The organism is Pedobacter sp. KBW01 (assembly GCF_003852395.1).
GTDB lineage: Bacteria > Bacteroidota > Bacteroidia > Sphingobacteriales > Sphingobacteriaceae > Pedobacter.
The window spans coordinates 1-57,671 of sequence record NZ_QAJQ01000001.1 but is presented as its reverse complement, the minus strand read 5'-3'; the positions used below and the strand labels follow the sequence as shown (position 1 = coordinate 57,671).

The 57,671-nt window shown below is 39.3% G+C and carries 50 protein-coding genes and 1 pseudogene (1 of these 51 running past the window's edge); 27 read left to right on the top strand and 24 right to left on the bottom strand.

Annotated features, from left to right (window positions below):
* On the bottom strand, window positions 1-1,703 hold the 5' portion of the coding sequence (locus DBR40_RS00250) for a MutS-related protein (protein WP_124557809.1). The gene continues 112 nt to the left of window position 1, outside the view; 1,703 of the gene's 1,815 nt are visible here — the first part of the coding sequence; it begins with the start codon at window positions 1,701-1,703; the stop codon falls past the left edge of the window.
* Between the two features lie 42 nt (window positions 1,704-1,745).
* On the opposite strand from DBR40_RS00250, the gene rlmH reads away from it, so the two are divergent.
* Complete coding sequence (rlmH, locus tag DBR40_RS00245) at window positions 1,746-2,219, top strand: 23S rRNA (pseudouridine(1915)-N(3))-methyltransferase RlmH (RefSeq protein ID WP_090501206.1); 474 nt, start codon at window positions 1,746-1,748, stop codon at window positions 2,217-2,219.
* 84 nt (window positions 2,220-2,303) lie between these two features.
* On the top strand, window positions 2,304-2,432 hold the full coding sequence (locus DBR40_RS27110) for a hypothetical protein (protein WP_255420091.1): 129 nt from the start codon (window positions 2,304-2,306) through the stop codon (window positions 2,430-2,432).
* A gap of 58 nt (window positions 2,433-2,490) precedes the next feature.
* Here DBR40_RS27110 and DBR40_RS00240 read toward each other — a convergent pair whose 3' ends face one another.
* Entirely contained in the window at window positions 2,491-3,033 is a 543-nt protein-coding gene (locus tag DBR40_RS00240; protein WP_124557808.1) for a DUF5606 domain-containing protein, read from the bottom strand.
* A gap of 136 nt (window positions 3,034-3,169) precedes the next feature.
* Window positions 3,170-3,631, bottom strand: a complete 462-nt coding sequence (locus DBR40_RS00235; protein ID WP_124557807.1) for a peptidylprolyl isomerase — start codon at window positions 3,629-3,631, stop codon at window positions 3,170-3,172.
* 235 nt (window positions 3,632-3,866) lie between these two features.
* Between DBR40_RS00235 and DBR40_RS00230 the strand changes: the two genes are divergently transcribed.
* Together DBR40_RS00230 and DBR40_RS00225 are read left to right on the top strand one after the other, a co-directional pair.
* Entirely contained in the window at window positions 3,867-5,048 is a 1,182-nt protein-coding gene (locus DBR40_RS00230) for an asparagine synthetase B (protein ID WP_233603749.1), read from the top strand.
* A gap of 282 nt (window positions 5,049-5,330) precedes the next feature.
* Window positions 5,331-6,062: a porin family protein gene (locus DBR40_RS00225; RefSeq protein WP_124557806.1), complete on the top strand. Its 732-nt coding sequence runs from the start codon at window positions 5,331-5,333 to the stop codon at window positions 6,060-6,062.
* Window positions 6,063-6,142: 80 nt separating this feature from the next.
* Here DBR40_RS00225 and DBR40_RS00220 read toward each other — a convergent pair whose 3' ends face one another.
* From DBR40_RS00220 to lpxK, 3 genes are read right to left on the bottom strand one after another with little or no spacing between them, the layout of a single operon-like run.
* A complete protein-coding gene (locus DBR40_RS00220; protein ID WP_233603738.1) occupies window positions 6,143-8,152 on the bottom strand; it encodes a putative porin in 2,010 nt (669 codons plus the stop codon).
* Window position 8,153: 1 nt separating this feature from the next.
* The gene (locus DBR40_RS00215) at window positions 8,154-8,969 is read right to left on the bottom strand and encodes a purine-nucleoside phosphorylase (protein ID WP_124557805.1); all 816 of its coding nucleotides are present in this window, start codon (window positions 8,967-8,969) and stop codon (window positions 8,154-8,156) included.
* Window positions 8,941-10,002 carry a tetraacyldisaccharide 4'-kinase gene (gene lpxK / locus DBR40_RS00210; RefSeq protein ID WP_124557804.1) on the bottom strand — a complete coding sequence of 354 codons (1,062 nt, stop codon included), beginning with the start codon at window positions 10,000-10,002 and terminating at the stop codon, window positions 8,941-8,943. The genes DBR40_RS00215 and lpxK overlap by 29 nt, the downstream gene beginning before the upstream one ends.
* 199 nt (window positions 10,003-10,201) lie before the next feature.
* Between lpxK and DBR40_RS00205 the strand changes: the two genes are divergently transcribed.
* The gene (locus DBR40_RS00205; RefSeq protein ID WP_124557803.1) at window positions 10,202-11,341 is read left to right on the top strand and encodes a sterol desaturase family protein; all 1,140 of its coding nucleotides are present in this window, start codon (window positions 10,202-10,204) and stop codon (window positions 11,339-11,341) included.
* A gap of 106 nt (window positions 11,342-11,447) precedes the next feature.
* Here DBR40_RS00205 and DBR40_RS00200 read toward each other — a convergent pair whose 3' ends face one another.
* From DBR40_RS00200 to DBR40_RS00185, 4 genes are all read right to left on the bottom strand, one after another.
* Window positions 11,448-14,507, bottom strand: a complete 3,060-nt coding sequence (locus DBR40_RS00200) for an efflux RND transporter permease subunit (protein WP_124557802.1) — start codon at window positions 14,505-14,507, stop codon at window positions 11,448-11,450.
* Between the two features lie 138 nt (window positions 14,508-14,645).
* Window positions 14,646-15,698 carry an efflux RND transporter periplasmic adaptor subunit gene (locus DBR40_RS00195; RefSeq protein ID WP_124557801.1) on the bottom strand — a complete coding sequence of 351 codons (1,053 nt, stop codon included), beginning with the start codon at window positions 15,696-15,698 and terminating at the stop codon, window positions 14,646-14,648.
* Between the two features lie 4 nt (window positions 15,699-15,702).
* Entirely contained in the window at window positions 15,703-17,064 is a 1,362-nt protein-coding gene (locus DBR40_RS00190; protein ID WP_124557800.1) for a TolC family protein, read from the bottom strand.
* Between the two features lie 22 nt (window positions 17,065-17,086).
* A complete protein-coding gene (locus tag DBR40_RS00185; protein WP_124557799.1) occupies window positions 17,087-17,725 on the bottom strand; it encodes a TetR/AcrR family transcriptional regulator in 639 nt (212 codons plus the stop codon).
* 317 nt (window positions 17,726-18,042) lie between these two features.
* Between DBR40_RS00185 and pruA the strand changes: the two genes are divergently transcribed.
* Entirely contained in the window at window positions 18,043-19,677 is a 1,635-nt protein-coding gene (pruA, locus tag DBR40_RS00180) for an L-glutamate gamma-semialdehyde dehydrogenase (RefSeq protein ID WP_124557798.1), read from the top strand.
* Window positions 19,678-19,851: 174 nt separating this feature from the next.
* On the opposite strand, the gene DBR40_RS00175 is transcribed toward pruA, so the two are convergent.
* Complete coding sequence (locus tag DBR40_RS00175; protein WP_124557797.1) at window positions 19,852-20,613, bottom strand: response regulator transcription factor; 762 nt, start codon at window positions 20,611-20,613, stop codon at window positions 19,852-19,854.
* 87 nt (window positions 20,614-20,700) lie between these two features.
* Between DBR40_RS00175 and DBR40_RS00170 the strand changes: the two genes are divergently transcribed.
* The 3 genes from DBR40_RS00170 to DBR40_RS00160 all read left to right on the top strand — a co-directional run bounded on the left by DBR40_RS00170 (window position 20,701) and on the right by DBR40_RS00160 (window position 22,102).
* Entirely contained in the window at window positions 20,701-20,955 is a 255-nt protein-coding gene (locus DBR40_RS00170) for a hypothetical protein (RefSeq protein ID WP_124557796.1), read from the top strand.
* Window positions 20,956-20,958: 3 nt separating this feature from the next.
* Entirely contained in the window at window positions 20,959-21,684 is a 726-nt protein-coding gene (locus DBR40_RS00165; protein WP_233603736.1) for a DUF3667 domain-containing protein, read from the top strand.
* Between the two features lie 157 nt (window positions 21,685-21,841).
* Complete coding sequence (locus DBR40_RS00160) at window positions 21,842-22,102, top strand: hypothetical protein (protein ID WP_124557794.1); 261 nt, start codon at window positions 21,842-21,844, stop codon at window positions 22,100-22,102.
* A gap of 56 nt (window positions 22,103-22,158) precedes the next feature.
* Here DBR40_RS00160 and can read toward each other — a convergent pair whose 3' ends face one another.
* The 3 genes from can to DBR40_RS00145 all read right to left on the bottom strand — a co-directional run bounded on the left by can (window position 22,159) and on the right by DBR40_RS00145 (window position 24,841).
* Window positions 22,159-22,815 (bottom strand): carbonate dehydratase, encoded by a 657-nt coding sequence (gene can, locus DBR40_RS00155; RefSeq protein WP_124557793.1) that lies wholly within the window; start codon window positions 22,813-22,815, stop codon window positions 22,159-22,161.
* Window positions 22,816-22,817: 2 nt separating this feature from the next.
* A complete protein-coding gene (locus DBR40_RS00150; protein WP_124557792.1) occupies window positions 22,818-24,425 on the bottom strand; it encodes a SulP family inorganic anion transporter in 1,608 nt (535 codons plus the stop codon).
* 125 nt (window positions 24,426-24,550) lie between these two features.
* On the bottom strand, window positions 24,551-24,841 hold the full coding sequence (locus DBR40_RS00145) for a hypothetical protein (RefSeq protein WP_233603735.1): 291 nt from the start codon (window positions 24,839-24,841) through the stop codon (window positions 24,551-24,553).
* Between the two features lie 313 nt (window positions 24,842-25,154).
* Here DBR40_RS00145 and DBR40_RS00140 point away from each other — a divergent pair, with 313 nt between their 5' ends.
* The 5 genes from DBR40_RS00140 to DBR40_RS00120 all read left to right on the top strand — a co-directional run bounded on the left by DBR40_RS00140 (window position 25,155) and on the right by DBR40_RS00120 (window position 30,182).
* Complete coding sequence (locus DBR40_RS00140; RefSeq protein WP_124557790.1) at window positions 25,155-26,696, top strand: acyl-CoA carboxylase subunit beta; 1,542 nt, start codon at window positions 25,155-25,157, stop codon at window positions 26,694-26,696.
* A 141-nt stretch (window positions 26,697-26,837) separates the two neighbouring features.
* Complete coding sequence (locus tag DBR40_RS00135; protein ID WP_233603734.1) at window positions 26,838-28,010, top strand: MFS transporter; 1,173 nt, start codon at window positions 26,838-26,840, stop codon at window positions 28,008-28,010.
* Window positions 27,997-28,410, top strand: a complete 414-nt coding sequence (locus DBR40_RS00130) for a GNAT family N-acetyltransferase (protein ID WP_124557789.1) — start codon at window positions 27,997-27,999, stop codon at window positions 28,408-28,410. Before DBR40_RS00135 ends, DBR40_RS00130 begins: the two co-directional genes overlap by 14 nt.
* Before the next feature lie 64 nt (window positions 28,411-28,474).
* Window positions 28,475-29,590 carry a M42 family metallopeptidase gene (locus DBR40_RS00125; protein ID WP_124557788.1) on the top strand — a complete coding sequence of 372 codons (1,116 nt, stop codon included), beginning with the start codon at window positions 28,475-28,477 and terminating at the stop codon, window positions 29,588-29,590.
* Window positions 29,591-29,780: 190 nt separating this feature from the next.
* On the top strand, window positions 29,781-30,182 hold the full coding sequence (locus DBR40_RS00120; RefSeq protein WP_124557787.1) for a PAS domain-containing protein: 402 nt from the start codon (window positions 29,781-29,783) through the stop codon (window positions 30,180-30,182).
* A 15-nt stretch (window positions 30,183-30,197) separates the two neighbouring features.
* Here DBR40_RS00120 and xth read toward each other — a convergent pair whose 3' ends face one another.
* Window positions 30,198-30,974 carry an exodeoxyribonuclease III gene (gene xth / locus DBR40_RS00115; protein WP_124557786.1) on the bottom strand — a complete coding sequence of 259 codons (777 nt, stop codon included), beginning with the start codon at window positions 30,972-30,974 and terminating at the stop codon, window positions 30,198-30,200.
* Window positions 30,975-31,140: 166 nt separating this feature from the next.
* On the opposite strand from xth, the gene DBR40_RS00110 reads away from it, so the two are divergent.
* Window positions 31,141-31,596, top strand: coding sequence for a hypothetical protein (locus DBR40_RS00110; protein ID WP_124557785.1), 456 nt, complete (start codon window positions 31,141-31,143; stop codon window positions 31,594-31,596).
* Window positions 31,586-32,071 carry a hypothetical protein gene (locus tag DBR40_RS00105; protein WP_124557784.1) on the top strand — a complete coding sequence of 162 codons (486 nt, stop codon included), beginning with the start codon at window positions 31,586-31,588 and terminating at the stop codon, window positions 32,069-32,071. The genes DBR40_RS00110 and DBR40_RS00105 overlap by 11 nt, the downstream gene beginning before the upstream one ends.
* Window positions 32,072-32,244: 173 nt before the next feature.
* Here DBR40_RS00105 and DBR40_RS00100 read toward each other — a convergent pair whose 3' ends face one another.
* From DBR40_RS00100 to DBR40_RS00080, 5 genes are all read right to left on the bottom strand, one after another.
* Complete coding sequence (locus DBR40_RS00100) at window positions 32,245-32,763, bottom strand: RNA polymerase sigma factor (RefSeq protein WP_124557783.1); 519 nt, start codon at window positions 32,761-32,763, stop codon at window positions 32,245-32,247.
* Between the two features lie 126 nt (window positions 32,764-32,889).
* Entirely contained in the window at window positions 32,890-33,540 is a 651-nt protein-coding gene (locus tag DBR40_RS00095) for a response regulator (protein WP_124557782.1), read from the bottom strand.
* Window positions 33,541-33,580: 40 nt separating this feature from the next.
* Window positions 33,581-34,657 (bottom strand): PAS domain-containing sensor histidine kinase, encoded by a 1,077-nt coding sequence (locus DBR40_RS00090; RefSeq protein ID WP_124557781.1) that lies wholly within the window; start codon window positions 34,655-34,657, stop codon window positions 33,581-33,583.
* 335 nt (window positions 34,658-34,992) lie between these two features.
* A complete protein-coding gene (locus tag DBR40_RS00085; protein WP_124557780.1) occupies window positions 34,993-36,114 on the bottom strand; it encodes a Gfo/Idh/MocA family protein in 1,122 nt (373 codons plus the stop codon).
* A 164-nt stretch (window positions 36,115-36,278) separates the two neighbouring features.
* Window positions 36,279-36,704 (bottom strand): hypothetical protein, encoded by a 426-nt coding sequence (locus DBR40_RS00080; protein ID WP_124557779.1) that lies wholly within the window; start codon window positions 36,702-36,704, stop codon window positions 36,279-36,281.
* A 255-nt stretch (window positions 36,705-36,959) separates the two neighbouring features.
* Here DBR40_RS00080 and DBR40_RS00075 point away from each other — a divergent pair, with 255 nt between their 5' ends.
* The 7 genes from DBR40_RS00075 (at window position 36,960) to DBR40_RS00045 (ending at window position 45,182) form a co-directional block, all read left to right on the top strand.
* On the top strand, window positions 36,960-37,391 hold the full coding sequence (locus tag DBR40_RS00075) for a DUF1801 domain-containing protein (RefSeq protein WP_233603733.1): 432 nt from the start codon (window positions 36,960-36,962) through the stop codon (window positions 37,389-37,391).
* A 132-nt stretch (window positions 37,392-37,523) separates the two neighbouring features.
* The gene (locus DBR40_RS00070; protein WP_124557778.1) at window positions 37,524-39,941 is read left to right on the top strand and encodes an alpha/beta hydrolase family protein; all 2,418 of its coding nucleotides are present in this window, start codon (window positions 37,524-37,526) and stop codon (window positions 39,939-39,941) included.
* A gap of 287 nt (window positions 39,942-40,228) precedes the next feature.
* Complete coding sequence (locus tag DBR40_RS00065; RefSeq protein WP_124557777.1) at window positions 40,229-41,116, top strand: DnaJ C-terminal domain-containing protein; 888 nt, start codon at window positions 40,229-40,231, stop codon at window positions 41,114-41,116.
* Window positions 41,117-41,121: 5 nt separating this feature from the next.
* Window positions 41,122-41,421 carry a chaperone modulator CbpM gene (locus tag DBR40_RS00060; RefSeq protein ID WP_124557776.1) on the top strand — a complete coding sequence of 100 codons (300 nt, stop codon included), beginning with the start codon at window positions 41,122-41,124 and terminating at the stop codon, window positions 41,419-41,421.
* 101 nt (window positions 41,422-41,522) lie between these two features.
* Entirely contained in the window at window positions 41,523-43,097 is a 1,575-nt protein-coding gene (locus DBR40_RS00055) for a helicase HerA-like domain-containing protein (RefSeq protein WP_124557775.1), read from the top strand.
* Between the two features lie 118 nt (window positions 43,098-43,215).
* Window positions 43,216-44,115 (top strand): NDP-sugar synthase, encoded by a 900-nt coding sequence (locus DBR40_RS00050; RefSeq protein ID WP_124557774.1) that lies wholly within the window; start codon window positions 43,216-43,218, stop codon window positions 44,113-44,115.
* A complete protein-coding gene (locus DBR40_RS00045; RefSeq protein WP_124557773.1) occupies window positions 44,106-45,182 on the top strand; it encodes a phosphotransferase enzyme family protein in 1,077 nt (358 codons plus the stop codon). Before DBR40_RS00050 ends, DBR40_RS00045 begins: the two co-directional genes overlap by 10 nt.
* Window positions 45,183-45,216: 34 nt before the next feature.
* On the opposite strand, the gene DBR40_RS00040 is transcribed toward DBR40_RS00045, so the two are convergent.
* On the bottom strand, window positions 45,217-46,185 hold the full coding sequence (locus DBR40_RS00040; RefSeq protein ID WP_124557772.1) for a hypothetical protein: 969 nt from the start codon (window positions 46,183-46,185) through the stop codon (window positions 45,217-45,219).
* 226 nt (window positions 46,186-46,411) lie between these two features.
* Window positions 46,412-48,313, bottom strand: coding sequence for a molecular chaperone DnaK (gene dnaK, locus DBR40_RS00035; RefSeq protein WP_124557771.1), 1,902 nt, complete (start codon window positions 48,311-48,313; stop codon window positions 46,412-46,414).
* Between the two features lie 553 nt (window positions 48,314-48,866).
* Here dnaK and DBR40_RS00030 point away from each other — a divergent pair.
* A complete protein-coding gene (locus DBR40_RS00030; RefSeq protein ID WP_124557770.1) occupies window positions 48,867-49,226 on the top strand; it encodes a DUF1304 domain-containing protein in 360 nt (119 codons plus the stop codon).
* A gap of 101 nt (window positions 49,227-49,327) precedes the next feature.
* Window positions 49,328-49,782, top strand: a pseudogene (locus DBR40_RS00025) (murein L,D-transpeptidase catalytic domain-containing protein).
* A 334-nt stretch (window positions 49,783-50,116) separates the two neighbouring features.
* Here DBR40_RS00025 and DBR40_RS00020 read toward each other — a convergent pair.
* Window positions 50,117-51,304 carry a class I SAM-dependent methyltransferase gene (locus tag DBR40_RS00020; RefSeq protein WP_124557769.1) on the bottom strand — a complete coding sequence of 396 codons (1,188 nt, stop codon included), beginning with the start codon at window positions 51,302-51,304 and terminating at the stop codon, window positions 50,117-50,119.
* A 289-nt stretch (window positions 51,305-51,593) separates the two neighbouring features.
* Between DBR40_RS00020 and DBR40_RS00015 the strand changes: the two genes are divergently transcribed.
* Both DBR40_RS00015 and DBR40_RS00010 read left to right on the top strand, forming a co-directional pair.
* Window positions 51,594-53,330, top strand: a complete 1,737-nt coding sequence (locus DBR40_RS00015; protein WP_124557768.1) for a GMC family oxidoreductase — start codon at window positions 51,594-51,596, stop codon at window positions 53,328-53,330.
* Window positions 53,331-53,342: 12 nt separating this feature from the next.
* On the top strand, window positions 53,343-53,975 hold the full coding sequence (locus DBR40_RS00010) for a gluconate 2-dehydrogenase subunit 3 family protein (RefSeq protein WP_124557767.1): 633 nt from the start codon (window positions 53,343-53,345) through the stop codon (window positions 53,973-53,975).
* Window positions 53,976-54,482: 507 nt separating this feature from the next.
* Here the strand turns inward: DBR40_RS00010 and DBR40_RS00005 are convergent.
* Window positions 54,483-57,452 carry a glycoside hydrolase domain-containing protein gene (locus DBR40_RS00005; protein ID WP_124557766.1) on the bottom strand — a complete coding sequence of 990 codons (2,970 nt, stop codon included), beginning with the start codon at window positions 57,450-57,452 and terminating at the stop codon, window positions 54,483-54,485.
* Between the last annotated feature and the right edge of the window lie 219 nt (window positions 57,453-57,671).

The following is a 57,671-nucleotide window of genomic DNA, read 5'->3' as shown; positions in this document are numbered from 1 at the left end:
TCGAAATGGAAGTTACGTACTGTAGCCGGGTAATCGTTAATCAAATCGGCCAGTTGTAAATCGTGTGTAGCAAATAGTGCAGGTGTTTTTTCGGCAATCAGTTTTTCAACAAAAACTTTCGATCCCAGGTATTTATCGCGGCTGTTGGTTCCCCGCAACATTTCATCAATCAGCACCAAAGTATCTTTATCGCGAACCACATTTTCTAAAATCATTTTGAGGCGGTTTAGCTCGGCCTTAAAGGTCGAAGTACTTTCGTTCAGCGAATCTTTAATCCGCATATAGGTGTTAATCGAAAAAACAGATAATTCCAGGCTGTTGGCACAAACCGATGCCCCGGAATAGGCTAAAACCATGTTAATGCCCAGGGTACGCAGAAAAGTACTCTTGCCAGCCATGTTCGATCCGGTTACAATATCAACAGTTGGGCTTGGCGTTAAGTGATAATCGTTATCAACCCTGAGCTCGCGACGGATAAGCGGATGACCGATTTGTTCTGTTTTTAAAGTAAACTGATCGGTTACTGTTGGAAAAACCCAATCGGGTTGATTATGGGCTGTAGTGGCAAGCGAAATCAGTTCTTCAAAATCGCCGAGGTGGTTTAGCGCAGCAATTACATCTTTAGAAGAAGATTTGTACCAGATATCGAGATTTATGCAGCATTTTAAATCCCACAGTAAAAGTGCATTGAGTATGCCCCCTATCAAAATATTTAACCGGGCATCAAAGTTCTGGATAATTTTAGACAGGCTTTTAATTTCCTGGCTTACCGGAATGCGCGAATCGAATAAACTTAAAATATATGGGCTCTTCCAGTTTTGATTTTCCGTCCACAAAATAGCACTGGCATAACCGTTTAACAAACCAGAACTACCACCAAAACTATAAAACACCTTATTAATTTTAGCGTTTAGCAAAACATTCCAGCCGGTGTGGATTACAAATACAAGTGCCAGCACTTTCCAAAAAGCACTGCTGATGATAATGGCAGCCAAAATAAGACTGAAGGTAACAAAGGGTACTAGTTTAACATAAAACCGCATCAACTTACCGCTAACAAATTCCAGTTGCGCCCCCAACTGCAGTTTTAACTGCATTTTAATCTGTTCTATTTTATTAGGATCGTAGCCGTGCAAATTAGCCCTGAAGCTGTAGGTCTCATCAATTTTAGCTACAATTTCCTTTACGGCTTCCTGCCGGCTTAAAATAATATCTGATGCCGATTTCTCTGCCAGTCTTTTCGCCAGCAAATCGTTACCATTTTTAGTACTGCAACGGTTTAAAAGGGCAAATAAAGATGCTTTTCCAAAAATATCGAGATCAGAGCTGTAAGGGTGAATTTCAGACTCGAATGCTGTTCCGTGATCGTAACCATTCTCTATGCCGTTTAAAGCATTCCATTCGTTCTGGTAAACCCATAGAAGCTGTTTTTTGTAATCGATTTCGAGGTCTAGTTTGCTTTGTTTGCGCACCACATAGGCAAAAGCGATTACAGGCAGAAGCAAGGCAATTTGTATCAATGTACGAAAGCCATCATCGGTAGAGCGCACCAGTAAAACAAAAAATAAAATCTCGGCCAGGAACAAAGCAACCCGCACTAAAGAAAGCTTATCGATTAATTTTTTAATCTGATTTATACCATCAGTAACCAGCTTAATTTTTTCACTGTAACCCGATATGATTTGTGCTTGTAATTTTAACATTATATTTGAATCTCGAAATTCTAAAGATAGGGAAAATATTAAATGAAGATTACACTGATCGCCATTGGCAAAACCGAAGATAAATATTTAATAGAGGGGATTGATAAATACATTAACCGCTTAAAACACTATATTAACTTCAGTTTTTTGGCCATACCAGATGTAAAGAATGTTAAAAACCTAAGTGAAGCGCAGCAAAAAGCAAAGGAGGCAGAACTACTGCACAAACAAATCAACAATGGTGATATGGTGATTTTGCTGGATGAAAAAGGAAAAAAATATTCGTCGGTTGAATTTTCCAATTATCTTAACAAACAGATGATTGGCAGTGTACAACATCTTATTTTTATCATTGGTGGTCCTTACGGGTTCGACGAAAGTATTTACAAACGTGCCAATGGCTTAATCTCCTTATCGGATATGACATTTTCGCACCAGATGATCAGGTTATTTTTTGTGGAACAGCTTTACCGGGGATTTAGTATTTTGAAGGGAGAGCCATACCACCACGCATAAATGGAAGATGGCTGAGGCTGTATGGATAATGTGGAATTAAATATGGAAAAAGGGATTAAAAATCATCATTAAATAAAAGAAACGATGCTACTAGATAAATATAAACGGGAATACAGATACAAAAGCAATCAGAACGGCAACAATAAATACTTATGGATCAGCATTATTGTTTCGCTGATTATTGTGGCCTTACTTTGGTATTTCTTCGATTAAGCGCATAAAAAAACACCAGACAAAATGCCTGGTGTTTCTTATACTGAAGTAAAAAAGCTTAAACGCCCTTTTTACTGGTCATACTTGCTTTTTTAGCCGGAGCCGAAGTTTTAGTAGTTGCTTTTGCACTCGCTGAAGCTTTAGCACCTGTAGCTTTTACTTTTTTATCTGAAGCTGCTTTTTCTTCTGATAATTTAACTTCTGCCGGAGTTCCAGGTGTTTCAGGAGTTTCTTCTGTAAACAATGGAAGATCTTTAAGTAAGTTATACCAGGTGATAATCTTCTTCATATCCGAAGCATAAACCTTCTCCTGATCGTGACCTGGCGCTACTTCAAGAAAGTAAGCACGTAAATCGCCTTTTAGATCAGGTGTTGATCCTTTAGCAGAAATTTTGGCAAAAATATCGGCCAGTTTAATTTCTTCATCTTCACCATAAACAGTAATATCTTCTAACGAAGCTAATTTTGTATTGGTGATGTTGGCTACAATTTTAGTTTTTTGTGCATCTAAGCTTTCTAAAATGTAACCTACTTTATTTTGTCCAACCAGTTTAAATAAACCTGGTCTGCCAGATACGGCAACAATTCCTCTTAAGTTCATATATGTATGTGTTAGGCGGCTAGCGGTTAGCGTGCAGCGTTACAAAACGCCTGTTCGCTGTACGCCTATCGCGTTATCATTTGCATGGCACAGAGTACAGAGAGCGCTATGCTCAAAGCCCCTACCCTCTTGCTATTTAATCTTCTAAAACTTCAATATTTAAAATTTTGTCTCCCTGACGAATATCATCAACAAGATCAACATTTTCGGTTACTTTACCAAAACAAGTGTGGTTACGGTCTAAATGTGCAGTATTTGTTCTGCTGTGGCAGATAAAAAATTGCGAACCACCTGTGTTGCGACCTGCATGTGCCATTGATAATACACCACGATCGTGATATTGGTTATCGCCATCTAATTCGCAATCGATTTTGTAACCAGGGCCACCAGTACCAGCTAAATGTGCAGTAGCGGGATCTTTTGAATTCGGACATCCACCCTGAACTACAAAGTTCGGAATTACACGGTGAAAAGTTACTCCATCATAAAAGCCTTCTTTAGCTAATTTTTTAAAGTTTGCAACGGCTTTTGGCGCATCATTATCGTAGAATTCTACGGTCATATCGCCTTTTTCTGTTTTTATTATTGCTTTACTCATCTTAATATCGGTACTATTTTTTAAACCTGTTTACTTAAAAAGACCAAAGTATTTTTTAAGTAGAGGGCAAAAATAACAAAATTGTATAACTTATAACACCATTAAATTTTTCTATCCAGTATAAATGAGGTATTTTAGTATTTTAAGTAAACTGGTTTTGACAAAGAAATATTATATCCTCCTCATCTGTCTGCTTTGCTCTATGGGGCTTAAGGCTTCATCGTTATTAATTTATATGGATGAAGACCAAAAAAACCACCTTAAAGCATACGGCATTGCCTATTGGACCATTAGCAAACAAGTTGAGGTAGACTGGCTGTTAAATTACCGCGGAGGTAGCTTTCTCATTAAATACAATAAGGCGGTAGAAGATGAACTTAAAATAAGAGGAGTATCGTACGAGGTTATGGCCGATGGTAAAGTGGTTAGCTTATTAAACGAAATCAGCGATCCTTCGGTAAACATGGAAATGGTAAAGCTGGAGAAAACGCCAAAAATTGCCGTTTACTCGCCTAAAAGCAAATTGCCCTGGGATGATGCCGTTACCTTGGTTTTAACTTATGCCGAAATTCCGTACGATGTAATATACGATGACGATATTTTGCAGGATAAACTAAGTAAATATGATTGGCTCCACCTACACCATGAAGATTTTACTGGTCAGTACGGCCGGTTCTGGGCCAATTTCAGGTATGCTACCTGGTACCAGGAAGATGTAAAAAACCAGGAGACATTGGCCAAACGCATGGGTTATAAAAAGGTATCGGAAATGAAACTGGCCGTGGCCAAACACATTAAAGAGTATTGCGCTGGTGGGGGCTTCTTATTTGCCATGTGCTCGGGCACCGATAGTTTTGATATTGCCCTTGCAGCCGAAGGTGTGGATATTTGTGCCCAGATGTTTGATGGTGATGCGGCCGATCCGAATGCCCAAGCTAAGCTTGATTTTAATAAAACACTGGCTTTCCAGAATTTCAGGCTTGATAATAACCCCATGAATTACGAGTTTTCGGATATCGACGCCACTCAAACCCGCACACTTAACCAAACCAACGATTATTTTACGCTTTTCGATTTTTCGGCCAAATGGGACCTGGTACCAACCATGCTTACGCAAGACCACGATAAGGTAATTAAAGGTTTTATGGGGCAAACCACAGCATTTAAAAAAAGTCTTGTTAAAACGAGTGTAACGGTTTTAGGCGAAAACAAAGGTGCGGCTGAAGTACGCTACCTGCATGGCGAAATTGGTAAAGGGCAGTTTACTTTTTATGGCGGCCACGATCCGGAAGATTATCAGCATGCAGTAGGTGATCCGCCAACCGATTTAAACCTGCACCCAAATTCACCGGGCTATCGCCTCATTTTAAATAACGTACTTTTTCCTGCAGCCAAAAAGAAACCTCAAAAAACATAATTCTTCAGTAACTACTTTCTGGCATTCATCATTTCAGGCTAAAAAAACTGTTTTGGCCCGAAATTCCTGTTATGTATACAATAGGGAACAAAAAACCATTGCGCAAAGCAATACCGTAATTATACTAATTCGCTACAAATACACGCCTGTAAACCAACACATTACAACCTGTTTTGTAACACACTTGATACTTTGGCACAGCTTTTGGAAATGAGGCTTGTAATTAACAACAGGTTTAAAGCCTGAAATTTTTAAACAAGATCTTTCTAAAAGAAAAATATTATGAAAAAGTTATTATTAAGTGCATCAGTTATTTTATTAGCAACAGGTGCTTTCGCACAATCGACTACGGGTACTACTTCAAGATTTGGTATTAAAGCCGGAGTTAACTTAGCTAAAATTCATTCAAGTGGAGATAATGAATCTATCTACAATGACAATGCTAAAAACAATGTTGGCTATAATGTTACCGCTTTTGGAGATTTTGGTGTCGCTAACAACTTTTTTATCCAGCCCGGAATTTCATTGCAAAATAAAGGTGTAAAATTCGAAGGCACCAGTTCTGCAACTATAGGAGCTACGACTACAACTACTACATCATCAGTAAAAACGAATGTAATGGCTATTGAAGTACCGGTTAATGCGGTATTTAATATTCCAACCGGCGATGCTGGTGCAGTGCAAATTAGTGCCGGTCCGTATATTGGGTTTAACATTTCTGGTAAAAACAAAGGAAATACCACCACTACTACGGTAAATAACAACACCAACTCGAGTGTAACCAGTACCAGTAGTAATGACAGGGATTTAAGTTTTGGTAGTGCAAACGATAAAGATCAGAGCTCTACGGATTTTGGCGCAAACTTTGGTCTGTCTTACCGTACCTCATCTGGTTTCTTAGTGGGTGCCAATTATGGTTTAGGTTTATCTGATTTAACTCCAAAAGACAGACAAGCTAACAGCAATAAATTTACCAATCGCGTGTTAGGATTTACAGTAGGTTATTCTTTCTAAGCAATAACATACCTATGAAAAACAAAAACCTTCCCGGTGTAAAATCGGGAAGGTTTTTTTATGCTTTTTGATTAAGTTACCTAATCGTAAAAATTCCAACTAACACCAAATTTCAACAGGGCATCCTGCATCGGGTAGCGGTTTACTGTAAAGTACCCCTTTTGGAAAAGGCCCTGGTTTACGAAATCATATTTAACAAAGATATTGGCCCTTTTTAAATTTGCTTTAAAAAAGACATCGACAATTGGTTTCGACTGTAAATTAACCGGATTATCCTCATCGATATAAAACTGTGCAGTAGCCGGCGAATACAAATAATTTGCGTATTCTGAATTGTAGCGAACATCGAAGCCGATATTTGCCTTCAACACTTTAAAAAAGGTATTATTGAAATAAATGCTGTTATAGGTGTAAATTTCTGGTGTTCTTAAAACAGCATTTTTATCGGTTTTTTGGTAGGCTACGTAGTTTTCTAATGCAAACTTACCAAAGCGCCATTTCTTTAATACATCAATCCTGATTAAGCTGATATCTGCTGTGGCCTGTTTGGGTAGGATAGCCGTTGTACCGTTACTGTGGTCGGCAGCAAAATAAAGATAATTACTGGTTAAGAAATATTTTGCCCCTGCGGTAAGGTCATATTTATCGTTTATGTAATTAAAAGACAGGTTCAGGATTTTGGTGTTTTTAAAATCGTTATTTGTCCATTTGTAGTGGTTACCATGGTAATAATCGTAAATCGTCGATGGGCTCTGGTTTTGTGCATAAGCTCCCAGTTCTATCCGGCCAATAGTTTTACCCAAAAGGATTTTACTTTTTGCCTCATACAGATAATCGCCGGCATTTTCGCCTTGCAGGATTTGCTGTAAGTCTAAATTAAAATCGACATTGCTGGAGAATCGGTAACCCGCAGCACCCAAAACCGTAATATTCTGGTAATAAGCCCTACTTTGCTCGTAGCTTGTACCATCTAATTTAAGTCCCAGAAATTCATGTTTGTAATAATCGTGCCTGATCCCTGCATCTACCTTTAGCTCATTTTTAATTACCGACGAGTTTTTAGGTCGTAAAAAGAAACTGTAAATAAACTCATTTTTAACATGCAACACACGGGTCGAATCGTTGGTAAAGGTAGTACTGGCAATTCCCGGAGGCAGCACATTGTTTACATCGGTTTCGTTCTTTAAAAAATCGTAGGTATTGGTATTGTATTCAAAAGTATGGGTAAGCTTATTGGTTGGTAAAACCGCATTATTAGCATTGGCTGAGGTATCGATACGGCCCACGTAATAAGTCTGCTTTAAAAACAAGGTATTTTTCTTATAGATATTCCTGGCTGATGACAGATTTACTGGTTCGGCCTCCCTGCTAATAGTTGAATAATCGGGATTAAATATCTGTTTGGCCGAAGTTACCGATCCATTCTCGTAGCCACGCATGGTATTGAAAATTGCCGAAGCCCACATATTATAACGCTTGCTTGGCGATTGATACCACGAAAACACTGCTACATTTAAGTTATCGCCACGCTGCCTTGCATAAAAACCCTTGGAGTCGCCACGGTTAAAATTCACTCCAACATTCCAGTTTCGCTTAATATTTTGAGTATGAATAGCCCTGAAAAGCTGCTCCTTTTGACCCGCGCTTACAAAATATAAGCTTGTAAAAGGCGTTCGAGCCTGATAGTAAATAATATCTTCGGGCGTTAAGGCATAATAATCGAGCGAGTGGAAGCCCACATCAAAACCAATACGCTTGCTCGGTTCAAATAACAAAGGTCTGGCCGAAAGCCCCATATTACCATTGCTGATGGTGGGGTGTGTAGGTTGCAAAAGCGGACTATAATTCTGAATATTGGTAGTAGAGGTATCGAGCGGCAGCAGCACAATACTATCTTTGGTTAAAGATAGCTTGGTAAAGCGGATGTATTTAGCCGTAAAAACTACCGAATCCTTGCCTCCATCCAGCTTTTTTCTAACCGAATCGAGTTCTTTATTGGTACCAACACTTGTTTTTAAATCTTGTGCAAAGGCTTTGTTGATGCCCATGAGCACGATAATCAAAAAACAGATCTGAACAATATTACGCATCTTATAGTTCGGCAATTAAGCGGGTTAAAATTTCGGTCATTTTAGGCTCCGCCCTAGCTGCAGCCTCTAAAATTTCGTCAAGGTTAAAAGGTTGTAAATCTTCCGGAAATCCCTCATCCGTTAATACCGAAATGGCAAAAACAGGTAAACCGGCATGGTTAGCTACAATAACTTCGGGCACTGTACTCATGCCCACTGCATCGGCGCCAATTAAACGCAGGTATTTATACTCAGCCTTGGTTTCTAAATTAGGACCAGAAACGGCTACATAAACACCTTTATGGCATTTTACATCAACATTTTTGGCTATTTCTAAAGCTTTGGCAATAATAGAACGTTTATATGGCTGGCTCATATCCGGAAAACGCGGTCCAAGTTCGCTTTCAATTAAGCCTCTTAATGGATTATCGGGTTGCAGGTTAATATGATCTTCAATAATCATTAAATCACCTTTTTTAAACTCTGGGTTTAAAGAACCCGCAGCGTTAGAAACAATCAGGTTTTCGATGCCCAAACCTTTCATTACACGCACCGGAAAAGTAATTTGCTGCATACTATAACCTTCGTAATAGTGCAAACGCCCCTGCATAGCCACAATTTTTTTTCCGTTTAAAGTCCCGAAAATGAGTTTTCCGCTATGAAATTCAAGCGTAGAAATCGGGAAATTCGGGATATTAGAATACATAAGCTGGTGCTCGACTTCGATATCTTTAACCAGCCCGCCAAGCCCTGTACCTAAAACAATACCTATTTCTGGTTTAAAATTCTCTGTTTTACGTTTTATATATTCAACGGTTTCTTCTATTGCTCTTAACATAATTTAAAATGAGTTCGTCAAAGATAATCTTATCTTCTTCAAATAATTCAACCTCAATGGGTAAATAATATACGGGTAAATTTACCAGTAAATCTTCAAACCCGGTAGCTCTTAAACGTTTGCTATCCTTTTCTGTTGTGATGATGATTTTTTCTTTTTTTATTCCTGCTTCAAAAGCCGTTTTTAGCTTGCTGAGATCGGTATGCTTAAATGCATAATGATCTCTGAACGCTTCGTGTTTAATGCTTTGGGTATATTTCTGGAGCTCTTCTATTAAGGGTTCTGGATTGGCAATTCCTGTTAGCAGGAAAACTTCATAATCTTTAACCGATTCAAGCGGCCTGCTTTCTTCCCGGTACAGGTGTTGTAGCTGACCATACTTTAAATAAGCATGCAAGACCGGCTGGTTATTGTTGGGCTGTAATTCGTTTACAGATGCCTGTTGCGCCACATGTAGCAAAGGCACCGGCGACTTGGTAACCAAAAGCACATCGGCCCTTGTGCGCGAAGCAAAAACATCCCTTAAATTTCCTGCAGGCAATAAAAACTGTAAAATGCCCAGTTTTCTGAACTCGAAAAGCAGAATATTAAAACCTGCTCTTATTGCCCGGTGTTGAAAAGCATCATCCAGAATAATTACATCGTGATCGTTTTGCAATTGCCTCACTCCTGCCACCCGATCTTCGCAAACGGCCACCGTAACTTCCTTAAATTTTTGATAGTACTGCAATGGCTCGTCGCCTATTGTTTCGGCTGTAGCATCGGCATCGGCCAGGATAAAGCCTTTGGTTTTACGTCCATATCCCCTGCTTAAAATAGCAACTTTATAATTGGCCAGCAACCTCACCAAATATTCGGTTGTAGGTGTTTTTCCAGAACCACCAACAGCCAGGTTACCAACACAAATTACTGGCAGATCGAATGATACACTGCGCATGATCCCCCAATCGTATAGCTTTTTCCGGAGAATAACAGCCATTCCATAAATAAATGAAAAAGGGAGGAGCAGAAGGCGTAAATAATTAACTAGCATAGTGTCGTGGATTCAAAAATACTGATTATTTAAAAAAGAAAGGCATGGCACTCACCATTACCATTAAAGCAACCTTTGGTAATTAAAAATGTTTTGCTTTCTTCCCATTGTGCATATGGTATTTAACCATCGTACAACATTTAAATTGATAAGCCTGAATTTTCTTTTTATACTTGTTGTTCTATCAAAACATAAACGCATGTCTCCAAATAAACGCTTAGTAGTTGGTCAGGGTCAGATTAGTGGCTATATTTCTATATTTTTAGCTGTTCTGGCTTTACTGGGTATCCTCTGTTTTCATTATCCCGAGAAACTTACCACACCCGAATTCCGTGAGGTTTACACGAAAGACAGTATGGAGGTTTTAATGTTGGGCGGGGTAATTGCGTCTTTCTTCTTTTCGGCGTTAAGTATTGTTTTAAGCAAAAAATTAAAGTGGGCCTGGCCAGGTTTTTTATTGGCTGCACTTGCTGTATTATTGGGCGCTGTAACCGTTGAAGGTAGAGATGTTGCCAAATCGAACTGGCATTTTGGTTTAGACTGGATGATTTTAGATTTACTCTTAATGGTAGCCATTTTTGTCCCGCTGGAGTTGTTTTTCCCGAAAAATACCAATCAGACCAAATTCCATGAAGAGTGGCGTACCGATTTAACCTATTTTGTAATCAGCCATCTATTTATCCAGTTTTTTGGCATTGTTACGCAAAAACCTGCGGTGTTGTTTTTTGGCTGGTTGGGTTTAGATAAAATCCATACCTGGGTGCAAGGCCTACCTTTTGCCGTAGCGCTTTTTCTCGCTTTCCTCAGCACCGATTTATTTCAATATTGGGCGCACCGCTTTTTTCATACTAGGGTGTCTCTATGGCGTTTTCATTCAATACATCATTCTACACAGAATATGGATTGGCTGGCCGGAAGCCGCACGCATTTTATCGATATCTTTTTTACCCGTGCCATGACTTTTATTCCCTTATATATACTGGGGTTTTCGTCAACGGTATTTAATGTTTACATCATTTTTATTGCCATTCATGCAGTTTTAATCCACGCCAATACTCGGATTAATTTTGGGCCGTTGAAATACATCTTCACCACACCACAATACCATCACTGGCACCATTGCGAAGACCCTAAATATTATGGACATAATTTCGCATCGATATTTCCATTTATTGATATGCTGTTCGGCACCTATTATTTACCTGGAAAGGAATGGCCTGCCGGAACAGGCGTGCACGAAGCTGCTTACCCAAAAGGATTTGTGAAACAAACCATTTATCCATTTACCAAAAGCCCTTTCGATACTGATCTGAATATGGAAGAGCGGAGCGATAGGTAAACTTATTGGATGATTAAAGTGGTTGGTGGAGACACCAACCACCAGCGACCTGCTTAGCGGTCGGTGTCCTCACCTACCGCCCAAAAAGATCAGCTTATCGTCTGCGCTAAACCTCTTCTTTCGCCTCTACCCTCGGTGGCATTAATTTATAAACCACTGGTGTAACAATCCGTGATAGCAAAGTAGAACTAATTAAACCACCAATCATAACTATTGCCAGCGGCGAAATAAGTGGATTGCTTGACAGTGCGATAGGCAACAAACCTCCAATGGCTGTGAATGTAGTTAAGATAATTGGCAGGAATCTGATTTCGCCTGCTTCTTCAATGGCCTGATTTAAAGGCATTCCCTCACTGCGCAACTGATTGGTAAAATCGACTAGTAAGATGGTGTTTTTCACTTCGATACCCGCCAAAGCCACAATACCGATGGTAGCCACAAATGATAACGAATTACCAGTAACCATAAGCGCCAGTACAGCCCCCACAATACCAAGCGGAATAACCGACAGTACAATAAGCGTACTTTTAAAAGTTTTAAACTCCAGCACCAGCACAGCAATAAAAAGGAAAAGGGTAACCAGCAAGATGCTGCCAAAACCACCAAACGACTGGTTTCGGCTTTCTATTTCCCCGCCCATTTCAAAGGTGTAACCCTCAGGCAGTTTCAGGTTTTTCATTTGCGCTTCTACATCCTGAATCACCTTATCGTTCAAAAAACCTTTCTGTACAAATGCATTGACCGAAATGGTACGGGTTTTATTGTAGTGATTAATGCTCAAAGGTGAAGTTTCGAGCTTTAACGAAGCCACCTGAAGTAAAGGGATCGAGGTACCCTGATTATTATTGATGTACAGGTTATTAAAAACCGTCAAATCTGGATAAGATGGCCGTTTAGTGGTAAGCAGGATATTGTAATCATCGCCGTTAGATTTTGGATTGATGAATTTTCCTACTTCCAATCCAGCCACAGCCATGCGTACAGTCCGGTCGATATTAACAGTCGGAATGCCCAGTGCCTGTGCTTTATCTTTATTGATATCGACTTTAATATCAGATTTTAAATTTTTGAGCGGGTTGTTTACATAAATGGTTCCGGCGGTTTTAAGCAACACGTTTTCTACACGTCCACCAATATTTCTTAAGGTATCTAAATTATCTCCCAGCAAACGCACCTCAACAGGCGAAATAATTGGCTGCCCTTGCTCAAAGTCTTTAACTTCTACTTTTGCACCCGGATAGGGTGTCCATTTTTTACGCAACATTTCGATAATTTCGATCTTGCGATCGGATTTGATATCGGGTTGCAGCAACACAAAAAGCTCCGAAAAGTCGGTTCTTTCATTTTGTGGCAACACATTGTAATAAATCCGGGGATTACCTTTCCCAACATTCGAAGCAAAGTACTTTACTTCAGGAATCTTTTTCAGCTCCCTTTCTATTGCTTTCGTAACCGAATCGGTATAATTCAGGTTCGATTGCAGCGGTGTAGAGATATTGATTAAAAACTGCGGTTTTTCTGAGGCCGGGAATAAACTGAAGCCAATAACCGGAATAAGCATAATAGACCCCACAAAAATAGCCAAGGCTATAACAATGGTTAAAATTGGTTTCGCCAAAGCCTTATCCAGCAATTTCGAATAAGAGCCATGGATAATTTTCTGTAAAGTGCGCAGGAAAATATTGCCATTGGCATCGGCATGTGGCTTTAACAATTTGCTCGATAAAAAGGGAACCACTGTTAAGGCCACCAGCATGGAGGCAATAACCGAACAAATTACGGCTACCGGTAAACTTCTGATAAATTCGCCCGATGCTTCGGGTAAAAACATTAAAGGCATAAAAGCAATAATCAATGTGGCCGTACAACCCATTACTGCCATACCAATTTGTTTGGTTGCTTTCAGCGTAGCATCAAGCCGGCTATGACCATCGCGCATCCAGCGTTCAATGTTTTCTACCACCACAATACTATCATCAACCAATAAGCCCAGCGATACCACCAAGCCTACAATACTCAGTTGATTTAAACTAAAGCCTAATACGCTTAGCAAAACCACACCGATAGCCAGCGATAGCGGAATAGAAACCATCACCACAATAGAGGCCCTTGTACCCAGAGGCAAAAGTGTAACCAAAACCAACAAAATGGCAATCAGGAAATCTGTTCCCAGCCCCCCCAAACGACTGTTTACATTATCGGCCTGATCGAACATTAACTGCTGATCGATATTGGCTGGCAGGGTTTTCCCGAATTTCTCTATTACCGGCAAATAGGCTTTCTGGGCAGCGGTAATGTTTCCGCCCGATTTTTGTGCAGCCACTACAAAAACGCAGCGGTGTCCGTTTAAACGGGTAATGTCTTTTTCCTGCGAATAATCGAAATACACATCGGCGATATCTTTTAAAGCCGTATTTTTGCCGTTACCGCTAAAAACAACCGTATTTTTAATTTCATCGATATTCTGATAGTTACCACTGGTTTTAATGTTGAATGATTTAGTACCCGCATTTACGCTTCCACCAGGAATATTGGCCACCTCACTTTGAATAGCATTGACAATAAAAGTAACCGGAATGTGCAGTTGTGCCAGCTTTTCAAGGTTTAAATCTACCCGCACCAGCTGATCGGGCAAACCCATAATTTCTACATTTTTTAAAAACGGGATTTTCTCCAGTTCTGACTGCAAATCTTCTGCTTTGGTTTTCAGCTTATCGCGCGATGCATTTTCAGAAACCAACGCAATCTGCAAAACATTTACATCTGAGGGGGAAACCTTTTGCACTTCCATGCTGTAAATTTCCTGGGGGAGATTTGCCCGCTCACTGTTCACTTCGCGCACCAGCTCCTGGTATTTATCATCTACATTTACGGCATATTTATACTCTACAAAAAGTACAGCCAAGCCATCACGAATGGTGGTTTTGATGGTCTTGATATCGTCCAATCCATAAATAGTTTTCTCTAGAGGCTTTACCACCAATTCCTCCATATCCTTCGGACTAGCCCCTGGATATACCACCACCACGGGATAGTTTGGCGCATTCATGTCGGGATCTTCCGATCGCGGCATATTGAATATTGTGGTAATACCCAGCGCCAAAACCATGAGCACCATGATCAGGGTAAACTGGTAATTTTTTACAGCGTATTCTGATATTTTCATCTTATTAGCTATGATGTGTATATTATTCCTTCGGTGTGATTACACCGATTTTAATGGGGTCAGTTCCTCACAGTTCATATAAAATCGCATCTACCCCTTGAAATCTTGCTTTCAGCTCTAGTTATTTAATCTTTAGTCTTACTTAACCACCTTAATCTTCGAACCATCAGTTAAATAAGCGCTACCCGAAACAATTAAGCCTGTTGCATTTTCTAAACCGCCACTAATTGTAATTTTGTCATTTTGGATAGCCCCTAACCGAACCTTTACTTTTTGGGCGGTTTTATTGTCATTTGTAATAAAAACATAACCCTCGTTTTCACCACCGTCGAAAAGCGCATCGTAAGGAATGGTATAACCGCTACTTGTTTTGGTTGGGATAATGGTAGCCTTACCAAATAAGCCTGCAGCAAGCCCCTGAATTTTCGAATCGCTTAAGCTTAGCTCTACACCAAAAGTTCCACTTTGCAGGTCTATACCCTCAGCCTTACGAGTTACTTTTGCATTTAATGTTTGATTGGGTAGCGCATCGGTAGTAATGGTAGCGCCATCGCCTATTTTTAAAGCAGCCCATTGCACATCACTCAAACCAACTTTTAAAATCCATTTACTTTGTTTTGCTCCGTTTATCTGTAAAATCGGGGTTCCTGGCCCTACTACCTGACCATCGTTAGCCAATTTTTTAAGCACAAAACCACTACTGGTTGCCCTGATTTCGGAATAATTCTGATTGAATTTTACCGCATTCAATTGTTGTTTGGCCACCTGCAATGCGGTTTTGGCATTTTGCATCTGCTCTAAGGTGGCCACACTATCTTTATACAGTTTGCTTGCCCGACTGTAATCGCGTTCGGCTTTTTGGTATGATAAATTTACCTGCTGCACCTGGGCCGAAATTTCGGTCTGGTTCACAGTAGCCAGTAATTGTCCCTGGTGCACGGCATCGCCCTCTTTTACCAAAATCCGGTTAATGATGCCTCCGTTTTTAAACGAAAGAAAAGTTTCGTCGTTGGTGGTAAACTGTCCGGAAGCTGCAATGGCATGGTTGGCATCTTCAACTTTTAGTACCATTACCTGAACTGGTATGGTGTCTTGAGTACCGACATTATTGTTATCGGTTTTATGACTGCCGCAGGCACTTATTGTAAAACCTGCAGCAAGCAGGGCTGAATAAATAAATATCTTCTTCATAAAATTAATTTATTGAATAGGTTGCGGTTTCGCGCTCAACATCGGCCATTGCCGATAAAACTTTATACCTGTTTATGTTTACTAAAAGTTGGGCTGAAGTATATTGGTTGCGGGCATCGATGGTTTCTATAAAAGAATTTGTACCTGCTCTATACCCTTTTTCGATCAGACGCTGGTAGCTTGATGCCGCCTCGAACTGCTTGAGTGAAGATTGGTAGGTTTGGTAGGCTGCCCTTAAATTATTTTGCGCTGTTTTGGCCGAAAGATTTAACTGTTGTGCTGCCAGATTGGCATTCAGCTCGGCATTTTTAAGATCGAGGTTACTTTGTTTGATTTTAAAGTTGTTACGGTTTCCGGTAAAAATCGGAATATCGAGCTGCAAACCAATCATATAGTAGCGGGTATTATCGTTAAAGTGAAAACCTTCTGATTGCGAGCCCAGGTCGACAAAACCACCCAGTTTCGGTACTGCAAACTGCCTGTTCATTTTAAGTGCAGTTTTGTTGATGTTGATCAGCTGGCCTAAAGCCTTTAATTCTTCCCTCTCACCTGTTACCGATAAATCAGCAATCAGTGCAGGAGCTTTATTCAGATCGGCCTGGTTATCAAAATTCGCATCAATCTTTTCGTTTGCATCACGATTTAAGAGGAAATTAAAATACATGCGGGCATTGATTACTTGCTGATCAGCCGCAACCAATTGTGCGTTCACATTTTCTACTTCGCTTTTCGAACGCAAAACATAGGCTGGTAAACCTTTTCCCCCATCAAGCAGTTTTTCGTTTACCCGCAAACCTTCATTCGCCAGCTGCAAACCCGATTTATAAATATCAACTGCTTGTAAAGCATTCTGATAATTGTAATAGGCTGTTTTAATGCTCCGCACTAAATCGCGTTTGTAAATCTGCACTTCAAATTCCTGCAGAGTTACCTGTTGTGCCGATAATTGTTTATTATAACCTAAATCGGTATTAATAATCGGTACCGTTGTTCTTACTTTGGCATCGTAATAATTCTTTGGCAGGAAGTTAATGCTCTGGTTTTCCATCAAAGGAAAGTTGTTGGTGGCTGTCAATTTATTCAAGGTAGAGTAAACCGGATTTAACAGGTCGCCAAGCGGCAAGGGGATGTTACGTCCTCCATCAGCAGTAGACCAGGTGGTAGAAAAAGCAACAGTCGGAAGATATAAACTCCTGGCCGTTTTTAATGCCAGCTGAGCCTTATCTAACGAAATGTTTTTTTGTTGCAAAACGATATTGTTTTTAAACGCTTCTACTACATAAGCATCCAGCAACTGTTGGGCATTTGCGGTTGAGGCTAAAACCGTAACCGAGAAAAACAACAAACCAAATAACTTCGTTCTCATAATTAACAGTGTTAACTTAATGTTATTTTAAACTATTCAACATGGCAATAAAGCCATCAAAAGTTTTCTCCAGCCAATCGCCTTCCTCCAACATATGCGCTTTAGTTGTAGCCATGTGATCAAGATGTCCCTGCAATTTTAAACTGCATAAGCCATGCATTAACGACCATATATTAAGTGCAAAAGTGGTGGTATCGAAACTGGTAAAGTAGCCCGCAGCTTTGCATTGATCAACCGTCATAATTAAAGCTGTAAATGCCTGCTCACCCTCTTCCCATTCTTCATCGTGGCAGTGCGCCTTAACAAATTCGATGGGTTCTTTCATGATAAACATAAGCTCATAAAAGTCGGGGTTATTTAAAGCAAAGCTCATATAAACGCGCCCCATAGCTTTTAAACGCTCAAAAGGCTCACTCACATGTTGCAAAACCACAAACTGTGAACCCAACAATATAAAGCCCTCCTGATGCAAAGCATACATAATATCTGCCTTGTCTTTATAGTATAGGTAAATCGTAGTCGGACTAAATTCTATTTTCTCCGCAATCTTCCTGATTGAGGTAGCCTCATAGCCATCCTTTAAAAAAAGTTCCTTCGCCGCATCCAAAATCCGCTGACGTAAATCTTCCTTATGCTTCTCTTTACGCTCTTTTATTCCCATGACAAAAACAATTACACCGCAAACATAATTAACACTGTTAATAAAATGAAATTATTTTAGAAAAATTTTTATTCGTGATACTGTTATTAAGAATTTAACCGAAAGAAAGTTAGATACACATTAGTCCCATACTGTTTATTAATGAATCAATACCTGGGATTAGCGCATTAGCCAAATTTTAACCAAAACTATTTTAAAATTACCCCTCCCCTCAAGTCCGTAACTTCACACAAACGTTTGCTCTATTTTCTTTACAGAATAATAGAATTGGCTATGTTAAAAAGCACTATCTTTGCCCAACTCATAAAAAATACATTATGCTTAAAGGATTTTTTAACGTACCTACCCCGGTAAACGAACCTATTTTAAACTACGGACCAGGCAGCAAAGAACGTGCTTTATTAAAAGAAGCATTGGCCGAAGCCCGCGCACACCAACAAGACATTCCAATGTATATTGGCGGTAAACAAGTTCATACTACCAAAAAAGGTAAAGTTGTTCCACCACACGATCACCAACATATTTTAGCGCAATACAGCATTGGCGATAAAACCCATATTGCACAAGCTATTGATGCGGCTTTAGCTGCAAAACAAGACTGGGAAAACCTGTCTTGGGAGCATAGAGCAGCAATCTTTTTAAAAGCTGCCGATTTAATTGCTGGTAAATACCGTTATAAATTAAATGCAGCAACCATGCTTGGCCAAAGCAAAAATGCTTATCAGGCTGAGATTGATGCAGCTTGCGAGCTGATTGATTTCTTACGTTTTAACGTAAGTTACATGGTTGATATTTACAAACAACAGCCTCCTGTTTCACCGCGCGGAAGCTGGAACCGTGTAGAACAACGTCCTTTAGAAGGTTTTGTATTTGCCCTTACGCCTTTCAACTTTACTGCCATTGCAGCAAACTTACCTGCTTCTGCAGCTATGATGGGTAATGTGGTAGTTTGGAAACCTGCCGATACGCAAGTATATGCAGCGAACCTGTTAATGGAAATCTTCCGCGAAGCAGGTTTACCTGATGGCGTTGTAAACTTAGTTTATGCCGACGGACCAGAAACAGGTGATGTAATTTTTAACCACCCTGATTTTGCAGGTATCCACTTTACAGGCTCTACTAAAGTATTTCAGGAAATCTGGAAAACCATTGGTACCAATATCCATAAATACAGATCTTACCCACGCATTGTAGGCGAAACTGGTGGTAAAGATTTTATCCTGGTTCACCCATCTGCACAAACCAAAGTAGCCAGTACAGCTATTGTACGTGGTGCTTTCGAATATCAAGGACAAAAATGTTCAGCAGCTAGCCGTGTGTACATTGCAAAAAGCCTTTGGCCTGAAATTAAAGAACAAATGTTAGCTGATCTAGATACATTTAAAATGGGCGGCACCGAAGATTTCACCAACTTTATTAACGCGGTAATTGATGAGCGCTCGTTTGATAAACTGGCTAAATACATCGATCAGGCTAAAAAAGATAAAGGTGTTGAAATTATTGCAGGCGGTAATTACGATAAGAGCAAAGGTTATTTTGTTGAGCCAACTGTTTTGGTGGTTGACGATCCGAAATATACCACCATGTGCGAAGAATTATTTGGCCCGGTTTTAACTGTTTACATTTATGCTGATCAGGATTTCGATTCGATATTAGAAGTAATTGATACAACTTCACCATACGCCTTAACGGGAGCATTAATTGCACAAGACCGTTATGCTATTGAAAAAGCAAGCCATGCGTTACGTAACTCAGCTGGTAACTTCTACATTAACGATAAATGTACAGGTGCAGTTGTTGGTCAGCAGCCATTTGGCGGCGCTAGAGGTTCGGGTACAAACGATAAAGCGGGATCGATGATCAATTTATTGCGTTGGGTTTCTCCACGTACCATTAAAGAGGTTTTCGAATCTCCAACTGATTACCGTTACCCATTCTTAGCTGAAGATTAATAAAGTAGAAACACTATATCAAAACCTCCGGAAACACTGGAGGTTTTTCTTTTAAGAGCTATCTACAGCTAAAACAAAGGTATCCATTCGAATCGTCACCCTGATCCGATAGTTATCGGATTTCCGCCCGGCCGGTCGAACGGGTATTTTAGGATCTCTCACTCAAAAGCCAAATCAAATCACCTTATTGTTTACCGCATAAGAAAGCGCCTCAACAATATTACTAACCCCAAAATTTTGGAATATTTTTCGTCGGTAGTACTTTACAGTATCCGGAGAAACAAATATCTTATCAGCAATCTGACTAATAGTTAAACCCTGCGCGTACAAACGCAAAACCTCCAGCTCGCGCTCGGATAACTGCGGCTTTACTTGCTTTTGCCACAAGTGCCTGGTTAAGTCGAGCTCCCAAATCTGATCGGAACCATGTCTATGAATAGCTGCATTTCCTGCCGTTTTATTGGCCGAAATAGATACCACACAAATGGCTTTCCACATCTTCCCTTCTGAATTAAGAAACAATGGAGTAAGCTTATGGTTTATCAAGGTAGCTTTTCCAACCTTGTTAAGCAAATGAAAATCGTAGGTAATGCTGTATAATTTTTTCTCGTTAAGGGATAGTTTCTCAAAAAAATTGAATCCGCTTTCGTTAATCAAATCCAACAACTGCAGATCCTTTTCAGGCACGTTATTAAAGTAAAACCCATACCCTAACGTCATTACTTCAGCTACCGTATGACCACATAGAAAAAGAGGGTTACTCGATACATATTCGAATTTCATTTCGGCATAATCGATAACATACACGCTTTGATAGGTTAATTTTTCGAAAGCGCTTATCGCTTCCAGATAATTATCCAGCTGAAGTATATCTTCGGAAGTTACGTTTTCTATTTTGTTTTTGGTAAGTAACCCTGTGTGGTTATCGGCTTTCATGGCACTACTAAAATAGCAAAATTACACTAAAGTGTAGCCGCCAATCAGATTACATTTCTGAATTTTGTTGTTCAGCACAAAATCATTATGGCAGCAGAACAACTATCTAAACTAGACTTCTCCGAATTAAACAAAAACAAAGCAAAATTGAAGGCGGTAATCATTGCAGGTGCAATTGTTTGGCTGTTGCTAGTGTTCGCCGTAATTTACCTGTTCATATTTAAATCGAAATCAGCTATTCCATTTGTGGCAATTCTGATTGCAGTACCCATCACATTTTTACCAGCAATTAACAGCCTGGTTGAAGTGAATAAAGAAATAAAATCGCGCAATCAAAATTAATTGATGATGACGGCGATCTGTAACAGCTGCAACCAGGATATTCCTGAAAACTACTGCACCAAATGTGGTGAGCCGGCCAAACTTAAAAGAATTGACTGGCATTATATCCAGCATGAAATAGAGCACATTCTACACCTAGAGAAGGGGATACTTTATACGGTTAAAGAATTATTAATCAGGCCAGGGCAAACTATCCACAATTTCATATCCAATGACAGAAGCAGACTGGTAAAACCGATTGTATTTGTTGTTGTAACCTCTTTAATTTATACGATAATTAATCACTTTTTCCATATTGAGGAAGGTTACTTTAATTTTGATAAAACCAAAACTGCAGCCATAAACCCGATTAATGAATGGGTTCAGAGCCACTATGGTTATGCCAATATTCTTATAGGCGTATTTTCGGCATTATGGCTGAAACTCTTCTTCAGGAAATATGATTATAATTTCTTCGAGTTACTGATTCTTTTGTGCTTTCTACAAGGAATGGGCATGCTCATTTTTGCTTTTTTTGCCATAATTGAAGGACTCATCCATATTCATCTTATGAAATATTCGGGGATGCTTTTTATGGTCTACTTCACCTGGGCTGTGGGGCAGTTTTTTGAAAAAGGTAAATACATCAATTACCTGAAAGCTTTGGGCGGTTATATTCTGGGAGTAATTACTTTTACGGGTTGTACAATATTGTTAGGATTACTGATATACGTTGTTTTCAAACATTAATCCGGCTTCCTGGTCATGAAGATAGTTTAAGCAGTAAAACTACCTGTTGCTACACGCAAATAGCATTTCCTCGATATTAAGCTCAATCTTTCAAATCAGGAAGATAAAACCAATCTGTTTTTGCAGTGTTTTAATATAAACAGTTCAGCTACAGATCATGGAAAACAAAAAAGAAAACAACGAAAATCTCGGCAATAAAAACATCGAAAACAATGCTGACAAAAGCAATATGCCCGATCAACAGGTGCCGCGCCACCGCAGCAATGATAAAGAGAAAAAGAATACTGTAGAAACCGAAGCAGGTAACCTGGGCCGCAATTTCGGAATGGGAGATTTTGGTTCGGAAGAAGCCAGGACTGATGCTGAAAAGGGCAATAAGGGAGATGCAGGCAATATGCCCACCGGTACAAAAAAATAAAGCCCGGATAAATCCGGGCTTTGCTAACAACTAAAAAAGAACATCTAAAAGATGTTTTAACTTACTTTAAAAGCAGCAGAAACATCATCAAGACCTGTACTTGTTACTTTAAGATCTTTAATCAGTCCTGTTTTTAAACTATATACCCAGGCATGAACCGCCAATTCCTGGCCATTTGCCCAAGCACTTTGTACAATAGAAGTATGCATTACATTCGATGCACCTTCAATAGCATTTAATTCAACCAAGCGATCAAAACGCTGATCCTCATCTTTAATGGTAGCCATTTCGCGTTCGTGTGTACGATATACATCGCGGATATTCCTTAACCAGTTATCGATAATACCAACTTGTTTGTTGCCCAAAGCAGCCTTAACACCACCGCAACCATAATGACCGCAAACAATTACATGTTTAACTTTTAAAACATTAACCGAATAATCCAATACCGATAATAAATTCATATCGGTATGAACCACCACATTGGCGATGTTGCGGTGTACGAATACATCACCCGGTTTAGTATTTGTAATTTGATTTGCAGGTACGCGACTGTCCGAACAGCCAATCCATAATACCGGCGGGCTCTGTCCAGCTGAAAGTTTATCGAAAAAAGCAGGGTCGTTATCGATCATATCTTTAACCCAGTCTCTATTGCCTTGCAACAGGCTATCGTATGTTATATCTTTTGTTTCAATTGTTTTTGCACACATAACTATAATTTATTTATATCTTCTTCTACTTTAATATTTAATTTAGGAACAGCATAATGCTTCTGAATGTTTTCGAGGGTTACAATAATTCCTTTGGTATAGGCATTATGCTTGTAATTAAAAATGGTTTCCAAAACATCCGGATCAATAAACCTTGCATTGGTTCCATCAATAATTACATTTGTTTCTTTCGGTATATTCGTTAATACCACTTGTATTGCTGCTTTGTTTAAAAAGGAAACCTCTTCGGCGAGTTTAATCCTGATGTTCTTTTTATCACCTTCATTGGAAATGCGATAAAAGAAAGGGTTACGCATATTGGTACGAAGCAAATAGAAAATAGATACCAGCATGCCTACTGCCACACCTTTTAACAAATCGGTAAAAAGAACCGCAACAATAGTAACCACAAACGGCACAAACTGATCCCAACCTTTGTGATACATGTGTTTAAAAAGGCTTATCCTGGTTAATTTATATCCGGTTACCAAAAGAATTGCAGCCAAACAAGAAAGTGGAATCATATTAATAACCTGAGGAATAAATAACAGGGATAATAATAACCAGATACCATGAAAAATTGCCGACATTTTAGTCCTTGCACCAGCATTTGTATTTGCCGAACTGCGCACAATTACTGATGTTAGCGGCAAACCACCCAACATACCACTGGTCATGTTACCAATACCTTGTGCAACCAGCTCTCTATTTGTAGGCGATACACGCTTGATTGGATCGATCTTATCAATAGCTTCTATGCTTAACAAGGTTTCTAAACTAGCCACAACAGCGATTGTTAAAGCTACAATATACACATCCTTATTGCCTAGCGCAGAAAAATCGGGCATAGAAAACAATCCTAAAAATTCTCCAAAACCACTTACCACCGGAATTTTGACCATCTGATCGGCCCTAAGCTGGTGGTCGGTACCTGCAAAAACAAAGCTTCCTACCACACCAATAATAACTACAATTAACGGAGCAGGAACAATGGCTAGTTTTTTTAATTTTGGCCAAATCAGCAATACGGCGATCGAAATAACACTAATCAGTACTGCGGCCAGACTAAAATGGCTAATTGCTGCTGTTATTGCAGAGAAAGTATTTTCGTGATCTTGCTGAAGAAAACCTTCATCGCCACTAAAATCGCTATCTACCCCCAAAGCATGCGGTAACTGCTTCAATATCAATATTAAACCAATTGCAGCCAACATACCTTCAATTACGCTCGACGGAAAGTAGTTACCAATGGTTCCTGCCTTTACCAGGCCCAAAATCATTTGGAAAAAGCCTGCTAAAAACACTGCTAATAAAAAGGTTTGATAATTACCCAATGAGGTTATTGCACCTAAAACTATAACTGTTAAGCCTGCTGCAGGTCCGCTAACACTTAGCTGCGAGCCACTGCATGAAGCTACCACTATACCACCAATAATTCCGGTAATTAAACCGGCAAACAAAGGGGCTCCTGAGGCGAGCGCAATACCTAAACATAGCGGCAAAGCCACCAAAAAAACTACGATACTTGAGGGTAAATCCTTCTTTAAATTCTTTTTAAGAAAATATTTCTTCACATCCGTACCTGAAAAGGCCGGGTTAAACTTTTGCATAACAATATAATTATCTGGTAAATTTTAACGAATAAAATCGTGCGGAAAACCAAAATGCCATAACACGGCCACCATCCAAATGCTATATAGCATCAGATAATGAAAGATGGTTTATCCTGAAAAAACTAGATAAAGTTAGGAGGGGGGGTTGGAACAGTAGGGTGATATGGATCGACATATCGCTTAAAATGCTCTATAAAACTGCTCTTCAAAAAGAAATGACTTGAAGAGAACTCGTAAGCAAAAATAGGATGATTAAGTTCAATAAGTTTGAAATCGGTAAATTTCGCGGTGTCTTTGGCGGCATCCTTTCCGCCTTCATGCTCTAACTCAATTTGCATGATTACCGCGTTCATAATTTCCTTATCGATACTGGTACAAAATACCGGCGCACCAGAAATGCCCATCTTCGCCATGAAGATAAACATGAATGCTGAAACGATTAAATATTTGTACTTTCTTAAAAACATCGATTGATTTCTAATCTTATTCTAATGTGATGTTACAAAAATAAACGGATATTTGGTTTTTCAATGCTTTAAGCTGTAAAAAAAATGTAATATACTAAAAATTGACCATCATTTAATCACTAGTACTAAGTCTACCGGGTTTTTAAAAGTTGCCACAACAAGTCGTCTAATCAATTGTGGTAGTGTCTGAATGAAATTACATTCGCTCCCCTTGCAATACCGTTGTTAATTTTTAAATTTAAAATCTCATCGTTAGGCAATGGATAAAAAAATAGCATTACTTCAGGATAAAATAAAACAGGCTAGCCTTGGCGGCGGGCAATCCAGAATAACCAGTCAGCATAAAAAAGGTAAACTTACGGCCCGCGAACGCATTCACTTTTTACTTGATGAAGGCAGTTTTGAAGAAATTGGCATGATGGTTACCCACCGCAGTACCGATTTTGGTATGGAAGCCGAAAAATACCTGGGTGATGGCGTGGTTACAGGTTACGGCACGATAAACGGACGGTTAACCTATATTTTTTCTCAGGATTTCACCGTTTTTGGTGGCTCTTTGTCCGAAACACATGCCGAGAAAATTTGCAAACTGATGGATATGGCCATGAAAAATGGCGCACCATTAATTGGCTTGAACGATAGTGGCGGTGCACGTATCCAGGAAGGTGTGGTTTCTTTAGGTGGTTATGCCGATATTTTTTATAAAAACGTACAGGCATCGGGGGTAATTCCTCAATTATCGGCCATTATGGGACCTTGTGCTGGTGGTGCCGTTTATTCGCCAGCCATAACCGATTTTATTTTAATGGTCGAAAACACATCGTATATGTTTGTTACAGGGCCCAATGTGGTTAAAACCGTAACCCACGAAGAAGTAACATCAGAAGAGCTGGGTGGTGCAGCTACCCATGCTACAAAATCGGGTGTTACGCACTTTGCCTGTGCCAACGAAATCGAAGCCATTAACCATGTTAAGAAATTATTGAGCTATATACCTCAAAACTGCGAGGAAATAGCCAGTCACCTACCCTACCAACCATCTGATGAAACCCGGCCAGAGTTAAATACCTTTATGCCGGAGAATGCTTCGCAACCATACGACATCCGGGAGGTAATTGCTGCCGTTGCAGATTCTGATAGTTTTTTAGAAGTACATGCTGCTTATGCTGAAAATATTGTAGTGGGCTTTGCCCGGCTTGCTGGCCGTAGTATTGGTATCGTAGCCAATCAACCTGCCTATTTAGCTGGTGTTTTAGATAGTAATTCATCTACTAAAGCAGCTCGTTTTGTACGCTTTTGCGATTGCTTTAACATCCCATTACTGGTATTCGAAGATGTTCCCGGATTCTTACCAGGAACGGATCAGGAGTGGAACGGGATTATTACCAACGGGGCAAAATTATTATATGCCTTTAGTGAAGCTACCGTACCCCGTATTACAGTAATTACCAGAAAGGCTTACGGCGGTGCTTACGATGTAATGAACAGCAAACACATCGGAGCAGATATGAATTATGCGTGGCCAAGTGCCGAAATTGCTGTAATGGGTGCAAAAGGTGCAGCCGAAATTATCTTTAAAAGAGAAATTACCGCAGCGGAAAACCCCGAAGAAAAATGGCTGGAAAAAGAAAAGCTATACTCTGATATTTTTGCCAACCCTTACCGCGCTGCCGAGCGGGGCTTTGTTGATGAGGTTATAGAGCCTGCCCAAACCCGTGTTAAGTTGATAAAAGCTTTCAAAATGTTAGAAAATAAGGTGGTTAATAATCCAAGGAAGAAACACGGAAATATACCTTTGTAAGGATGGAATATGGATGAGGTAAGATGGTAGATGGATTGAACATAATGTACCATTTTACATAATTACATTTTACATAATGGAATATGAGTTGATCATGGTATTTCATTATCCACCTTACATAATACATTTTACATACTTTACATGTTAAAGCGAGCCGATATCATCCTGATGGCCTTTTGCACAGGTTTAATTGTTGCAAACATTTATTACTGCCAACCCTTGGTGGTGTTAATTGCCAAAGATTTCAATCTCACCGAAACCAATGCCGGAAAAATCACCTATCTCACGCAGATTGGCTATGCCTTAGGTCTCTTTCTTTTGGTGCCACTCGGCGATATGTTTGAAAGAAAAAAACAAATCCTGATCATTACTGGTCTGGCTATTTTCGCCTTGTTGCTTGCTGCACTTTCGCACACTTTCTTCATATTGGAAATTGCCTCGGTACTCATTGGTGCATGTTCTATTGTACCGCAGCTTATTTTGCCTTTGGCAGCCAACCTAAGTACCGACGAAAACCGTGGAGCCAACATAGGCATGATTATGAGTGGCTTACTGGTCGGCATTCTGGCATCGAGGGCTGTTAGTGGCAGTATTGGTTTTTGGCTAGACTGGCGGGCCGTTTATTACATTGCAGCAGGAATTTGCGCTTTGCTTATTATACTTATGGCCAAACGTTTCCCGCAGAGTTACCCAGCTTTTAAAGGAACTTATAAAGAATTGATGCGTTCTATGTTTGGCTACATCAAAAGCCAACCGGCTTTAAGAGAAACTTCGATCATTAACTTTTTGGCTTTTGCCATTATCAGTGCCTTTTGGACTACCATGGTACTTTTTCTGGCCAATCCACCATTTAATTTTCAGACACTACAGATTGGTTTATTTGGAATTGCTGGCGCCGCAGGCGCTTTGGCAGCTCCCCTGGTTGGTAAATTAAGCGATGGTGGCAATCCGCGTAAAAACCTGATGATTGGTTTTATCCTTCAGCTGTTGAGCATAGTTTTGTTTTACTTCACAGGTAGTCATTTATACTTATTTATAATCGGAATCGTATTAATTGATATTGCTCAGCAAGCCATCCATGTAACTAACCAAACCCGTATTTACACTTTAGTACCCGAAGCAAGAAATAGGCTGAACACCATATTTATGTCGGTAAGTTTTATCGGGGCAAGCTGTGGTTCGGCATTAGGCCTCTGGCTCTGGGGACAAGGTGGGTGGACCTTATTCTGTTATGGTATGACGGGAATTACACTAATTAATATTTTAATTTATAAATTTTACGGGCAAAGAAAGTTTACCAATGGTTCAAATTGAGCAAATATTCCCATCGCTAACCTGGCGTATCCGTCACGAGGCCATGTACCCCGACCAGCCGTTTGATATCGTAAAGCTTAAAGATGATTTTGAGGGCATTCATTTCGGACTATATGCCGATCACAAATTAACCAGTGTGGTTTCACTCTTCTATGAGGGTGATATTTATCAGTTCAGAAAATTGGCGGTACTACCCGAGGCGCAAAAACTCGGTTATGGCTCCAGATTAATGACCTATATGATTGATTTTTGTAAAATTCAAAAAGCGACAAAACTATGGTGCAATGCCCGTGTACAGACTAAGGAATTTTATTTTAAATTTGGCTTCCACGAAACGGATAAAATCTTCTCCAAAGATGGAAATGATTTCGTGGTAATGGAAAAAGAACTAACATATTAATTGACAAAGACAAGAAAGCACATAAAGCTATGCGCTTTGCACCTTGCTATAAAACAAATATCATATGGCTAAGAAAAAAGACGATGAAAAGAAAAAACATGAAACTGTAGTCACTAAAAAATCGTTACAGTTTTTAGAAGAATACATCAATAACCCAGCTCCTACCGGTTACGAATGGGAAGGGCAAAAAATCTGGTTAAATTATTTAAAACCATATATAGACGAGCATTTTATTGATAACTATGGCACAGCAGTCGGCGTAATTAACCCTAAAGCAGCCTACAAAGTGGTAATTGAGGCACATGCCGATGAAATTTCGTGGTATGTAAACTACATTACCGCCGATGGTTTAATTTATGTAATTCGTAACGGAGGTTCAGATCATCAGATTGCGCCATCAAAGCGTGTTAATATCCACACGGAAAAAGGCTTGGTTAAAGCTGTTTTTGGCTGGCCGGCTATCCATACCCGCCACGGTGAAAAAGAGCAGGCTCCTGAGTTGAAAAACATTTTTCTGGATTGTGGTTGTACCTCGAAAGAAGAAGTAGAAAAACTGGGCATTCATGTAGGTTGCGTAATTACCTACGAAGATGAGTTTATGGTACTAAACGACCGTTATTATGTTGGCCGTGCGCTTGATAACCGCGTAGGTGGCTTTATGATTGCCGAAGTTGCCCGTTTATTAAAAGAAAACAAGAAAAAACTTCCTTTTGGTTTATACATTGTAAACTCAGTACAGGAAGAAATAGGCCTACGTGGCGCAGAAATGATTGCACAACGCATTAAACCAAATGTAGCCATTGTTACGGATGTAACACACGACACTACAACCCCAATGATTAACAAAAATACTCAGGGTGATTTATCGGCAGGCAAAGGCCCAGTGGTTTCTTATGCACCTGCAGTACAAACCAATCTGAATAAATTACTGATTAAAACGGCAGAGAAAAACAATATTCCATTTCAGCGGCAGGCCTCATCACGTTCTACCGGAACTGATACTGATGCATTTGCATATTCAAACGGAGGTGTGCCTTCGGCATTAATCTCTTTGCCTTTGCGCTACATGCATACCACAGTAGAAATGGTACATAAAGAAGATGTAGACAATGTAATTAGCTTAATTTATGAAAGTTTATTAAACATTACCGACGGGCAGGACTTTAGAGAATTCAAATAATAGTTTCGGAAAATAGCTTTAAAAGGAGTTAGGTTTAAAACTTAGCTCTTTTTTTATTGGATAATAAACTGAAGCAAAGCTGGTTAAACAACATTTATCTTAAAACTTATAGCACTACGCTTTTTTCTATTATTGCCCAAATTATCTCTACATTGTTAAGCTATATTAATCAAATAGTTTATCCTTATTTATGAGATTAAGCCACAGAACATTAGACCTTGCCATTATATGCGATGACCATTGGGATGTGGTTTTTAATCAAATCGGGCTTGGTTTTTGGGAGTTGAGTTTACCAACGGGCATTCTTCGATCAAGCACATCTTTTAAAAAAAATTTCGGCTACCCTGCCGATGGTGTATTAACTTACGAAACAATACTGGGTTTAATCCTGCCCGAAGATCTTGATCGTGTTCAGGATGACATTGAACTAACCATTTCAAACGAGCAGCGCATTTATCATTCAATATACAGAATCCGCCGTCCGGATGGTGAAATCCGATGGATCAGGGCTGATGGAATCATGTCTCAGCCAGACGGCGAATCTTTAAAATTAATTGGAACCACAATGGATGTAACCGATCTGAAGAAATAGATTGTATTAAGTCAATCAGCCTTCATTAAGCGTTACCCAAACCGGCCCATGATCGCTCGTTTTCTCCCAGCCCCTCACCTGCATATCTACACCTGCCGATACTAATCTGTCGTTGGCGATTGGGTTAAGTAAAAAGTGGTCAATCCTTAAACCCGCATTACGACCGTAGGCATTACGGAAATAATCCCAGAAGGTATAAATGGTTTCATTGGGGTATAACTTTCTAATTGCATCTGTCCAGCCCTGCGCCAATAAATTTTTAAAAGCCTCGCGCGTTTCCGGACGGAATAATGCATCTTCAACCCAACGCTCTGGCTTATATGCATCCTGCTCAGTTGGGATAACATTATAGTCGCCTGCCAAAACAACAGGCACATCACTGGCTAAAAGTTTCGCTGCGTGCGCTGTAAAACGTTCAAACCATTGTAATTTATAATCGAATTTAGGCCCTGGCGCAGGGTTTCCATTGGGTAAATAAAGGCAAGCAATTAATACACCGTTTACCATCGCTTCTATATATCTACTTTGTAAATCTTCGGGATCTCCGTCTAAACCGCGTTTCGATTCTTTTATTTCTAGATTTTTGGCCAGTATAGCCACACCATTCCAACTTTTCTGTCCATGCCAAATGGCATTATAACCTGCATCTTTAATAGCCTGCTCAGGAAATTTTTCATCAGGGGCTTTTAGCTCCTGCAAGCAAACCACATCAGGCTGTGTCTCTTCCAGCCAACGCAATAAAACCGGCAAACGGCCATTCACACCATTTACATTATAAGTAGCTATCTTCATCTTATAAATCTCTGCAATAAAATTTAAAAATAGAACCAACAGCCCGTATTTTGTTTCAAAACCTTTGTAACGCTATTTAGAAGTGTTTATATTTAAAATAATTAAAGGTAATTTGAAAATTTGGTATTATCTTGCGCGTTAATCAAAAAGTACCCGCTCAATACCTATGCCTAAAGCAGTTTTAAATGTTCCCTCTGCCGAACCCAAGGATATCCGTTGGTTTTACGACAAGTATGCCGCCATGCTACTTGGCTATATTAATGGCATTGTTCAAGACCATCAAAAATCGGAAGACCATCTGATTACCATTCTTACTTCTTTTTCTGAAAATTTTGGCAGGCAAGAAAAAAGCCAGCTCAGTATATGGTTAGAACTCCGCCAATATGCACAAAATAAACTGGCATCGGTTACAGCAAAAGATTATCCTTTAGCGCCAAGCCTAAAAAAGAGCAATGGTAATCTGGATTTATTAGACGATTTACAAAAACAAATTTTTTGCGCAGTATATTATCACGGAAAATCTATTTCATACCTGGCCTTAACACTAGGTAGCGAAGAAGATGAAATCCGAAATCAATTGAAACTATCAATAGATAAAATGAGGAGGAGTCGTGGAAATTAAAAGAATTATTGAAAGTGGTTTAATGGAAACCTATGTAATGGGTATTGCCACTGAAGAAGAGGTTCAGAAAGTATTATTGCTAAAAAAAGAATACCCCGAATTTAAGGACGCCTTAGCAATCCTGGAACTTGACATGGAAGTTTTAGCTCAGGGTATGGCAATTCAGCCTCCGGCTGGTATGTTAGAAAAAATTGAGGTTGAGATAAACGAAATTCAACGCCGCAGCCAGACTGTACAAAAAGTTACCAGGCCAAATGCCAACCCTGATAATAATGAAAATTCCAAAGAAGAAAAATACATCGAGGTAGAAGCTGAATCGAACCAAATGCGCGTTAATAAAGCCTGGAAATGGGTTTTTATTGCCGTATTTATTTTGGGAAAAATATTTTTGGCCAGTGCGATTTATTTTTACCTGGAGAACAGGCAGGCGCGCGAGCAGATAAACGAATTAAAACTGGAGTTAAAACAAAAATAAAATAAAAAGAAGGTTTATTTCCACAAATAATCCACATTTTTAAAACCAATACTAAACTGAAATGTTTAGTTGTTTGATTCATTCATGTTTGAGCGCATGTTTGAGTTTAGATATAGGGATAGACTATTTAGTCTGTCCCTTTTTGTTCCATCTGCGCTAGGTTTAAACCTAATTTAAGCAGCCATATCGGCCTTATAGTTTTTAAGCATTTTCTTTAAAAGCCCTCTGGCAACATGTATTTTGGTTTTTACTGTTCCTAGTGGAATATCTAGTTCTGCTGCAATTTCATGATATTTATACCCTTCAAAATAACGGCAGAAACAAAAGCGACAATCTTCGGGTAGTGCATTTAACGATTTCTGAATATCTTCCATCATAAACTTGGCACTGCCACCGTTTGACGAAGCGCTTGGCGCAAGCTGTACGGATGTTAAATCTTCTTCCTGCTGTATGATTTCATTTTTGCGTTTTACCTTATAATAATGGTTAAGAAATGTATTTTTTAAAATGGTAAAAAGCCAGGCCCTTACATTGCTACCAAGTTCGAACTTACCCGAAAACCGGAAAGCTTTCATAAAAGTATCCTGTACCAGATCTGCCGCGTCATCTTCATCGCGGGTATAAGCTAAAGCGCGATCAAAAAGTGGCTGCCTGTATTGGTAAATGTCGCAATTGAAATTTAAAGTTTCCATACTTGGTTTTGGGGATTGATATACGTATTGAACAAATACAAGTGCTTTGTGTTATTTGTAGAAATACCCGATTTTTTACGGTTTATTTAAAACAGCAAAAAATACCCTCAAAAATTGACAAAAATGCTAGGCAACGTACCCATTTCGCATAGCAAAACGCACCAATGAAGCAGAGTTTTTAGTACCGGTTTTACTAATCAGAGCCTCTCTCTGGCTCTCTACAGTACGCCTGCTCAGGTATAATTTATCGGCAATTTCCTGGTTGGTGAGTCCTTCGGCAATGAGCTTTAACACGTTAATTTCGCGCTCTGAAAAGTTAATTCCGTTGCTCATATTCTGGGCTAGCATGTTGAGCTGGTTATTAAAACGTTCAAGAATGGAGATACATAAATCAGAAGAAAGGTAACGTTTTCCCTTCATTACATGTTGCAGGCAAAACAGCAATTCGTCTTCTTCTATGTCCTTTGATAAATAGGCAGAAGCACCTGATGTAAAGGCATTTGAAGCATATTTTTCATCATCTAAAATTGATAGTACAACCACTTTTACGGGGTATCCTTTTGTTTTAATGGTATTCGTTAGTGCTATACCATCGAGCTTCGGCATTACGATATCTGATAAAACAATATCAGCTTTTATTCCCTTTTCAAGAAGATCTAAAACGGCTAATCCATCTGATACTTCTGCTATAACTTTGATGCCTTCATATTTTTCAATAAGTGCTTTAAGCGAAGCCCGGATAATATTATAATCATCCGCAAGAATAATGTTAATCATAATTCAAATATAACTTACGGTATTTTAAAATTAAAAATGCCTACTTCGGGAGCTCAATATAGAAGGTAGTTCCAACGCCAACTTTGCTTGTAAACCAGATTTTTCCCCGATGTAATTCTACAATTGCCTTTATTATCCCCATCCCAAAACCACCAGATTCTTGCCCCTTTAAACCCGGCCTTAGGGTTTGCGGCAAGCGATCGAAAAGACCTGCCTGTAATTCGTCGGGGATACCGATGCCATCATCGGTTACGCTTATCAAAACCTTATTTTCATAAGCTTCGGCATGTAAACCAATATAACCATCGTCGGCTGTAAATTTTAGTGCATTCGAGATCAGATTGTTGATTACCTGCAAAAACTTCATACTGTCTAACTGCAGATAGATTTTATCGGCAGAACTGGTAAACTGGATGTTCTTCGTTCTGCCAAGCTTAGAGCGTTTGTAAAAACGAACCACATCCCTCAACTCCCAAACCAGATCAGCCCGCTCCTTTCCAATTTCTATTACCGACGACTTTAAGAATTCGCGGTTAATCATACTCCGCACCAATAACAAATTGCGCGCACACATATCTTTTATAAAACTCAAAGCTTCTATTACCTTCAAATCGCCAGTGTTCACTAATCTTTCTTCTATTGATGAAGCTGCAAATTTTATCATCCCGAGAGGCTCTTTTAAATCGTGAGCCAAAACCTCGAGGGTAATATTTTTACGAGAGTTAATTTGTTCAATATGAATTTTATTATGCCTCATTACTGTCGTATCTTCTACAATACCCAGTAAATATAAATCTGCGCCATCTGTGATGTTAAAAACACTGGCGCGTAAGTACTTTTCATGATCGTTGAACAGTAACCTGAACTCGTATTTTTTTTCAGCTTTAGCTTCCAGGCTCTCATCATAGCAGGATACCACATGATCGGCATCTTCGGGATGAATATTTTTTAACAACAATGCTGGTTTTTCAAGAATGTCTCCAGTCTCTAATTCCCAAATTTTCCCTATTGAGTTGTTGAGGTAAACGAAATCTCTCTTTTTTTGATCAAAAATGAAATATCCATCAGCAGATAAACCACCAAGCTTACAAAAAATATCTGTATTGAATTGAGCCATAATGTTCTAATTGGATAATTACCGGGCATTAAGGACGATGTTTTCCTTAAGTTACAACTAGAGTTCAAACAGCAGGGGAGCTAAAATGTTTTGGTTTGCAAAAATGGCAGAACCCGAATGTACTTTGCCGTTTTTTGAGATATTAACATTTTCCACAGGATGTGCAAAATTATTTTACATAACAAAACCAACTATTGCCTAAATTGTTATCACAATAGAACGATAAAAAAGTCCTGTGAGCGGGAGATCCGCGGAGGGCAGGCACACCATAAAAAGATCAAAAATCTTTTATCAATAGCCATCAAACAGGTGGCTATTTTTATTTAGGAAAGGAATCATTTCAGTAGTACTTTTTTACCGGTTTTGGCCGAAGTTTTAGCGGCCTCCAGAATTTTTACTACAATTAAGTTATTGGCCAATGACGACAAATCATTGCCGGGATCAATATCTCCCTTTAAAACAGCCGCTAAATAGTTTAAATGATTTGCATATACGGGGTTCAGGGGTTGTGCCTGATAAATCTGATAATCGCCCTTTCCCGTGGTTTTGCTTCTTAAATTCTTTTCATTAATGGCCTGCATATACCCTATTGTACCAAATACTTCCATATCTTTTATGCTAAACGGCCAGTTCCATGAAGCTTCGATAATTCCGGTAGCGGATGCATATTCGAGTAAAATGGTGGCGTCATCATCAACATTGGGATAAACATCTTTCTTAATTTGATGGGTAATAGCCGTAACTGATATTGGCTTCTGCCCATCCATTAGCCAGGTCATTAAATTTGCCCCGTAACAACCAAAATCGACAAGGGCTCCTGCCCCGTTTTTATTGGGATCGGTTAACCAGCTTAAAAATTCTTTGCTTACCCCAATTTCTTTAGGTCCCTGGTGCCCGTCGTGCACAATCATTTTCCGCAAAGGTCCAATACTATTAGTTTGTTTTACATTTTTATAAATTTCCTGATTGCTGGGATACCAGGTTGTTTCGTAATTGGTAAATACATGTATTTTATATTGGCTCGCCAATGCAGCCATACGTTCGGCTTGTTTTACCGAAATGGCTAAAGGTTTTTCGACCATTACCGATATACCAAGCGGTGCGGCTGCTTCTACCACTGCTAAATGATCGCTTATGGCATTATAAGCTAAAACAACATCTGGTTTTTTATGACGAAGTAAATCAGTAAGATTATGATAAAATACACTATCTGGTATTTTGTAACGGGTTTTAAACCTGTTTACCAGTTCTTGATTATTTTCGGCAATGCCAATGATATTAACATCAGCTTTCTGATAACTGTTCATGATCAGATATACATGATCGTGATTTAGTCCGGCTACGGCAACACTTAATTTAGCCTGCGCTAGCACTAAAAGGGAAGAAAGTAATAAACAAATAGTTAGGCAATTGAAGCGCAAAAGCAACTTAACAATGCAATAAGGTTCCCTGATCATATTTTCTAAATTGATTATCACCAAATTAGAAAATTTATGAACGCCTTAATTCAAACCACTTAAAATATTACAAGTTTGGGATAGGAGATGACTAAAAGGAAAAAATCAACGGGATGATTTAAATTTTCATTTAATAAAAGGTTACAACTCAAAGCTATTCATTGCTATTGATACAAAAATGTTTCAGATCTTCTATTCCTTAATGGGAATTCTTTGCTAATCTGATCGGTTTCATGTGATTCTTCTGTTACTAACAGGTCGTTGTACTTTTCTAATAAATGAATGTACTTATTCATCCAAAAATATACAGAATTAGAATCTGAACTGCCCTGTTTGCCTGGTTCGGCAATTTGACCCGTAGGTTCTGAACTGTACTTGGGAAAGGCTTCTGGAAAGGATGAAGAAAGATCCTGACCTAATAATTTGCCTACCTGCCAAATTACTTCATGTCCAATTCTGTCTTGACCAAACCAATTGTAAATTGTTCTGCGGCTTACGTGAAGTTTTCTAGAAAGTTCACTGATGCCCATGCGATCTCTGCGCACTAAGCGCTCAAGGATTTCTCCTTGTTTTAGTAGTGTTGTTGTCATTGAGATAATTAATTTTAATTTAAAAATAATTAAATCATATATCGGGGACGATTGACAGGTTAAATTTAAGAATTAGTGTGTAAGGTTGTATAAAAAGTGTTGATTTTTTGACATTTATCAAGTTACTTCAGCAAAATTGTGTGAAGCGGGCGCCAACCCTGCCTTATTTATAATCAAAACAATGATAAACAACGTCTTATCGGGCAAACATTAATATTTATAAGAATGCAAATTAATTTTTAAACTCTTATATTCATGATAAAAAAAGATATGGCACAGAATAAAACTACCGAAAACGAGTTAAGTGTTACTGATTTTATCAATACGGTAGCAGCTGAAACCAAACGCACAGATTGCTTTGCCCTATCGCACATTATAACCGAAACAACTGGCTTTAAGGCCAAAATGTGGGGTACTGCTATTGTAGGTTTTGGTAGCTACCATTATAAATATGAAAGTGGCCGCGAGGGAGATGCTCCCCTGGTTGGCTTCTCGCCACGCAAAGAGGCCATTGCGCTGTATCTTTCCGCACATTTTAAAAACCGAGATGAGTTACTTGCCAGATTTGGGAAACATAAAACGGCTAAGGCCTGCATATATGTGAAAAAAATGAGCGATATCGATATCCCTGTTTTAAGGGAAATGATCCTCAATTCTGTAGTACATATAAGCAATTTATATCCTTAATTTATTCACACTATAAAATGTGTCAAACTCAGTCCGGTTATTATACAACGCGATGTAAATAAGAAGTTACGCTGCAAATACTTAATTTTTACAATATTTGACTATTCCTTATTTCGAACAAACTAACTGGAAATGATTAAAAAACTACACCTCTATTTATGGATAGCGGGCGCTTGTATTTCGCTACATGCAACCGCACAGGATGCGGTAAGCTACAGAACCCCGCCTAAAGAAATTGCCGATTTATTACTGGCCAAACCTACACCGGGCGTGAGCATTGGTGGCAAGGCCGAATGGATCTTATTTAGTGAACGTAACTCCTATCCATCCGTAGAAGAGCTGGCTATGCCCGAATACCGCATTGCAGGTTTAAGGCTAAATCCGAATAATTATTCGCTAAGCAGACAAACGTATATCAACAATTTTAGTCTTAAAAACATCAAGTCTAACCAAACCTTTCCGGTTACTGGCTTGCCTACACCATTATTTGCCGGCAACATCAGCTGGAATCCATCGCAAAATAAAATTGCCTTTACCCATACCACACAAAAAGGAGTAGATCTTTACGTGATCGATCTGGCCACAAAAAAAGCTACAAAAACCAATAAAGCCTTTTTAAATGTAGTTTTAGGCAGTGGCATAACCTGGTTAAACGATAATACTTTAATTTACCGTACAGCAACTAAACCCGCAAGTGCTGCACCGGCCAAACCATTAATGCCTAAAGGACCAACCATACAGCAAAACCTGGGCAAGGCAGCACCAAGCGTTACTTATCAGGATTTAATTAAATCGCCTTTTGATGAGCAGTTGTTTGAGTTCTTTGCCACTTCGCAACTGGTAAAAAATACAGCAGGAGTAGAAACACCTATTGGAAAACCTGCTATTTATGGCTCAACCAGCTTATCGCCAGATAAAAACTATATATTGATAGAAACCATCCGCAAGCCTTTTTCTTATCTGGTTTCGGCCTATGGCTTTCCATCAACCGTTACCATTACCGATTTAGCAGGTAAAACTGTTAAAGTAATTGCAGAACTACCTTCGTCAGAAGGTACTCCATCAGGTTATGACAATGCACAAAATGTACCTCACGGATTTGATTGGCGGGATGATGAACCGGCAACGCTGGTTTGGTCTAAACCTTTAGATAGTGGCTTAATTAAAAAAGATGTTCCTTATCATGATGCAGTATATGCTATAAGCGCACCTTTTACAGGCACAGAGAAAGAATTGTTTAAAACGCAAACCCGTTTTCGTGGTATACAATGGGGCGATGCCAATCTGGCATTAATTATGGAAGGACTACGCAGTAAACAAACCAGCAAAGTAAGCCGTTATAACCCAACAACAGGTACCGTAGAAGAATTGTATAGCAGAAATCAAACCGATGCCTATGGTAACCCTGGTTCTCCGGTAACAACTAAAAACAAATACGGCCGTCAGGTAATTAAAACTGTAGATAACGGCACCAAGCTACTCATGAACAATCCGGTTGGCTCTTCAGAAAAAGGAGATTTACCTTTTCTAGCAAAGTTCGACCTGGCCAGCAAGAAAAATGAAATTATCTGGCGCAGTGCCGAAGGAACCTTTGAATATGTAAGCGAAGTAATTGATCCCGATAAGTTGGTGTTACTTACCCGCAAAGAGAGTCAGAAACTGGTACCAAATTATTTTATCAAAAACCTGGTTCTCCGCATTGCCGACAGGCCAATAACCGATTTCAGTAATCCCTATCCATCCTTAGAAGGTATTACCAAAGAAAAAATTTCATACAAACGTGCCGATGGAGTTGATTTAACCGGCGATTTATACTTACCAAAAGGATATAACAAAGAGAAAGATGGCCCGCTACCTGCTTTGATCTGGGCTTACCCGCGTGAGTTTAACTCTGCAGCTGATGCGGCTCAAATCCGAGGATCGAAAGATAAATTTACCGCTATTAGCTGGGCCTCGCCTATTTTTTGGGTAACCCGCGGCTACGCTGTTTTAGATAATGCCGAAATGCCAATTGTAGCTAAAGAAGGCAAAAAACCTAACGATACTTTTGTTGATCAGTTACAGTTAAATGCCGAAGCAGCCATTAATAAACTGGCCGATTTAGGCGTAGGCGACAAAAAACGTATGGCAGTTGGCGGTCACAGCTATGGCGCATTTATGACCGCGAACTTACTGGCGCACACCAATCTTTTTGCAGCCGGTATTGCCCGCAGTGGTGCTTATAACCGTACCTTAACCCCTTTCGGTTTCCAAAATGAAGAGCGTACCTATTGGCAGGCACCTCAGTTATATTATGAAATGAGTCCATTCAGCTATGCCGATAAAATTAAAACACCTTTACTTTTAATTCACGGCGATTCTGACGATAACCCTGGTACCTTCCCCATTAACAGTGAGCGTTTGTTTAATGCCATTAAAGGTGCAGGCGGTACTACCCGTTTTGTATTTTTACCTTACGAAGCCCACAGCTACCGCGGTAAAGAAAACCTGTTGCATATACTATGGGAGCAAGATCAGTGGTTAGAAAAATATGTGAAAAACAAAAAATAATTCTCGTCGACACTCACCGGTTAAAGCGCCTTCATTTGGGGGCACTTTTTTTGTTTACAGCGCTTCCATTGTCTCAGATATTTATACCGCTCACTCCCTTTATTTTATTGCCACGGAGGCACATATTGGCACGGAATATTCTGCATTTACTTTGTGTACTTTGCGGTTAAATTGCTACCAATACTGCTAAACTACCCCCTTGTACCTCATGCTATGCCCACTTCATTTTAAAACCTTACATTTATGCTATAAAAAGAACATTCCCTTTACTTATTTGTTAAGCCCATATGGACTACATAGACTATTATAAAATCCTCGATTTAAAAAAAGATGCAACAACCGAGGATATTAAGAAAGCTTATAGAAAACTAGCCCGGAGACACCACCCCGACCTTAACCCAAACAATGATGAGGCCAACAAAAAATTTCAGCAGGTTAACGAAGCTAACGAAGTTTTAAGCGACCCTGAAAAGCGAAAGAAATACGACAAGTATGGCAAAGATTGGCAACATGCTGATCAGTTAGATGCTCAGCAACAGAGACAATATCAATCACAAGGAAGAGGTTACGGAGGCAATAGCTATTCGGGTGGATTTGGTGGTGATGATTTCTCTGATTTCTTTTCTTCCATGTTTGGTGGTGGAGGCCGAAGCAGCAGAAATTCGCCTTTTAAAGGACAAGATTACAACGCCGATTTACAGCTAAACCTGCTCGATGCCTATACTAGCCACAAGCAAACCTTAACGGTAAATGGTAAACAAGTGCGCATCACCATCCCTGCAGGGGTAGAAAACGGACAAAAAATTAAATTACCAGGTTATGGCGCACCCGGTGTAAACAATGGTCCTCCCGGCGATTTATACATCAAGTTTAGCATTACCGATAATCCTAAATTTAAAAGAAAAGGAAACGACATCTACATACAGGAAGAGATCGACTTATATATAGCTGTGTTGGGCGGCGAGAAAATTATAGATACTCTTAATGGCAAGGTGAAATTAAAAGTGCCGGAAGGTACACAGCCCGATGCCACCTTGCGTTTAAAAGGGAAAGGGTTCCCTGTTTATAAAAAAGAAAATCACTTTGGCGATTTATACATTAAATGGCTGGTTAAATTACCTACCGGGTTAAACGCCGAACAAAAAGAACTATTCGAAAAACTCTCCAAACTTTAAAAATCATGGAAAATAAGCTTATCCCAGTCGAAGACATATGCGCTTATCATCATGTAGAGATTAATTTTATCCAATCTCTCGAAGATTTTGGTTTAATTCATACCACAGTTAAAAAGAAGGCTGCCTTTTTACCCATGGCCGAATTAACAAAACTGGAGCAGTACCTGCGCCTGGCTCAGGATTTAGAGATTAACCTCGAGGGCATTTATGCGGTATCACACCTGCTTAACCAGTTACAGGATATGCAGGAAGAAATACGATCGCTTAAGAACGAAATTAACTATTACAAGCAACTTAACCAGTAACATTAATCAACCGTTTGTGCAAAAATTTGCATTAAAAGTGCGTACAAAAACACAATCTTTTTAAGATTAGTTTCTTAAATTGGCGGTCTAATTTTATAAAAATGAGCGATTTGTCTTCAAAATTCATCGAAAAAATAAAATCATCCTATGCCCCAGCGGGTTCGTACATTTATTTAGGCGCCGGAATTTTAGACGGACAGATTTACAGTGAAGCCGAAGTTAACTTATCATTAAAAATGATGAACAGGCACGGTTTAATTGCCGGTGCTACGGGAACAGGTAAAACCCGTACGCTGCAATTACTGGCCGAACAGTTATCAGATGCTGGTGTTCCGGTTTTTATGTTAGATGTAAAAGGCGATTTATCGGGCTTAAACCAGCCAGGTGCTGTTAACCCTAAAATAGAAGAAAGGTCGCAACAGCTTAATAAACCATTTACGCCTACAGGCTTCCCGATCGAAATTTATTCGCTTTCGGGAAAAATGGGTGCACAGATGCGTGCAACCGTACTCGAATTCGGACCTACACTCCTATCAAAAGTGTTAGATTTAAACGATACCCAATCTGGTGTTATGGCCGTTATCTTCAAATATGCCGATGATAACAAAATGCCCATTATCGATTTAAATGACTTAAAGAAACTGGTTTCTTATTTATCAGAAGGTGCAGGCGCTGCAGAAATAAAAAGCAGTTATGGCAGTATCTCTACAGCCACATCGGGCACCATATTAAGAAAAATTGTAGCCATCGAGCAACAAGGACTGGGTGGCATGTTTGGCGAAAAATCTTTTGATATTGAAGATCTTTTTGAACGTGTAGATGGCAAAGGTACTATCAGTTTATTGAATATTGCCGATGTTCAAAACCAACCCGTATTATACTCTACGTTTTTATTGAGTTTACTGGCAGAGCTTTTTAATACCATGCCAGAGGTTGGGGATCTGGACAAACCCAAACTGGTTTTCTTCTTTGATGAAGCACATTTATTGTTTAAAAATTCATCAAAGGCTTTTTTAGAGCAGATTGAAACTATTATCCGGTTAATCCGTTCAAAAGGGATTGGGGTTTTCTTCTGCACACAAGCTCCTACTGATGTGCCTGAAAGTGTTTTAGGCCAACTGGGCAATCGTGTACAGCATGCTTTAAGGGCTTTTACACCAAACGACGTAGATGCTTTAAAAAAGACAGTAAATACCTATCCAAAATCTGATTTTTACGAAATAGACAAAATATTAACCTCCTTAGGTACTGGCCAGGCTTTAGTTACCGTACTGAATGAGAAAGGTATTCCAACCGAAGTTTCGGCTACCATGCTTACCCCTCCAAGGGCAGTAATGGGCCCGCTTACTGCCGCTGACTTTGATCAACTGGTGCACGCCAGTCCGATGTTTACCAAATACAAAGATCCGATCGATCCGGAAAGTGCATACGATATTTTAACAAAACGCATTAACGAGCAAGTTGCCGCCGAAGAACAGGCCAAACAAGAAGTAGAAGCCCAGAAACAAGCCGAAGCAGAAAGCAAACCTAAACCGGGAGAAAAAAGCCTGGTAGAACAGGTAATGGGCGCGACCATCACCCGCCAGATTGGTAAAGAAATTGTGCGCGGTATATTTGGCATGCTTACCGGAAAGAAAACCAGATCAAAATCTGGCGGGGGACTCTTTGGATTCTAAAAAACAAATAATTAACCTTTTAAACGCTCAAATTATTAATTTCGCGATACGAACCGGGAGAATTAAATCACTTAATCTCCTAAAAAGTTCAGCACTAACAAAAATTAACAAGTAATAGATGAAACCCACCCTATTAATATTGGCTGCTGGCATGGCAAGCCGCTACGGAAGCATGAAACAGATTGATGGATTTGGTCCGAATGGCGAAACCATTATCGATTATTCTATTTACGATGCAATTAATGCTGGTTTTGGCAAAATTGTATTCATCATTAAAGAAGAGTTTGTAAATGAGTTTAAAGCTATTTTCGAACCAAAACTTGCCGGCAGAATTGAAACTGATTACGTTTTTCAAAACTTCGATTTAAAACAATTTGGTATTGAAGAAGAAATATACAGAGAAAAACCATGGGGTACGGCACACGCTATCCTATCGGGTAGAAATGCAATTAAAGAGCCATTCTGTGTAATCAATGCAGATGATTTTTATGGTTACGATGCCTTTAAAAAGATGGTAGATTTCTTAACTACCGAAGTTACGGATAGCAATTACTCCATTATCGGTTATCAGGTAGGCAATACACTTTCGGAGTTTGGCGCAGTTTCACGTGGGGTTTGTAAAGTAGATGCAGCCAATAATTTAGAAGAAATTGTTGAGCGTACCAAAGTTTATCCTAAAGATGGAAACATCTTTTACGATGAAGATGGCGAAGAGTTCCCATTAAGTTTTGATACACCTGTATCTATGAATTTCTGGGGCTTTACACCAGCTGTTTTCAAGATTACTGAAGACATGTTCAGAGCGTTTGCTATGGCTAATAAAGATAAACCTAAAGCTGAATTCTTTATTCCGCTAATTGGCGAAAATCTGGTAAAAACCAATACTGCAACCTTTAAAGTAGTTCCTACTTCGAACAAATGGTTCGGCGTAACCTACAAAGAAGATAAACCTTTTGTTCAGGATTGTATTGACCAGTTGGTAAAAGACGGAACCTACCCTGAAAAATTATGGAACTAAATTTAGCCTCCGAAGTTTTAGAAGCTTACGGATACGCTAAAGAGAATATTACGATTACACAAATAGGTACGGGTTTAATTAACCGTACTTATTTGCTTTCGCCTTTTGCTGAAGAAAAAAAATATATACTTCAGAATATCAATACTGTAGTTTTTACTTCACCACAAACCATTGCCAGCAACCTACGGGCAATAGCCGATTACCTGAGTTTCGCTTATCCCGATTATCTTTTTATTAAACCCGTTGCTACTACCAAAGGTGAAGAAATGGCTTATATCCACCAGGATTACTGGCGGATGCTTCCTTTTGTACCCAACACCATTTCGTTAGATGTTTTAGCTGACCCGAAACAAGCTTACGAAGCGGCAAAACAATTTGGCAAACTGAGCCGGTTACTCGATAATTTTGATGCTACCAGTCTTCAGCCAACGATTTCAGGCTTTCATGACCTAAACTTGCGTTACGAACAATTTACACTGGCCTTAAACCAGGCCAACGACAAGCTAAAAACTCAGGCAGCAGCACAGATTGAAAATGCTTTATCCCACAGATACATTTTAGATTATTACATTTCTTATGCACACCGAAAGGATTTTCCTGATCGCGTAATGCACCATGATACTAAAATAAGTAATGTTTTATTAGATGATGAAAGCTATGAAGGTATTTGTGTAATTGACCTGGACACCATTATGCCCGGAAAATTTATTTCTGATCTGGGCGATATGATGCGTACCTACCTTTGTGCATACTCAGAGAACGAAACCGACTTAACTAAGATTAAAGTGCGTTTGCCTTATTTTGAGGCGATGATAAAAGGCTATTTAGCGGAGATGAAAAGTATTTTAACTGAAACAGAAAAAGAGCTCATCTTATTCTCAGGTAAATACATTATTTACATGCAAGCCTTACGCTTTTTAACCGACTTTTTAAGCGGCGATAAGTACTATCCTACCGATTACCCGGAACAAAACCTCGACCGCACTAAAAACCAGTTTAAACTGCTTTACGAAATAGCCGTAAACGAAAAGGAATTACAGGATATTATTGAGGAAAATTTGGTTTAATCAAAAATACAAATCGCTTTTCGAACTACCAGGGTTAATTATTTGTTTTTAGAAAATAAACAACTGTTTTTTGCTCAAAATCAAGCACACTCTTTTCGGGATCGTTAGTTTTTACTCTTTCGATTCGCTTATTAAGAATATAGCCAGGCTTAATGTATACAGTTCCTTTTCCTTCATAATTATCATTTTTTTTGAAATCAGATTTATTTAATTCGTCTTCAAACAATTCATAGTTTACATCATTAAGAGCATAAACCAATTCTTTCCCTGGAGTAACCTTGATTATATTTTTTTTGAATTTATTATTATAAACATAGGAATTTCCGTTATAAGCTCCTTCGTACTGCCACTTTTGATTTATAGAATTTAAATATTGATTTATTTCTGACGGATTCTTTAATTCTATAAGTTTCTCCAAATCTGAAATGCTAATATCTCTTATTTTTATCTTTAAATATTTAGCTATATCAGTATCGCTTCTGAGAATTTGGAGTATCGTCGGGTATTTACTTGAATATACTATCGGAACCTCCTGATACCTATAATAATTTTCAAATTCTTCGGCAGAAATATCCTGAGCTGTTTGATATACTTTTCCATCCTGAGTTTTATATCTTATAATAACACTTGTAAAATCTGCTTTTCGGGTTTTAAAAGAACTACCATTAACGATTTCTCCTACAGTATACTTACCATTCTTTTCAATTTCCAAACTACTTTCATTTACTGTATTAAAAATTAAAAAACCAGAGAATCCAAAAAAGAAAATTACAATCACAACAATCAAAATACAGCCAAAATTATCTTGCTTTTTATCTTCTGCTTTTACAGCTTTTGGTGGATAAAAATTGAAAAATGTTATAGTAAGCAATATAGTTGATAGAATGCCGCCAACCAGGGTTAAAATTGTAGTATGGGCATGAAAAACATCTAATGGAACTCCTTTATAGAAAAAAGCAATCGATAATAAAGTAAGCGCTAAGAATATATATTTTTTATACATTTTATTGAGATTAATTTAGTCTCACAATAATACATTGTTTAATTAGCAAATCAAATTTTCTATATATAAACAACTATTGACACCCCAGAGCGGGAAGGCAAAAAGCTACGATTGATAGATTGCCTATGATGAGCTATTTAACAAAAAAGCGTTCCTGAACTTAATCAGAAACGCTTTTTATTTTATACTCCCAAGACTCTCGACTCAGGACTGAAGACTCTAAGACTTATTTCTCTTCTTTTACTTCTTCAAAGTCAACGTCAGTAACGTTATCGCCACCTTGAGCCTGACCATCAGCTTGTGGTTGTTCACCACCCTGAGGTTGCTCACCAGCTTTGTACATTTCTTCTGATGCTACGTTCCAGGCAGCTTGCAATTCAGCAGAAGCTGCATCGATATCTGCAAAGTTACGTGAAGAATGTGCTGCTTTTAATTTCTCTAAACCAGCTTCGATAGGTGCTTTTTTATCTGCAGATAATTTATCACCAAACTCTTTTAACTGTTTCTCAGTTGAGAAGATTAAAGCATCAGCTCCATTAATTTTATCAGCTTCTTCTTTTTGCTTAGCATCATCTGCTGCATTAGCTTCAGCTTCTTCTTTCATTTTTTTGATCTCAGCGTCAGTTAAACCTGAAGATGCTTCGATACGGATTTTTTGCTCTTTACCAGTAGCTTTATCTTTTGCACTTACGTGTAAAATACCGTTGGCATCAATATCAAAAGATACTTCTACCTGAGGCACACCACGAGGTGCTGGTGGAATACCATCTAAAATGAAACGGCCAATTGTACGGTTTTGTGTAGCCATTGGGCGCTCACCTTGTAAAATGTGGATTTCTACTGAAGGCTGGTTATCAGCTGCAGTTGAGAAAGTTTCCGATTTTTTAGTTGGGATAGTTGTGTTAGACTCAATTAATTTAGTCATTACACCACCCATAGTTTCGATACCTAATGATAAAGGAGTAACGTCTAATAACAATACATCTTTCACATCACCAGTTAATACACCACCTTGAATAGCAGCACCAATTGCTACAACTTCATCAGGGTTAACACCTTTACTTGGCTCTTTACCGAAGAAAGCTTTAACTGCATCCTGAATTGCAGGGATACGTGTTGAACCACCAACTAAGATAATTTCGTCGATATCGCTTGTGCTTAAACCAGCGTTTTTCAAAGCAGATTTACAAGGATCGATAGTACGTTTAATTAAGCTATCAGCCAATTGTTCAAATTTAGCACGAGATAAAGTACGTACTAAGTGTTTCGGGCCACTTGCATCAGCAGTAATGTATGGTAAGTTAATTTCTGTTGAAGTTGTGCTTGATAACTCAATTTTAGCTTTCTCAGCAGCTTCTTTTAAACGTTGTAAAGCCATTGGATCCTTAGCTAAATCCATGCTGTTTTCAGCTTTGAATTCTGCTGTTAACCAATCAATGATAATGTGGTCAAAGTCATCACCACCTAAGTGTGTATCACCGTCAGTAGATTTTACTTCGAAAACGCCATCACCTAGCTCCAATACAGAAACGTCATGTGTACCACCACCGCAGTCAAACACAACAATTTTCATGTCTTTGTGTGCCTTATCCAAGCCGTAAGCTAAAGCAGCTGCAGTTGGCTCGTTAATGATACGTTTTACAGTTAAACCTGCAATTTCACCAGCCTCTTTAGTAGCTTGACGTTGTGCATCGTTAAAGTAAGCAGGTACAGTAATTACCGCTTCAGTAACTTCCTGACCTAAGAAATCTTCAGCAGTTTTTTTCATTTTCTGCAAAATCATTGCAGAAATCTCTTGTGGAGTGTATTTTCTGTCGTCGATTTCAACACGTGGCGTGTTGTTATCGCCTTTTACTACTTTATAAGGTACGCGTCCAGCTTCTTTCGCACTTTCGTCGTAGCTGTTACCCATAAAGCGTTTAATCGAATATATCGTTTTTGTTGGGTTGGTTATAGCCTGACGTTTAGCAGGCTCGCCAACTTTACGCTCACCGTTTTCTGCAAAAGCAACAATAGACGGTGTAGTACGTTTGCCCTCACTGTTTGCGATAACTACAGGCTCATTGCCCTCCATTACGCTCACGCATGAGTTTGTTGTTCCTAAGTCTATTCCAATAATTTTTCCCATTGTATTTTTATTTTCTCTTTTTTAAAGTATTATAATTTCTACTCCTATTAAACAATGCTTGTGCCAATTGGTTTTTGGCAGATAATATGGGCAAAAGACTGATAAAATGTAAAAAATAATCTGATTTAATACTGACAGCATGACAGAAAGAGATGAAAAATGTACGATGGCAGATGGCTAAGAAAGACTAAAGACCAAGGCAGAAAGACTAAAGCATGAAAAAGGCCAAAGCTGAGAGACTAAAGCTAAAAGCATGAGGTGAAGATTAGGATAAATACTTAAAATTATTTGAAAATGAAAGTTCGGATCTCGTCGGGAGCAGCAGCTCCTCTATCCACTTTATCCCGATTTTACATCGGGATGCCCGCTCCTATCAGGTTTAGTTAAAAACAGTTATTGTAAAAAACTCAGGCCTGCCCAGCAAAGCGCATTAAACAAAACAACAAAAACGCTACCAACAATTAGGATTGATCAGGCTAAATACGGTCAATGTTTTATATCTTTAAAATACCGAAACCGGTATAATCACTTAAATCATATAATCTAAAAAATAATGCAGATAGCAGCACAAATCATGATCGGGCTTGTTGCCCTTATCCATATTTATATCCTTTGGCTCGAAATGTTTGCCTGGACAACCAAAGCACCAAAAGTTTTCAAAACCATCCCTAAAGATTTATTTGGTCCAACCAAAACATTGGCCGCAAACCAGGGCCTGTACAATGGCTTTTTAGCGGCAGGTTTAATCTGGTCGCTATGCATAACCGACCACCACTGGCGCCTTTATGTAGCTATATTCTTCTTAACCTGCGTAATTATTGCAGGTATTTATGGTGCAGCAACGGCCAGTAAGAAAATTTTGTATGTGCAATCAATCCCTGCATTAATTGCCGTGATTTTATTGCATTTATAAGTTCCGTTCTATCGGTCGGTGGCAATACCAACCAAAACAACTGGTATCAATCAATTCTTATTCCTACCATCGGTTGGTGTCCACACTACAAGAAAAATAACATGGATACCTCGATTGCCATCATGGTTGATATGAGTATCCACTCTGGTAAAAACAGGCTTTTTGTTTACGATTTTAAGCAAAAAGCAATCACTATCGAAGGATTATGTGCTCATGGTGTAGGCGGAGACAGCACACCAACCAAAGTGGTGTTCAGCAATAAAGAAGGTAGCTATTGCACTTCATCGGGAAAGTACAAGGTTAAAGGCCGTACCTATAGTAACTGGGGAATTAATGTGCACTATAAAATGTATGGATTAGAAGAAACTAACAGTAAGCATTTAGAAGGATTGTCGTTTTGCATTCCTACAGTCCTGTCCCCAATTATGAAATTTATCCACAAACCTTATTTGGTCAAAGTGCCGGTTGCCCGGTTTTATCTGATGCAACAATGCGAAAAATATACGGGTTGCTCAAAACGAAGAAAAAGCCGGTACTGCTTTGGATTAATGTTTAAAACGCTAGAAAATCAAAGGATTTAGAAACTAATTACGGCCTAAATGGCTACTAATGTTTGAATATATACTCCAATTCGTGCTCATTCTCACCTGATCTATTTGAACATAGGCCTTTGCTATTAATATAACCCTGCAACTTAATTTATCACGTTAATTGATAATTCATATTATTTGGTTATTTTTCGGAAATGAATAATAGGCAGCAAGCTCTATGTAACAGGAGGACACAGTGATTTTTACGCACTAGGCACTAAAAAGCTATGGATGCTCGACCTTGATAGATACGAACGACGAAGGCTGAAATAGCAATTATAATTAACTTTTTAAAACCATTTAAAGTTCTAAAAGCCGCTCCAAATGATGGTAACCAATTCCGAAATATGCCTTGCTTGCTTTAATCTTCTCCAAAACCTCCGCTTTCCGCTCTGCGCTTAGCGCTTTGCCCTTCACTCCTACAACTAGTACATTCTTTGGCGTATGCGCGTCAGAAATAAATTCGAAAACCTTGGTTTTGTAGCCAAAATATTCTAAAATCAAAGCACGTATACCGTCGGTAACCATCTCTGCCTGCCGCTCTAAAAATATTCCGTATTTGGTTAAAAAAGAAACATCATTTTTCACTTTGTGTTGTTCAATTTCCCTGCGTATTTGTTTGTGGCAACAAGGTGCAACCACAATCAGTTCGGCATTGGCTTTAATTCCTTTAAAAATAGCATCATCCGTTGCCGTATCGCAGGCGTGTAGTGCAATCAGCAGGTTTACATCGACTGCCTGGTAATCCTCAATTGTTCCCTGTACAAAATTCAATTTATCGAAAGATGATTTTTCAGCAACCTGATTACATAGCTCAACCATATCCTGGCGGTACTCCACCCCAACCACTTCAGTTTCCAGTTTCAAAACCGAATGCAGATAATCGTAAAGTGCAAAAGTTAAATACCCCTTACCCGAGCCCATATCGGCGACCTTTTTTACGGTTGCTGCCGGCAGTTCTTTTATTAATGAACTTAAAATTTCGATATAGTGGTTAATCTGACGGAATTTATCCTGCGCATTTTTAAATACCTTTCCCTCTGCATCGGTGATTTTTAGTTCCGTTAAATAGGTTTTCGAACCTGCTTTAATCAATCTGGTTTTTTCTTTATCGTGATTGCCGGACGGAGCCTCCTTGCTCGAAGCGTTGTTTTCCCTCATCACTACCTTTCCATTGTTCAGCTCTTCCAGTATCAGGTCTTTATCTGTGGTAAACAAGGTGCCAATTTTAAAGCCATTCTCCAGATAAGCAGTAATTAAACTTAGTGCCTCATCGAGGGTATAATTTTTTACCACATCGCGGGTTTTATAGCGATAAGTAAAAGCCAATTTATCTTCACGTTTAATCACCACCCTGCGGATCAGGATTTGCTTTAAAGCTTCTTCTGCTCCTTTATAGTTACCAAAAGAAACCTTTACAAAAGTTCTGGTTTCAAAACTCTCTTTTAAAGCAGCAATAAATTGTTCGATATAGGCAGATACTGGCATTGATAAAGTTTAAGCTGCAAAGATAATCAAGTTTACGGGCTAAGCCTTATACTTGAAATAATGTAACAATAGAGCGACCATTACAAAAAACAATGGAAGATGTAAGAGGGAATATGGAATGTATTCCTAGTTGAAAAACCGTTGAAGCTACCTTAAACAAATGATTGACATAATACGATTTAGAAACGTTTAAAGCTTCATTATCTATACTGATTCTAAAGAAGGTGATCGCTTTTATTTAAAAAAATTAAACTTTAGATTAGATGTATTAAACATCTAACCATTTTACATGAGTGACTTTCAGATAAAGAAATCGCCTACCGTTTACGATGCCATCATTGTTGGCTCGGGTGCCGGTGGCGGAATGGCTGCATACGTATTGGCACATGCAGGTCAAAAAGTTTTATTGCTCGAAGCTGGCCAAAACTTCGATCCCCGATTAGATTCACACCAGTTAAAATGGCCCTGGGAATCACCGCGCCGAGGCGCTGGTACAGTTCGTCCTTTTGGCGATTTTGATGCTTCTTATGGTGGCTGGGAACTGGAAGGTGAGCCTTATACCCAAAAAAACAAAAGCGAATTTGAATGGTTCCGTTCGCGCATGCTGGGTGGCCGTACCAACCACTGGGGAAGAATTTCGCTGCGCATGGGACCAGAAGATTTTAAACCTAAGGATGGTTTAACCGATAGCTGGCCTATTACCTATGCTGATGTAAAGCCATTTTACGATAAGGTTGACCGCATGATTGGTATTTATGGTACAGTTGAAGGCATTGAAAGTGAACCAGATGGGATTTTCATGAAGCCACCAAAACCGCGTTTAAATGAACTATTCATTAAAAAAGGGGCTGAAAAAGCCGGTGTAAAAGTTATTGCAGGCCGTGGTTCAGTACTTACTGAGGCACTCCCAAACAATAACGACCGCGCACCCTGTTTTTACTGTGGCCAATGTGGCAGAAGCTGTAAAGTTTACGGAGATTTCTCTGCCTCGTCATGTTTGGTAAACCCGGCTGTAAAAACCGGCAACCTGACGGTAATTACCGATGCGATGGTGCGTGAAGTAATTACCGATAAAGACGGTAGCGCTAAAGGTGTTTCGTATGTAAACCGCAAAGACCTGCAAGAATATCAGGTTAATGGCAAGCTGGTTATTTTAGGTGCCAGTGCCTGCGAATCGGCAAGGATTTTATTGAATTCGAAATCAAGCTCCCACCCCAATGGCTTAGCCAATAGCAGTGGTGTAGTAGGTAAATACCTGCACGACTCCACCGGAGCAAGTGTTTCTGGTTTTCTACCGCAATTGATGGATCGGAAACGCTATAACGAAGATGGCGTGGGTAGCGTACACATTTACTCGCCATGGTGGCTGGATAATAAACGCTTAAACTTTCCGCGCGGCTACCACATCGAATACTGGGGTGGCATGGGCATGCCAGCTTATGGATTTGGCGGTGGTATAGCTGAAATGAATGGTATGATACCAGGCAGGGATGGCAAAATGAAAGAGGCTGGTGGCTATGGTAAATCGTTAAAAGACGATTACCGCCGTTTTTACGGTACCGGCGTGGGTATGGCTGGTAGAGGAACTGCCATCGCGCGCGAAGACAATTATTGCGAAATCGACCCCAATATGGTCGACAAATATGGTATACCGGTATTGCGCTTTAATTACAAATGGGCAAAAGATGAAATCCTCCAGGCTAAGCACATGCAGGAAACTTTCTTAAGCATTATGAAAGAAATGGGCGCAGTAGTAACTTCAGAAATACAGGGTGCCGATACCAATTATGGCTTGCTTAATCCGGGTAAAATTATTCACGAAGTTGGAACCATACGCATGGGCGATGATCCTAAAAAATCGGCATTGAATAAATACTGCCAGGCGCACGACTGCAAAAACCTATTTGTGGTAGATGCTGGCCCGTTTGTACAGCAAGGCGATAAAAATGCCACCTGGACTATCCTAGCACTTTCTATGCGTACCGCCGAATATATTTTAGCTCAAAAGAAAAAACAAAACATTTAAAAGAATTACAACATGAACAGACGTGATTCCATAAAGGCATTGGGCTTAACAGCCATTAGCACTGCAGTAATATTAGAGGCTTGTAAACAACCCGAAAATAAAACCGAAGCGGTTGCAACTGAAGAAACGGCAAAAGAAACCGGCAGGGAGCAATGGGAAATAGATCGCGATAAGAACCTTAAAGCGGAAATCTTTTTTACCAAACATGAAATGGCAACGATTACCGTTTTAGCCGATATCATTATCCCTAAAGACGATGTTTCGGGTAGTGCATCGGATGCCAAAGTGCCTGAATTTATCGAATTTATTGTAAAAGACATTCCGGAACATAAAGTACCTATGCGAGGCGGCTTGAAATGGCTGGATGTTTATTGTTTCAATAAGTTCCAGAAACCATTTGTAGAGGCTTCAGCAGCGCAACAGATTTCAATTGTAGATGAAATTGCTTACCCTAAAAAGGCTAGACCAGAAGTAAGACCGGGCGTAACATTTTTTAACCGGATGAGAGATTTAACTGCATCGGGCTTTTATACAACCGAAATGGGCGTAAAAGATATTGGTTATGTAGGTAACGCGCCAAACCAATGGGCTGGTGTACCAGCCGATGTATTAAAACAATACGGCATGGAAAATGTGAAGGTATAAAGCGAAAACCGTCATCTCGACCGGAGCATTGCGGAGTGGAGAGATCTATCTTGAGACAGATTTCTCGACTACGCTGCACCCGATAGCTATCTGGCCCGCTCGAAATGACGGTATATTATCTTCAACCGAAATAATATGGTTCGTGTAAACACGAACCATGGAATTAGTATAATGCTTCAACTAAAAAAAATAGCTCAGGGTTTAAACCCTGAGCTATTTTTTTGTGCCATCCACCCGATTTGCAATCGCGAAGAACGAGCTGATCGGTTATATCGATCTTGAAAAAACACATTACAAATGTGTAGCTTCATAATCCTCCTTGCAAACGAGGACTATGGCTTAGGATAATATAAAAAGACCGTCATCTCGACTGAAATGCAGTGAAATGGAGAGATCTGTCTCGAGACAAATCTCTCTACTTCGCTGCGCTCGAAATGATTGGAACTTTAAGGGAGTTATTTACATTAACTTCTCTGCTAACAATATCGATTTTTATATAAAAAATTATTACTCCACTATCAGGATCAAACCTTTTCCTTTTTCAACAGGGACCGATTTTCCATCAGTGTAATTTCCTGCCGTTTGAAATTTATCAATTGCCGGAGCAGTTATTTTTGCCTTTGCGGCGTCTAAACCTAACTTAGCCCAATCGATGTTTAAATTAACTTTTACATCACCTTCGGCCCAGCTAGCCAAAGCGATCATGGTTTTGCCTTGCTTTTTATACGCTGTAGCTAAAACTTTCGAATTGTCGGTCTTAACTGGACAGTTTTCGCTCCAGTAACCAAACATTTCAGATCCTTTAATTCCAAAATTGTCCCAGGCTTTCCACAAAGGTTTTGGGTCGCTCTTTTCTGACCAACCTAAACGGCTTGTCATGCCATAAATCATTCCACGCCATGGGTTTCCATCATCTTGCAACATTTCGCCCATTAAACCAAACGGAATGCCACTCACTTCAGTTAAAAAGAAGTCAGGGTTATTTTTTTGGTAATCGAAATATTCGCCAAACCATAAACGGTTCAAATAAGGGAAGTGTTCCATATATAAAATGGCACTGTTATTAAAACCATCGCTTTTGTTGTACTGGTTTGCCGAATGTAGATCGATAATACCCGGATGGTTATTTTGGGTTAATACACGCTTAATCCGCTTCATAGTTACGCGGTCAAAAGCCACATCGTCAAGATAAACGCCATCAATCCCCACATTATTTACCAGCCAGTTCATTCCTTCTACATAGTAATTATGCCAGCGGTTCATTCCACTATTAATTACTGCTGCATCTTTAATTTCGGGTACAAACCAGGCGGCAATGTAATTAGAATCCAAATGCTCTTGCAACCAGCTAAAGCCCCCCCCCTTTCCAGGCGAATAAACTTCAGTACCTAGACTCCGCAAAGCAGGCCACTCGTAGGCATGGTTCGATAGCTCGCGAACGGTATTGTAGATCTTAACTTTCAGGCCTTTGCTGTGCGCATCGCTGATATAGTTTTTCATCTTTTTCCATTCAATAAACGGATAGTTGATCCAAGGGTTGATCGGTGTAGCATGGTGAATATTTACCACAGTTGCTCCTGCCGCTTTAATGGCATCTAATTCGCCATATTTATGATAAAAACGGTTATCCCACTGGAAGTCGGTATCGAGCAAGTGAAACGGCGTAATTAGCAGGTTAAAATTATAACAAAGTACATCACCTTTTTTCATGCTTCTTGCGCCAGTAAAGTTATCGGCTAGCATCGAACTGCCTTTAACATTAATCTGAATTCCACCTTTATCTTCATTACCCCAAGATTTAGGCAATAATAATGGCTTCTGCAGGTAAAAATTAGTATTCAACGGACGAACATAGCGTTCATCTCTTAAATTGTAATATAGCCCCGCATTTACATTCCCGATCCATACAGCATCCTGGTTTTTATTGGCTACATCCCATTTCCACCTAACAGTATCCGGTCTAACACCACCTTTTTCGCCCAATCCCATTAAATATTTGGTCGCACCCTTATCAAATGGAATATGAAAATCAACATTGCTGAAATCTACATCTTTTAAAGCGGTAACCTTAATTACGTAATGTACATAACCATCAAACTCCAAAGCACCTTCCAAATCCATTTTTAAATTTTCAGAGGTATTGGTAGCCGTCCATTTGACTGTACCCGCTTCTTTGCTGATAATCTGGAAATTACTTGCAACAAATTTCTCTTGTGTTTTTGGTGTATTAAAAAAATGAAAGTGAATTGGCTCAGCTAAAATATTGTTGGGCTTATCGGTGTAAGCCGTCATTTCGGCATTAAAGAAAGTCTGGATTTGTTTAGGGAAACCATCGGGGTTGATCTCAAATTTACGGCCCAAAAGCGAAATCACATTTCCCTGAACCGTTAGTGGCGTGTAAGGTGCCACCACAGTATTGGCTTGTGCCAGTGTTGAATTTAACCAGGTTAAACGGGTTTGTTTGGCAGGTGTTCCTACACCGGAATCAGCAAGTACTTCATTTCCTACAGTAATTCTGGCAGCGATTACTTTTGCTTTTCCATTGGCTTTAACTATAAAGTTGCCCACGTATACACCAGCGGCTGTTGTTTTAGGAATATCAACGGTAACCCACATCGGCTGAACCTTACCTGAAGTCACATTCACCACTTCTACCAGCGGTTTATTATCGTAACTGGTTCCTTTTGTATTTAAACAATTAATAAATTTAGCGGGAATTACTTTTCCGTTGGCTGTTTTTAAATCACCAAAGCTAACTGTTAGATTGTTTAAGTCTTTTAATGCAAATACGCCTAACTGAAAAGCATAATTTTCGCCTTTGCTTGCAGTGCCTGCAAAAGTAGCACTCGTCCCTTTTTGGATCCAACGATAAGGCAAATCGTTTTGCATTTTAATTGGATACAGCCTATCCTCCGGAAATACCACAAAAGCTTCCGCATTGTTTTTCGCTTTAATTGCAGCTGTTTCTTTCGCAGTAGCAATAACTTCCATTGGGTAGAAGCTATTAAAGGCATCAACAGATTGTATTTCCAGTACCGAACTATTCACAGCTGTACGTTTTGCCTGGTTTAGCCAGCTTTGATCTATCTGTTTCGGTTTTAAATAAACACCTTTAGGATAATTGCTTCTGCCTTCATTTTTATAGGCCAAGTAGTAAACGTAGTATTTTCCCGCACCACTAGGTTCAAAATAAATGTCAGCACTTTCGCGGGTTAATTTATCAGTCTCAAAAACAGCTACATTATTACCATCTGCATCCTGAATAATGAGGCCTTTAGCTTCTGGGTGTTCATCTCTCCTGCGCCAGTCTATTTTAGCATGTGCGATTTTACCAGTACCAGAGAATTGTATTACAACCCTGTGGTTGCCTAGCGAATCTGCGTTCCATGAACTATTGCCATTCGTATATTTTAGTGTTTGTGCATGGAGGGAGAACTGCCAAAAAAGGCAGGATAATAGAAATAACCTAAATTTCATCTTTAATTTGTTTGAAGCTAATTTATGCATAGCTGCTTGAAATAAAGTCATGTAATGAAAAAATGAGACAAACGTTTGCTCAATTGACCCGTCATTGGGAGGAGGAACGGCGAAGCAATCTTACAACGATCGCATTAAGATTGCCTGCCTGCCTGCAGCAGGCAGGCTTCGTACCTAGCAATGACGATCAAACGATTAGAAATCGAGTAGGAAGATAGG

What these genes read in the sequence shown, in the direction of transcription:
- DBR40_RS00235 (WP_124557807.1), bottom strand. Translation starts at nt 3,631, where the DNA reads ATGAGTAAAGCAATAATAAAAACAGAAAAAGGCGATATGACCGTAGAA.
- DBR40_RS00020 (WP_124557769.1), bottom strand. Translation starts at nt 51,304, where the DNA reads ATGCCAGTATCTGCCTATATCGAACAATTTATTGCTGCTTTAAAAGAG.
- DBR40_RS00145 (WP_233603735.1), bottom strand. Translation starts at nt 24,841, where the DNA reads ATGGCGAAGATGGGCATTTCTGGTGCGCCGGTATTTTGTACCAGTATC.
- DBR40_RS00195 (WP_124557801.1), bottom strand. Translation starts at nt 15,698, where the DNA reads ATGAAGAAGATATTTATTTATTCAGCCCTGCTTGCTGCAGGTTTTACA.
- DBR40_RS00015 (WP_124557768.1), top strand. Translation starts at nt 51,594, where the DNA reads ATGAGTGACTTTCAGATAAAGAAATCGCCTACCGTTTACGATGCCATC.
- DBR40_RS00065 (WP_124557777.1), top strand. Translation starts at nt 40,229, where the DNA reads ATGGACTACATAGACTATTATAAAATCCTCGATTTAAAAAAAGATGCA.
- DBR40_RS00075 (WP_233603733.1), top strand. Translation starts at nt 36,960, where the DNA reads ATGATAAAAAAAGATATGGCACAGAATAAAACTACCGAAAACGAGTTA.
- DBR40_RS00160 (WP_124557794.1), top strand. Translation starts at nt 21,842, where the DNA reads ATGGAAAACAAAAAAGAAAACAACGAAAATCTCGGCAATAAAAACATC.
- DBR40_RS00135 (WP_233603734.1), top strand. Translation starts at nt 26,838, where the DNA reads ATGTTAAAGCGAGCCGATATCATCCTGATGGCCTTTTGCACAGGTTTA.
- DBR40_RS00120 (WP_124557787.1), top strand. Translation starts at nt 29,781, where the DNA reads ATGAGATTAAGCCACAGAACATTAGACCTTGCCATTATATGCGATGAC.
- DBR40_RS00185 (WP_124557799.1), bottom strand. Translation starts at nt 17,725, where the DNA reads ATGGGAATAAAAGAGCGTAAAGAGAAGCATAAGGAAGATTTACGTCAG.
- DBR40_RS00220 (WP_233603738.1), bottom strand. Translation starts at nt 8,152, where the DNA reads ATGCGTAATATTGTTCAGATCTGTTTTTTGATTATCGTGCTCATGGGC.
- DBR40_RS00040 (WP_124557772.1), bottom strand. Translation starts at nt 46,185, where the DNA reads ATGTATAAAAAATATATATTCTTAGCGCTTACTTTATTATCGATTGCT.
- DBR40_RS00045 (WP_124557773.1), top strand. Translation starts at nt 44,106, where the DNA reads ATGGAACTAAATTTAGCCTCCGAAGTTTTAGAAGCTTACGGATACGCT.
- DBR40_RS00150 (WP_124557792.1), bottom strand. Translation starts at nt 24,425, where the DNA reads ATGCAAAAGTTTAACCCGGCCTTTTCAGGTACGGATGTGAAGAAATAT.
- DBR40_RS00070 (WP_124557778.1), top strand. Translation starts at nt 37,524, where the DNA reads ATGATTAAAAAACTACACCTCTATTTATGGATAGCGGGCGCTTGTATT.
- DBR40_RS27110 (WP_255420091.1), top strand. Translation starts at nt 2,304, where the DNA reads ATGCTACTAGATAAATATAAACGGGAATACAGATACAAAAGCAATCAG.
- DBR40_RS00215 (WP_124557805.1), bottom strand. Translation starts at nt 8,969, where the DNA reads ATGTTAAGAGCAATAGAAGAAACCGTTGAATATATAAAACGTAAAACA.
- DBR40_RS00170 (WP_124557796.1), top strand. Translation starts at nt 20,701, where the DNA reads ATGGCAGCAGAACAACTATCTAAACTAGACTTCTCCGAATTAAACAAA.
- DBR40_RS00130 (WP_124557789.1), top strand. Translation starts at nt 27,997, where the DNA reads ATGGTTCAAATTGAGCAAATATTCCCATCGCTAACCTGGCGTATCCGT.
- rlmH (WP_090501206.1), top strand. Translation starts at nt 1,746, where the DNA reads ATGAAGATTACACTGATCGCCATTGGCAAAACCGAAGATAAATATTTA.
- DBR40_RS00200 (WP_124557802.1), bottom strand. Translation starts at nt 14,507, where the DNA reads ATGAAAATATCAGAATACGCTGTAAAAAATTACCAGTTTACCCTGATC.
- DBR40_RS00055 (WP_124557775.1), top strand. Translation starts at nt 41,523, where the DNA reads ATGAGCGATTTGTCTTCAAAATTCATCGAAAAAATAAAATCATCCTAT.
- can (WP_124557793.1), bottom strand. Translation starts at nt 22,815, where the DNA reads ATGTGTGCAAAAACAATTGAAACAAAAGATATAACATACGATAGCCTG.
- DBR40_RS00100 (WP_124557783.1), bottom strand. Translation starts at nt 32,763, where the DNA reads ATGGAAACTTTAAATTTCAATTGCGACATTTACCAATACAGGCAGCCA.
- pruA (WP_124557798.1), top strand. Translation starts at nt 18,043, where the DNA reads ATGCTTAAAGGATTTTTTAACGTACCTACCCCGGTAAACGAACCTATT.
- lpxK (WP_124557804.1), bottom strand. Translation starts at nt 10,002, where the DNA reads ATGCTAGTTAATTATTTACGCCTTCTGCTCCTCCCTTTTTCATTTATT.
- DBR40_RS00085 (WP_124557780.1), bottom strand. Translation starts at nt 36,114, where the DNA reads ATGATCAGGGAACCTTATTGCATTGTTAAGTTGCTTTTGCGCTTCAAT.
- DBR40_RS00165 (WP_233603736.1), top strand. Translation starts at nt 20,959, where the DNA reads ATGATGACGGCGATCTGTAACAGCTGCAACCAGGATATTCCTGAAAAC.
- DBR40_RS00050 (WP_124557774.1), top strand. Translation starts at nt 43,216, where the DNA reads ATGAAACCCACCCTATTAATATTGGCTGCTGGCATGGCAAGCCGCTAC.
- dnaK (WP_124557771.1), bottom strand. Translation starts at nt 48,313, where the DNA reads ATGGGAAAAATTATTGGAATAGACTTAGGAACAACAAACTCATGCGTG.
- DBR40_RS00005 (WP_124557766.1), bottom strand. Translation starts at nt 57,452, where the DNA reads ATGAAATTTAGGTTATTTCTATTATCCTGCCTTTTTTGGCAGTTCTCC.
- DBR40_RS00125 (WP_124557788.1), top strand. Translation starts at nt 28,475, where the DNA reads ATGGCTAAGAAAAAAGACGATGAAAAGAAAAAACATGAAACTGTAGTC.
- DBR40_RS00175 (WP_124557797.1), bottom strand. Translation starts at nt 20,613, where the DNA reads ATGAAAGCCGATAACCACACAGGGTTACTTACCAAAAACAAAATAGAA.
- DBR40_RS00080 (WP_124557779.1), bottom strand. Translation starts at nt 36,704, where the DNA reads ATGACAACAACACTACTAAAACAAGGAGAAATCCTTGAGCGCTTAGTG.
- xth (WP_124557786.1), bottom strand. Translation starts at nt 30,974, where the DNA reads ATGAAGATAGCTACTTATAATGTAAATGGTGTGAATGGCCGTTTGCCG.
- DBR40_RS00190 (WP_124557800.1), bottom strand. Translation starts at nt 17,064, where the DNA reads ATGAGAACGAAGTTATTTGGTTTGTTGTTTTTCTCGGTTACGGTTTTA.
- DBR40_RS00230 (WP_233603749.1), top strand. Translation starts at nt 3,867, where the DNA reads ATGGATGAAGACCAAAAAAACCACCTTAAAGCATACGGCATTGCCTAT.
- DBR40_RS00095 (WP_124557782.1), bottom strand. Translation starts at nt 33,540, where the DNA reads ATGATTAACATTATTCTTGCGGATGATTATAATATTATCCGGGCTTCG.
- DBR40_RS00090 (WP_124557781.1), bottom strand. Translation starts at nt 34,657, where the DNA reads ATGGCTCAATTCAATACAGATATTTTTTGTAAGCTTGGTGGTTTATCT.
- DBR40_RS00010 (WP_124557767.1), top strand. Translation starts at nt 53,343, where the DNA reads ATGAACAGACGTGATTCCATAAAGGCATTGGGCTTAACAGCCATTAGC.
- DBR40_RS00205 (WP_124557803.1), top strand. Translation starts at nt 10,202, where the DNA reads ATGTCTCCAAATAAACGCTTAGTAGTTGGTCAGGGTCAGATTAGTGGC.
- DBR40_RS00140 (WP_124557790.1), top strand. Translation starts at nt 25,155, where the DNA reads ATGGATAAAAAAATAGCATTACTTCAGGATAAAATAAAACAGGCTAGC.
- DBR40_RS00110 (WP_124557785.1), top strand. Translation starts at nt 31,141, where the DNA reads ATGCCTAAAGCAGTTTTAAATGTTCCCTCTGCCGAACCCAAGGATATC.
- DBR40_RS00240 (WP_124557808.1), bottom strand. Translation starts at nt 3,033, where the DNA reads ATGAACTTAAGAGGAATTGTTGCCGTATCTGGCAGACCAGGTTTATTT.
- DBR40_RS00225 (WP_124557806.1), top strand. Translation starts at nt 5,331, where the DNA reads ATGAAAAAGTTATTATTAAGTGCATCAGTTATTTTATTAGCAACAGGT.
- DBR40_RS00030 (WP_124557770.1), top strand. Translation starts at nt 48,867, where the DNA reads ATGCAGATAGCAGCACAAATCATGATCGGGCTTGTTGCCCTTATCCAT.
- DBR40_RS00060 (WP_124557776.1), top strand. Translation starts at nt 41,122, where the DNA reads ATGGAAAATAAGCTTATCCCAGTCGAAGACATATGCGCTTATCATCAT.